This is a genomic window from Catenulispora subtropica (genome assembly GCF_039531675.1).
Classification (GTDB): domain Bacteria; phylum Actinomycetota; class Actinomycetes; order Streptomycetales; family Catenulisporaceae; genus Catenulispora; species Catenulispora subtropica.
Map to the genome: position 1 here is coordinate 1 of NZ_BAAAQM010000052.1, position 55,657 is coordinate 55,657.

Sequence of the window (55,657 nt, forward strand, 5' to 3'; positions counted from 1 at the left end):
AGCAGCGCCAGCAGCGCGGCGCCGGTGGCCAGGGGGGCCGCGGCCTGGCCCGAGAGCAGCGCGAACAGCAGCGCGGTGGCCCCGGCCAGGGCCAGGGCGCCGCCGGCCGCGCCGACGCGGTGCGCGACCGCCGGCCGCCAGGCGCCGTCGGAGTTCTCCGAGGCGCTGGCGATGGCGTCGACGACGTCGTCGAACAGCATCGGCGCGCCCTGGCGCTCGCGCGGCACGAGGTAGAGCACGTCGCCGTCGCGCAGGCCGGCGGCGGCCACCGTCAGGTCCGGCGGCAGCGGCGCGCCGCCGAGGCGGGTCAGCACCCAGCCGGCGTGGCCGGGGCCGGCGTGCCGCTGCGCGTCGGAGAGGCGGACCAGCTCCGGGACCAGCTCGGCGACGGTGCTCTGGACCGGCAGCGCCACGTCCACGCGGGCGCGGGGGCTGACGACGGTCGCGCGGCGGGCCCAGGTCATGCGGCTGGGGGCGGACGGGTCCGGGGCCTGGCCGGGCGAGCCGGGCTGACCGCCGGGCGTCGCGGACCCGCCGAACAGGCCGGGGACGCCGAGCTGCCCGGCCTGGGTCAGGCCGCCGTGCGCTCCCGCCATCTCAGGCCCCCGCGCCGGGCGCGGCGGCCTCGATCACCGGCTGGAAGCGTGCGCTGCCGGCCTCGGCGACCTTGCGCAGCGCGTCGTTGACCGCCTCCTTGACCAGCTCGCCGAGCTCGTGCGCGTCGTTGCGGCGATGGGCGTCGGCGTCGATGTCGACGCCGACCACGTGGCCGTTGCCGCGCACCGTGACCCGCACCTCGTCGTCCCGGCTGGTGCCCAGGACCTCGGTCGCCTCCAGCTCGCGCTGGATGCGCTCGATGTTCGCCTGCTGGCCGCGGATGCGCTCCATGAGCGCGTCCACGTTGGTCGCTATGTCGATGCTTTCCATTCACTCCGCCTAATAGGTTTTCAGGAGGCGCTCGCCATAATGTGCTCGGTCACCGTACTGCCATTCTTGGGGTCGACGAGAGTGACATCCGTCTGCGTTCCGACCGGCATTGTGACGGTGGTGCTGACGCCGTCGTAAGTAGTGGTGACCGTGATATCGCCGGGCGGAGTGGCCGGAGCCGCGGGGGCGGGCGGCGCGGCGGGCGCGGCCGGGGCGGGGGCGGGCGCCGGGATCGGCTGGGCGGTGACCGGGATGTCGGAGCCGCGCAGCGGCGGGTCGACCGCGACGAAGCCGCTGGAGTCGACGTTGCCCGCGGTCGTGGTCTGGCCGAGGTTCGGGTACTGGCCCACGTTCGGCACCGTGGTGTTCGGGTACTGCGACGCCGCCGAGCTGCCGCCGGTGTAGGGAACCTGCGGGGCGGCGTTGTTGTACGGGTCGCTGCCCGGCGTGCCCGTCGGGTACGCGCCGCCGGCGGTCGCGGCGGTGTTCGGGTGCGAGTACTGGCCGAGCGTGGCCGCGACCGACGGGTCGTAGCCGCCGTTGGCCGCCACCTGCTGACCGGTGGCGCTGGCGATCTGCGGCGGGGCGTGCAGCGCGTTCTGCGACAGGCCGTCGGTGGTGGGGCGGTTGAAGGCGCCGGAGGGCGGGACGCTGGTGCCGTGCGAGCCGCTGCCGATCAGCTTCTCCACGTCCTGGATGATCGTCACCAGCGCCGCGATCTCCTGGGCCAGCTGGCCGCCGCCGAGCGCGTTCAGCAGCGCCTCGATGCCCTCGATGAAGGCCCGCAGGCCGGCGCTGGCCGAGGTGGACAGCGACACCGCGGCCCAGTAGGTCCACCAGTTGGAGGCCAGCGACGCCACCACGGGGTTCACCGCGGAGACGACCGAGGTGTAGGCGGTCTGCGCGGCCTTCACCAAGGTGCCGGAGACGCCGAGCAGCTGCGAGGTGGCCTCGATGACCTTCACGATCTTCTCGAAGGACTCCAGGGTGTCGGTGAACTTCTTCACCGCGGTCTCCCCGGCATGCCCCGACCACGCCTTGTCCAGGGTCTGCACCGCCGAGCGCGCCTGCTCGATCAGCTTCAGGAACTGCTCGGCCTGCTTGAGCCGCTGCTCCACGAGCTGCGCGATCTTCTCCGGCGAGCCGGTGGCGATCTGGGACACGAACGTGCCCGGGCCGCCGCCGTACGCGGTGGCGTCCATTGCGCTGGAGTTCGGTATCACGAACATGTCGGCACCGCCTGCCTGTGAGTGGGTGGGTGGCAAGAGTCTTCGATGATCAGGCTTCAGGCTAAAGCGGGGCGGGCAGTGGCCAGACGGCAAAAGTACCCACCTGTGCGAGATGGGGGCCGTCGTAAATTAAGCCCGCATCGGAGTGGCGTGACCTCTAGGAGATAGCAGCGGTGTTGCCGACGACCCTGACCCCGCCCCGCGACGCTGCTCGGAGGGGTGGGGGTGGAAGCGGCGGATCCGGCGTGCCCGGGCTGCCGGGCGCGGAGATCCAGTTGCAGGCGCCGCCGGTGCTGGCCAAGGGCTCCGGGCAGAGTCTCAACCAGCTGATGTTCATGCTCCCGATGATGCTCGGCATGGGGGCGATGTCGTTCTTCTACATGGGTGACAAGGGCGGGGCGATGACGTACGTCTTCGCCGCGCTCTACGGCAGCACCATGATCGGCATGATCCTGATGTCGGTGACCCGGGGCGGCGCGCAGAAGAAGGCGCAGATCAACAACGAGCGGCGGGACTACCACCGGTATCTGGGCGGGCTGCGGCAGCAGGTGCGGGAGGTGGCGGCGGCGCAGCGGACGGCGTTGTCGATCGCGCGGCCGGAGCCGACGGACCTGTGGCTGCGGGTGGCACAGGGGCGGCACTGGGAGCGGCGGCGGACCGACGACGACTTCGGGCACGCGCGCGTGGGGCGGGGACCGCAGCGGCTGGCGACACCGTTGCGGGCGCCGCAGACGGCGCCGTTGGAGGACCTGGACCCGGTGTCGTCGGCGGCGCTGCGGCAGTTCATCCGGACGTACATGACGGTGCCGGACCTGCCGGTGGCGTTGTCGTTGCGGTCGTTCGGATCGGTGGCGCTGAGCGGGGACCGCGAGGCGGCCATGCCGTTGGTGCGGGCGCTGATCGGGCAGTTGGTGACGTTTCACGCGCCTGAGGATCTGCGGGTGGCGTTGTGCGTGGAGGACCACCGGCGGGGCGAGTGGGAGTGGCTGAAGTGGTTGCCGCACGCGCAGGCCGCGCCGGGAGTCCAGGACGCGGTGGGGTCGGCGCGGTTGGTCGCGGACAACCTGGAGCGGCTCGGGGAGCTGCTGGACGAGGACATGAGCCGGCGGCCGGCGTTCGGGGGCGGCCGCGCGGCGGGGTATGAGGACGCGCACATCCTGGTGATCGTGGATGGCGGGCGCACGGCCGGGGACACGGCATTGGCGCCCGCGTCCGGGCGGCATGGCGTGACGGTGCTGGAGTTGGTGGGGCCCGAGCCTTCGCCGATCGCGCGGCCGCATCAGGGGCGGCTGCACGTGGTCGGGGAGCGGATGGGCCTCGTCGTGGGCGAGGGCAAGGATCGGCATCTGGAGTTCCTGGGGCATCCGGACGCGATGGACCCGGCGACGGCAGAGGCGTTGGCGCGGCGGCTGGCCGGGGCGTATCAGGGGGCGCCCACGGCGGCCGCCTCGCCGATGGCCGCGAGTTTCGGGTTGCCGGATCTGCTGGGGATCGGGGACCCGGAGCAGCTGGATCCGGCGCGGACGTGGTTGCCGCGCGCTCCGCGGGACCGGCTGCGGATCCCGATCGGGATGGATCCCGAGGGCCGGCCGCTGGCGTTGGACCTGAAGGAGGCGGCCGAGGACGGGATGGGCCCGCACGGGCTGGTGATCGGGGCGACCGGGTCCGGGAAGAGCGAGCTGCTGCGGACGTTGGTCGCCGGTCTGGTGGCCACTCATTCGTCGGAGACGTTGAACCTGGCGCTGGTGGACTTCAAGGGTGGTGCCACGTTCGCGGGGATGTCGGGGCTGCCGCATGTCTGTGCGGTGATCACGAACCTGTCGGAAGAGCTGACCCTGGTCGACCGGATGGCTGACGCGATCAACGGTGAGGTGCTGCGGCGGCAGGAGATGCTGCGGGCGGCGGGGAACTACGCGTCGGTGCGGGACTACGAGCGGGCGCGGGAGCGCGGTGCCGATCTGACGCCGCTGCCGGCGCTGTTGGTGATCATCGACGAGTTCAGTGAGCTGTTGTCGAACCGGCCGGAGCTGATCGATCTGTTCGTGATGATCGGGCGGCTGGGACGGTCGCTGGCGATCCACCTGTTGCTGGCGTCGCAGCGGTTGGAGGAGGGGCGGCTGCGTGGACTGGACGCGCACCTGTCGTATCGGATCGGACTGCGGACGTTCTCGGCCGCGGAGAGCCGGGCGGTGCTGGGGGTGCCGGACGCCTACCAGCTGCCGTCGGTGCCGGGGTCGGCGTATCTGAAGACGGATACGGAGACGTTGCTGCGGTTCAAGGCCGCGTACGTGTCCGGGCCGATGCCGACGCGGGGACGGTCGTCGGGCGGTGGGGCTCACACGAGGATCCTGCCGTTCACGCTGTCGCCGGTGATCGACGCGGCGGCGCCGCCGGTCGAGGCGGAGCCGGATCCGGCGGAGCTGCTGACGCCGGCGGCGGGAGCCGGAGCGGGGCCGAGCATCATGGATGCGATGGTGGCCCGGCTGGTGGGGGCCGGTCCGGCCGCTCACCAGATCTGGCTGCCGCCGTTGGACGAGCCGGTGAGCCTGGAGGCGATTCTGCCGCCGCTGGGCGTTGACGGCGCGCGGGGGCTCTGCCCGGTCGGGTGGGGCGGGCTGGGGCGGTTGACGGTGCCGTCGGCGCTCGTCGACAAGCCCTTCGAGCAGCGGCGTGACTTGTTGTGGACGGATCTGTCGGGCGCTGCGGGACATGTGATGGTGATCGGCGGTCCGCAGAGCGGGAAGAGCACATTGGTCAGGACCCTGATCAGTGTGCTGGCGCTCACCCACACGCCGGAGGAAGTCCAGTTCCTCATGCTGGACACCGGTGGCGGCGCGCTCGGCTCGGTCGCCGGGCTGCCGCATGTCAGCGGCTATGCCACGCGGCGTGACGGGGAGCGGGTGCGGCGGATCGTCGGCGAGCTCACGACGTTGCTGGCCGAGCGGGAGCAGTTGTACGCCAAGGCGGGTGTCGACTCGGCGGCGGCGTTCCGCGCGCGGCGCGCGGAACTCGCCGCGTCGGCCGCCGACGGCCGGGCGTTCGGCGACGTGTTCCTCGTCGTCGACGACTGGACGACGCTGCGGCAGGAGTACGAGCAGCTGGAGGAGCCGATCACGGCGCTGGCCGCGCGCGGCTTGGGCTTCGGCATCCACGTCGTGATCACCACCAACCGGGTCATGACCGTTCGACCGGCGTTGCGGGACACCATCGGGACGCGGCTGGAGCTGCGGTTGGGTGATCCGGGCGAGTCCCTGGTGGATCGGCGGGTGGCGGCGAACGTGCCTTCCAACGCGCCCGGGCGGGGCCTGACGCCGGACAAGCTCCACTTCCTCGGGGCGCTCCCCCGGATCGACGGCGGTACCAGCGCGGAGACGCTGGGCGCCGGTACGGCCGATCTGGTCGCGAAGATCACCGCCGCCTGGCCCGGCGCTGCCGCCCCGCAGGTGCGGATGCTGCCGCAGGAGGTCTCTGCGGCCGAGGTCAGGGCTTTGCTGACGGAGCCGCGGGCCACCGGTCGGGCGGTACCGTTCGGGCTGTCGGAAGCCGATCTGCAGCCGGTGTTCGCGGACTTCGACGCCGACCCGCACTTCATCGCGTTCGGCGACGTGGAGAGTGGGAAGAGCGGGCTGCTTCGGACGATCGCCGCCGGCATCATGGCGGACTACACCCCGGAGCAGGCCGCGATCGCGATCGTCGACTACCGGCGGGCGTTGCTGGACGCGGTGACCGGTGACCACCTGTTGGGATACGCCGGCAGCGAGCCGGCGGTGGTGGAGCTGGTCAACGACTGCGCCGAGGCGATGCGGCGACGGCTGCCCGGGCCGGATGTCACCCCGGAGCAGCTGAGGGAGCGGAGTTGGTGGAAGGGGCCCGAGCTGTTCGTGATCGTGGACGATTACGAGCTCGTGGCCGTTCCGGGGCGCAACCCGCTGGCTCCGTTGCTGGATTACCTGGCGCAGGCGCGTGACATCGGGTTGCACCTGGTGATCGCGCGGGGCAGCGGCGGTGCCGGTCGCGGGTTGTTCGAGCCGGTGCTGCAACGGTTGCGGGAGCTGGGGTCACCAGGGCTCGTCATGTCGGGCAGCAAGGACGAGGGGGCGCTGCTGGGGACGGTGAAGCCGGGTCCGCAGCCGGCGGGGCGGGGAGTGCTGGTACATCGGCGGGCTGTGCCGGTGCAGGCGCAGGTGGCTTGGACGCCGCCGGCGCATTAGGGACGGCGTGGTCGCGAAACCTCGCGGCCGCCGTCCGGTCACCGTCCGGTCACCGCTCGTCCGCCCCCTGGCCGCGGATCCGCGCTGGGCGTCAGACCCCTGATGAGAAGTGGCGCGCACGTGGGTACTTCTGCCGTCGCCCCGACCGGCAGTTGTGCCGTGTGGTGGAGGTGCACGGAATCCCTAACGTATCCGCTATGAGCCGGAGACCTGCTCCGGCGAGTCCCCAGCGCGGGTTTCCCAGACAGAAGGAGGTGGCCCACGTGGCCGGTCCCGGTTTCCTGAGTGATGCCGCTGCGATGGCGCAGGCGATCCAGGGCTTTCAGGAGTGCGCGGCGAACGCGAAGAAGACCATGAACGACCTGGAGAGCGAGCTGACGTCGACGCTGGCTCAGTACCAGGGCAACCAGGCCATCGCCTTCTGGAACCTGCACACGGAGCTGCAGGAGCAGATGACGGTCGCGTCGCGGGAGATCGACGTCATGTCGGATCTCGTGAACAAGAGCTTCCAGAACTACGGGTCGGGTGACACGCAGGTGCACGACACGTTGCGGACGCTGGCCGGGAACGCGGGTGCCAACAGCAGCGTGCTGTCGCGCCTCGGCGGCATCTGAGACCTCCGCTCCGGACTGACAGACTTCGAGAAGGGAACCCGAGCATGACCGCCGACCAGATCAGCGTCAATTTCGGCGCTTTGCAGACCAGTGCGGGGACGCTGTCCACCAAGGCCGCCGCCCTGACCGCGCACCTGGAGGAGCTGCTGCGGAGTCTGCAGCCGCTGAAGCAGACGTGGGTGGAGTCGGGTTCGTCGGCCGGTGTGGCCGCGGACACGGCGGAGACGAAGCTGCGGGCCGCCACGGCCGACATCGTGGCGACGATCAACCAGTTCTCGGCGAAGGTGTCCGAGGCCCACGACCTGCAGTACGCGCTCGAGCAGCAGAACACGAGCTACTTCGCCTGACGCGGACCGCCGTCGGGCACGGCGCGTCCCCCCCGACCGGCGGGAACCCCCCTCCCGCCGGCCGTGCCCACGGCTCCGGCGACCGCTCCGGCCGCACTTTGGTCCAAGCCCCGACCCGTACAGGAGCTGTGAGCGATGCCCGACCAGCCCACGCCCGAACAGTCCTTCTCCATTCACCTGAAGTCGCTGACCGACTTCGCCGCCGAGTTCACGACGCAGATCGAGAGCATCCAGGCGCCGATGGACCATCTGGCCGCCATGTCCGCCACCCCGCCGCAGTACGGGGCGTTCGCGGAGGCGTGGTCGCTCGGGGCCGGGGAGCAGGCGGCGATCGAGGAGATGTACAGCCTGCTCGGCCAGGTGAAACAGGCGATCGCGTTCGCCGGGACCGTCACCGGCACCGTGGCCGAGGGTTACCAGCGCGCCGACGACGCCGTCTCCTCGGCGCTGGGCGGTGCGCCGCCCCTGGGGTCGGGCCACCATGAGGGCAACGGCCATCCGGGGCACAGCCAGCCCTGGCAGAACACGCAGGTGACGCCCACCCAGATCGTGTTCCCGGATCCCGGCGCGCCGGATCCGGGTGCTCCGCTGTCCGGTTCGCCGATGACCGCGCCGCCGGTCACCGACGTCTCGAGCGTGTCGGTCTCCCATCTGGTGACCGGGGACGTCGCGGGTGGGCCGCTGCCGGTGTGGACGCCGCCGCCGGCGCCGGATCCCGGCCCCGACCCGTCCTGGACCGACTACTTCCAAGGCATCCCGCAGGGAGGTGCGTGACCGTGCCCAAGCCCGGCTCCCCCGGCCACTCCACCGACTTCTCGCAGTACAGCCTGGCGCAGCTCACGCACATGCTCTACGAGAGCGACCCGGCCACCGGCGTCAACACCGCGCAGACGTGGGACGCCACCGGCAAGATGCTGCACGAGCAGGCCTCGAACCTGGAGGGCAGGCTCCGGAACTTCGACGGGGAGTGGCGCGGGACCGCCTCCGACGAGTACAAGCGGATGGTCACCGACCTGATCGCCGGCATCCGCAAGGTGGCGGACACCTCGCTGCAGATGCGGGACCTGACGTATGACGCGGTCGACTCGCTGAACAAGGCGCGCGCCGCGATGCCGGCGCCGGTGGACATCCCGACGGTGTCGCCCGCGACCCTGGCGCTGGCCACCCAGCCGCTGCCGATCGACGCCGCCACACCGGCGCCGGTGGCGGCCCAGATGCAGACCGAGCAGGCCAAGGCGGTGGCCGCGGTCACCGCGCAGCAGGACGCGATGGCCTCGGCCTCGGCCGCGCACGCGCAGGCCGTGACCGTGATGAAGACGCTGGCCAGCAGCTACGTGGTGGCGCAGAACCGGTTCCCGCCGGCACCGGACGCCGCACCGGCCACACCGGCCGGGCCCGCGCCGGCCGGCGGTTCGATCGGGCCGGCGATCCCGACGCTGCCGAACGGCGGTGGGGTCCTGCTCAGCGCGCCGGGGACCACCGCCTTGTTCCCCGGACAGACGCAGCCCGGCGGGGCGAACCAGACGGCGGACAACCCGCTGTTCGGGGACATGTTCACGGTCGGGATGGCCGCCGCCGCGGCGGCCGCGGCCGGGAAGTTCGTGGGGTCGGCCTCAGCCCGGACCATGGCGCCGCTGCAGCCGGTCTCGAACGGGCTGAGCCTGGCGTCCACGACCGATCCCAACGCCAAGAAGAACGACGACAAGAACAAGGCGGACCAGCACGCCGCGGCGGACACCGCCGGTGTGCTCGGCTCCCGGTTCCTGGCCGGCAAGCTCGGCAAGCTGGGCGGCTCCGGCGGGATCGGCGGCGGCATCGGCGGCGGGCCCGGCGCGACCGGGGTCGACCCCGGGGCGGCCAAGGCCGCGGCGGACGCGGCGAAGAACCTGGCGATGGCCGAGACCTCGGCGGTGAACGACTTCGCCGGCGGCGCCATGGGCACGGCCGCGGCGGCCGCCGCCGGGCGCGGCGGGATGATGCCGATGATGCCGATGAGCGGCATGGCCGGCGCCGGGATGGGCGACGGGAGCAACCGCCGGATCCCGCCGTGGCTGGTGGAGACCGAGGACGTGTGGGGCGCGAGCTCGCCGGTCTCCCCCGGTCTCATCGGCGGCGACCTGTAGTACCCGATTCCGTCCTATCCAGCTCTGAAGGGAACGAGCATGGCGAAGATACCGAGCACCGGCACCGACTCGGAGTTCCAGGTCGTCACGGCCGGGATCGAGGCGGCGCTGGGCGAGTTCCGGGCCGTGACCGGCGCCGGCCGCGGCGTGGTCGGCGCGGTCGAGACCGTGGTGCTGGACGTGCTCGCCTTCGCCCAGATCGGCGCGGGCGTCGGGTCGGCCAGCGACAGTCTGCACGGCCAGCTGGTCACCGGGCTGGGCAAGGTGGTGTCGTTCGTCGAGACGCTCGGCGGCGCGGTGGAGACCGTGCTGAAGGACTACCAGCAGCTTGACACCGACATCGAGAAGGTGTTCAAGGCCCTGGGGATGAACGGCAAGGAGCAGACGCCGGGGTCGACCACGCCGTCCGGGGTGCTGCACACCGCGCAGGCCGCGGATCCGGCGCAGCCGGCCCAGACGCATCCCGCCGCGCCGGCCGCCACGCCGGCGGCGCACCCGCAGACCGGGCAGGACCCGCTGATCGACGACCGGGTGGTGAACTCGGTGATGGCCAGCGAGGGCGCACACGGCGAGCAGGGCGGCGTGGACGAGGTCTACGGCTTCCGGCAGAGCTCGCACAACGGCTACGACGAGATCATGGCCGCGCGGGCCCAGTACGGCCAGGGCAGCCCGGAGGAGCACGCGGTCGTCGCCCGGCTGCTCACCCGGCACGCGGACCAGGCCGGCGCCGGGGACTTCAGCGACCCCGGCATCCGGGCCGCCATCGCCTCCAGCGCCCACATGCGCGGCACCGGCGGCACCCGGGCCATCCTGAACTCGATGGTGACCGGGCAGATCCAGAGCTCGGCGCGCTCGGTGAGCCCGGACAACATGGCCGCGCTGCAGCAGCTGACGCCGGAGCAGTTCCAGCAGCAGTTCCACGACGCGCGGATCAACTACGACCAGACCGTCTACGGCAACACCACCACGCACCAGGGCGGCCACACCGACACCTGGTGGCACCGCTACGGCAACGGCCTGACCCAGCGCTATGACCGCGAGCAGACGCTGTTCAACACCATCTCGCAGGGCGCCTCCGCGCCGGGCGGCGGGCAGTAAGGGGGCTGACCGCTGTCGCCGCCCAGTGCGGGTGGCGTCGCGGGACGGGCCGCGACGCCGCGGATGACCGCGACCGATCCGGGTGCGTCCGGGAAGGTCGCGGTCGTCCGCTGTGCTCGGGCGTCCTTTGTACTCGGGCGTCCTTTGTGCTCGGGCGTCCTTTGTGCTCGGGCGTCCTTTGTGCTCGGTCGTCCTTTCTCACTCGGCGGTGGTGGCGGCGACCGCCTGCGGACGGGCGGCCGGCGGGGAGGCCGGGCCCGCCGCCGCCGCGCACCGCGCCGGCAGCAGCAGTGCCGCCAGCGCCCCGGCCCCGGCGATCCCGGCGCCGACGCCCATCGCGGTGGTGAAGCCGTCCGAGAACGTCTTCACGTTCGCGTAGCTGCCCGAGGCCGCGAAGACGGCGACCGAGACCGCGGTGCCGAACAGGGCGCCGAACTGGCGCAGCATGCTGAACACGCCTGACGCCTGGCCGATCTCCTGCGGCCGGACCGCGCCCACCACCGCCTTCTGCACCTGTGGGATGGCCGTGGAGATCCCGGTGCCGGTCACCACCAGGGCCGGGACCAGCGCCGGGTAGGAGGTGTCCGGGCCGGTCTGCAGGGCTATCGCGGCCAGGCCCGCGGCGGTCAGAGCCAGGCCGCACGTGGTGAGGAAGCGCTCGCCGAAACGCTCGGAAAGGCGGCCGGACAACGGGCCGAAGACCAGCAGCGTGGCCGTGAACGGCATCATGCGGGTGCCGGCGCCGAACGGCCCGTAGTGCAGAACCTGCTGGTAGTACTGCGCGAGGAAGAACAGCAGGCCGTACATGCCCGCGGTCAGGGTGAAGCTGGCGAAGTTGGCCGCCGAGAAGGCGCGGTCGCCGAAGAAGCGCATGGGGACCATCGGGGCGGCGATCCTTCGTTCCCAGAGCACGAAGACGGCCGCCAGCACGACGCCGCCGCCGACCGAGCCCAGTGTCTCCGGAGCGGTCCAGCCCACGTCGTTGCCCCGGACCAGGGCCCAGACCAGGCCGAGGACACCGCCGGTGGTGAGGACGACGCCGACCAGGTCCAGGCGGGCCTGGGGACCGTGGGTCTCGGTCATGAAGAACACGACGCCGAGGATGACCAGCAGCCCCACCGGGACGTTGACCCAGAACAGCCACTGCCAGGCCAGGCCCTGGGCGACGACGCCGCCCACGAACGGACCGCCGGCCGTGGCCAGGCCGATGACGCCGGCCGACAGGCCCAGGGCGCGGCCCCGCGCCTCGGGCGGGAAGGCGGCGCCGAGCTGGGCCACCGCCAGCGGCATGATGACGGCGGCGCCCGCGCCCTGGACAGCGCGGGCGGTGATCAGCTCGGCGATCGTGGTGGACAGGCCGCAGGCGGCGGAGGCGGCGGTGAAGACGATCAGGCCGCCGACGAAGACTTTGCGGCGGCCGAAACGGTCACCGAGGGCGGCGCCGGTGAGCATGAGGACGGCGAAGGTGAGGATGTAGGCGCTGATCGTCCACTCGAGAGTCTCGACGGAGGAGTGGAGGGACTTCTTGATGGTGGTCAGGGCCGTGGTCACGATCGTGCCGTCGAGGGCGATCATGAAAGCGGCCAGCGAGGTGAGGGTCAGGACCCAGCGTTGCGCGACGGTCATCGGCGGCTTCGCGGGTGGCTGCGTCGACGGCTTCGGAGCCGTGGCGGTACTCATGCCGATGGTGACCGCGCGCGCCGCCGGAAATGGTCGCCGGGACCGCGCCCACTTTCCGGGCCGGGCCGAGTCGGTACTCCCGAGGGCACATCCGTGCCACCCTTGAGGCGCCGGAGAGAGCAAGAAGATGACCATCCTGGACAACGAAGCGACGGCGGGCAGCGAGATGCGGGTCGAGGACGACTTCGTCCGCCTCGCCGATCCCTTCCGCCCGGAGATCCTCGCCCACTGTTACCGGATGCTGGGTTCCGTCCACGACGCCGAGGACCTGGTCCAGGAGACGTATCTGCGCGCGTGGCGGTCGTATGAGGGCTTCGAGGGGCGTGCCTCGCTGCGGACCTGGTTGTACCGCATCGCCACCAACGCCTGCCTGACGGCGCTGGAGCACCGCGCGCGGCGGCCGCTGCCGACCGGGCTGGGCGCGCCGGGGACCGAGCCCGAGGGCGATCTGAGCGCGATCCCCCGGGAGGTCGTGTGGCTCCAGCCGCTTCCCGACGGGCTGATCACGGTCGACGCGGCGGCCGCGGACCCGGCCTCGGTGGTGGCGGCGCGCGCCGGCCTGCGCCTGGCCCTGGTCGCGGCGTTGCAGTACCTGCCGCCGCGGCAGCGTGCGGTGCTGATCCTGCGCGACGTGCTGGGCTGGCGCGCGGCGGAGACCGCGGATCTGCTGGGCTTGTCGGCGACGGCGGTCGCCAGCCTGCTGAAGCGGGCCCGCGCCCGGCTTGCAGCGGTGGCCCCGGACGCCGACGAGGTGGCGGAGCCGAGCGAGGCCGAGCAGCGCGCGGTCCTGGACCGCTGGGCCCGCGCGTTCGTGGACGCGGACGTCGACGCGCTGATGGAGCTGCTGACCGACGACGCGATCTGGGAGATGCCGCCGCAGCCGATGTGGTTCCAGGGCGCCGACATGCTGCGCCGCCTGCTGGGACACCGGCTGCGCCGCCTGCACCGCCGCTATCGCCGCATGGTGCCGACCGTGGTGAACGGCCAGCCCGCGTTCGCGGTCTACGCGGCCGGGACCGGCGCGGACGAGGGCCGGCTCGCGGCGGAGTCGCTGCAGGTGATCACGTTCCGGGGCGACCGGATCGCGAAGGTGTCGGCGTTCCGGACGCCGGGGCTGGTGGCGATGGCGGGGTTGCCGACGGAGCTGAAGGCGTAGGGCCCTCAGTACGGCCCCTGCGTCCCCTCAGCGCGGCATCTTCCGCCACACCGCCTGCGGCAGCAGCCGTGCCACGAAGTACGCGGGGCGGAGCGCGGCGGGGACCCACACCCGGATGCGGCGCTTGCGCAGAGCCTTGACGACGGCGTCGGCGACCTGGTCGGGGGTGCTGGAGAAGGGCGCGGGGGTCATCCCCTCCGTCATGCGGCCGACGACGAAGCCGGAGCGGACCAGCAGGAGGTGGACGCCGGTGCCGTGGAGGGCGTCGCCGAGGCCGCTGGCGAAGCCGTCGAGGCCGGCTTTGGCGGAGCCGTAGACGTAGTTGGCCTTGCGGACGCGCAGGCCCGCCACGGAGGAGAAGACTACCAGGTCGCCGCTGCCCTGGGCGCGCAGCAGGGTGGCCAGTGTCGTCAGGACGCTGATCTGGGCGACGTAGTCGGTGTGGACGACGGCGACGGCGTGCGCCGGGTCCTGTTCGGCGCGCGTCTGGTCGCCGAGGATGCCGAAGGCGACCACGACGACGCCGATCGGGCCGTGCTCGTCGACGATCCCGGCCAGCAGCTCGGGATGGGCGGCGACCTCGTCGGCGTCGAACTCGACGCGGGGCACGGCGACGGCGCCGGCCGCGCGGAGCCGCGCCGCCTCGTCGGCCAGGTCGTCGCTGCGGCGCGCGGCCAGCACCACCGTGCGGCCCGCCGCCAGCCGCTCGGCCACCTTCAGCCCGATCTCGCTGCGCCCGCCGAGCAGCAGCACGGCGCCCTGCGCGCCTTCGGTTCTCGCACCCGGTTTCACGGCGGCCAAGTCTGCCAGGTTCCCGCGGGTGCTCGCCGCACCGCCGTGGCGGGGGTGTTGACCAGGCGATTCCGCGCTGTGCCCACCCTCGCGAGAGAATCGATCACATGTCCGAGTCTCGCCCGCGCCGCCCGTACCGGGTCACCTTCGTGTGCACCGGCAACATCTGCCGCTCGCCCATGGCCGAGCACGTCCTGCGCAAGTATGTGGAGGACGAGGGCCTGCTCGCCGTGGTCGACAGTTCCGGCACAGGGGGCTGGCACGCCGGGGACCCGGCGGACCACCGGACGGTGCGGACGCTGCGGCGTCACGGCTTCACGTCGGACCACTCGGCGCGGAAGTTCCACCGCGGGTGGTTCGACGACTACGACCTCGTGGTCGCGCTGGACGACGGCCATCTGCGGGACCTGCGGGCGCTGGCCCGCGACGAGCGCGACCGGGACAAGATCCGGTTGCTGCGGTCGTTCGACCCCTCGGCCGGGCCGGATCTGGACGTGCCGGACCCCTACTACGAGGACGACGAGGCCTTCGAGCACGTCATGGACCTGATCGAGCGGGCGGTGCCGGGGATGCTCGCCGTGATCCGGCTCGGTCTGAGGGAGACGGCGGCCTGAGGGCCGCGGGGCGTCTCGAGGCCCTGAGACGCCGGTGCGGCCGCCGTGGCCGCACCGGGGCTACAGGTCCCGGGCGACCGGGTGCCGGGCCTCGTACAGCCCCAGCCTGGCCCCGCTGGGCAGCGCCACGTACGCCCGCACGCCCCACCGTGCCTCCACCCGCTCCCCCACCGGCCGCACGCCCTTCGCGGCGAGCCCGGCCAGGGTCGCGTCGAGGTCGTCGCACATCAGGTAGAGCTCGGTCGTCGACGCGCCCTCGGTGGGGTGCACGCCGAGCTCGGCCGGCGGCAGTTGGAAGATCAGCCAGCCGCCCCCGGCGTCCACGTTCGGGAGGCCGAGCACGTCCCGGAGGAACGCGCGGTCGGCCTCGGCGTCGGTGCTGTAGAGGATCGCGTGCGTGCCGTTCATCATGCCCCGACGCTAGCCCGGAGCCGGACGCGCGGCATCCGCTCAGGGCCGGATCCCGTTCGCCCGCGCCTCCTTCGAACGTGTCTTCCACACCTTGGTCCGTTCGGCGGCCAGCCGCGCGTCGCTGCGCGACGCCATCCACTCGTTCTCCCGCAGCAGCTTGCGGTAGCTGGCCAGGCGCCGTTCGGGCAGGTCGCCGGCCTCGACCGCGGCCAGCACCGCGCAGCCCGGCTCGGCCTCGTGCGAGCAGTCGTTGAAGCGGCAGTCCCCGGCCAGCTCCTCGATGTCCGAGAAGGTCTGCGAGAGCCCGTCCTCGGCGCCGGACAGGGCGACGCCCCGCAGGCCGGGGGTGTCGATCAGCACGCCGCCGCCGGGCAGCGGGATGAGCTGGCGGGTGGTCGTGGTGTGCCGGCCCTTCTCGTCCGCCTCGCGCGTCTCACCGACCGCCATGGCCTCGCCGCCGGTCAGCGCGTTGGTCAGGGAGGACTTGCCGACGCCGGAGGGCCCGATCAGCGCGGTGGTGGCGCCGGCGGTGAGCGCGCGGAGCGGGTCCAGCCCCTCGCCGGTCACCACGGACACGGTGAGCACGGTCGCGCCCGGTGCGGTGGCCTGCACCGCGGCCTGGACCTCCGGGTCGTACGCCACGTCCGCCTTGGTCAGGACGACCACCGGGTGCGCGCCGCTGTCCCAGGCCAGCGTCAGGTAGCGCTCGATGCGCGCCAGGTCGATCTCGGCGGCGAGCGACGCCGCGATCAGGACGGTGTCGATGTTGGCGGCCAGCACCTGGCCCTGGGAGCCGCCGTCGGCCGCGCCGCGCACGATCGCCGTGCGGCGCGGCAGCAGCTGCGCCTGGGTCGGCCGCGGGGAGCCGTGTGGGTCGACCATGACCCAGTCGCCGGTGCAGACGCCGGGCAGGGCGTCGGTGCGGAGGGCGCGCACGCCGGGTCCGTCGGCGACCACCACGTCGCACGCCCCGAGGTCCACCCGCGCCACCCGCCCGGGCACGAGCCCGGCCTCCCGGAGCGCGGTGAGGTCGTCCTCGGCCTCGCGGCCCTCGTCCCAGCCGTAGTCGGCCAGCGGATCAGCAGTCGTGGTCATGACGGTGAGGCTAACGACTAACCGCGCGTCCGTTCAGCCGGTTTTCCGGCCGCGGCCAGCGCGTCGGCGACGCCGGTCTCGTGCTTGCCGAGGAAGCGCGGGTCCGGCTGGAACACCGCCTGCCCCAGCGCCTTGAAGCCGGCGAGCACCTCGCGCCCGGAGTCGTGCAGGAGTTCGGCCTCCCCGGCCGTGCCGGGGTCGGTGTCCGCCACGCCGTAGGCGTCGATCCCGGCGGAGTGGCACAGCATCAGCGCCCGCGGCAGGTGGAAGTCCTGGGTGACCAGGGTCGCGTGCTCGACGCCGAAGATCTTCTTGGCCCGTACGCAGGACTCCCAGGTGTCCAGTCCGGCGAAGTCCCGCACGATCCGCGACGCGGGCACCCCGTGGTCCATCAGGTACGCGCGCATGGCCGTCGGCTCGTCGTAGCCCGGCGCGGTCGCGCCGGTGGCCAGGATCACCGTCACCTTGCCGCGCCGGTACAGGTCGAGCGCGACGTCCAGGCGGCGGGCGAGGTACGGCGTGGGGTATCCGCCGTGCTCGGCGGCCCCGAACACGACGGCGACCGGCTCGTAGGGCACGGTGGCCGCGGTGCGCTGGTAGGAGGACGAATATGCGTGCACCGCGGTCACCGGGGCGAAGAACAGCAGCACCATGAGGCAGGCCGCCTGGTACAGCCGGCGCTGGGCCCTGCGTGCCCGGGACGAGGGAGTGCTCACGTTGGGAAGACGCGCAGGGGGCGGGGGCGGTTGCGCATGGATCTTCGATCGGGCCGGTCGGCGAGGGCGCGCCGGGCCTCAGACCGCCCTTATCCGGCGGCGCCGGGCCAGTTCGTCGACCATGCCCTCGGAGGCCGCCCCGGAGGCGTCGCCGCCGGCGGTCGCGGCCCCGGTGCCGGTGCCGGTGCCCGCGCCGGAGCCCGCGCCGAGGTCGCCGTCGCCGACGCCCGGGAACTGCCGCAGCGTGCCCTCGACCTCGCGGCACACCGCGTCCACCGCGATGCCGAACACACCCTGGCCGCCCTGCACCAGGTCGAAGACCTCGGTCGGGGAGGTGCACTCGTAGACGCTGGCGCCGTCGCTCATCAGGGTGACGCCGGCCAGGTCGGCCTCACCGCGGGCGCGCAGGTAGCCGACCGCGATCCGGATGTTCTGCAGCGACACGCCGGTGTCCAGCAGCCGTTTGACGATCTTCAGCGCGATGATGTCGCGGAAGCTGTAGAGCCGCTGCGACCCGGAGCCGGCCGCGGACCGGATCGACGGCTCGACCAGGCCGGTGCGGGCCCAGTAGTCCAGCTGGCGGTACGTGATCCCGGCCGCGGCGCAGGCCGTGGGCCCGCGGTAGCCGATCAGCGGGGCGTCCTCGTGCCGCGCGGCTCCGGCCGGCAGGTCCCCCGGTCCGACCGCGCGCGGGAACCCGCTCCCGCCCGCAGCGCCCGTCCCGCTCATGTGCTTGGCCTTCCGCTTGAAGAGCCCGGTGAAGGACCCGCGCCGATCCGTCGTGACCCGTCCTCGACCGAAGAGCTGCCGTCGTCCGAAAAGATCTGTCGCACGGATTCCTTGACGTGGATCAGCCTCCGCAAACCCCACCTGTTAGCTGTCTTCGACCGTATGCGCGGCACCGGGGGCCGGTCAACGACATCGCCCGGGAGGCATCGGGCGTGTCTTCGCGAATCGGACGATCGGGACGCGGTCCACCCGCGGTCCACCCGGCGAACGGCCGGCGCGTGGTCCCCCCGGCGGCCGGTCAGGCGCCGAAGTCCTCCGGCGAGACCTGGTCGAGGAATTCGCGGAAGCGTTCCACTTCCACCTCGTCCTCCTGCTCGTCCGGGATCAGGATGCTGCTCTCGGCGAGCACCTCCTCGGCCCCGTAGATGGTGGCCCCGGTCCGCAGCGCCAGCGCGATGGCGTCCGAGGGCCGGGCGCTGACCTGCAGGCCGCCGTCGAAGACCAGTTCGGCGTAGAAGACCATGTCGCGCATCGCGGTGATCCGGACCTCGACCAGCTGGCGGCCGAAGGCGGCCAGCACGTCGCGGAACAGGTCGTGGGTCAGCGGGCGCGGCGGAGTGACGCCCTGCTGGGCCAGCGCGATCGCCGAGGCCTCGTTGGCCCCGATCCAGATCGGCAGGTACCGCTCGCCGCTCACTTCGCGCAGCAGGACGATCGTCTGGTTGGACGGCATCTCGACGCGGACGCCGACGACGTCGAGTTCGTTCACGATGTCCACCCTATCGCGCGGCGGGCCCGCCGGGCATTCCGGGGTTGCGGGAAGATTCGCCCGCCCGTCTCCCACCACCGCCCGTGGAGGAGGCGCCACGCGCCGCTGAATCGATGAATGACGCCGGAACAGGCGTGGTCACGGCCGGAGCGGGCGAACTCGAAAGTTCCGCGCGGAGCAGCGCCGCGTAGAGCCTGACGGCCGCCGCACAGGCTTCCGCCGAACGGGCGGCGGCCCGGGAGGCGGCGGCCTGGCGGCCCGCCGTGGCCACGCCGTCGTGCCGCCTGGCCGGCAGCAAACCCTCCAGCAGCCCGGCGGCGTTGCGCGCGCCGGTCAGCAGAGGACGCAGATGCCGGGGTTCGAGCCCGAACTCGCTGAGCGCGTGGGCCGCGCGGACGACGAACACCGCGTCGCCGCCGTAGGCCTCGGCTTGCGGCAGCAGGCCGAAGGAGACCAGGTCGGCCACGAACGAGCCGGGCACGCCGGCGGTGCGGGCCAGGCCCTCGCGGCCGAGGTGCAGTTCGCCGACGTCGGTGGCTCCGCTCTCGAAGAACTCGGGGTCGGCGACGGTGGCCGCGCGGGCGCGGGGCTGCGGGATCGGCGGCAGGGGCGGGGTCAGGGTGGAGACCGGGGGCAGCTCGGACGGTGCCGGAGTGTCGGGGCCCTGGCCCTGGTCCTGGCCCTGGTCCTGGCTCCGGCCCCGACGAGGGGCCTGGCCGTGGCCGTGGCCCGCACCGTGGCCCGGCTCGTCCGGATCCCCTATCCCGAGCCCGGCGGCCGACGTCAGGGCCGCCACGATCCCCCCGGGGTCCTCCGCGGCCGCCCGCGGGCCGTCGGCCGCCAGGTGCTGCCGGATGACCTTCAGCGGCAGGTACTGGTCCCGCTGGGCGGCCAGCACCCAGCGCAGCTTCTCGACGTCCTGCTCGCTGAACCGCCGGTAGCCGGCCGGGGTGCGCTCAGGGCTGATCAGGCCGCCGCTCTCCAGGTAGCGGATCTTGGACACGGTCAAGTCCGGGAAGTCGGCGGCCAGCCGGCCGATGACTTCGCCGATGGTGAGCGCCTCGCCGGACACGCGGGTCAGCCTGCCTCTCCTGCCGGCCCCCCGGTCGAACGTCGGTATCGGGTCCCGGCTGCCGCTCAGCCGGCGTGGAACACCAGGCGGTACTTGCCGACCTGCACCTCGACGCCGTCGCGCAGCAGCGCCTCCTGGATCAGGTTGCGGTCGACGTAGGTGCCGTTCAGGCTGCCCACGTCGCGCACCAGGAAGCCCTGCGCGCTGCGCACGAACTCGGCGTGGCGGCGGGAGACGGTGACGTCGTCCAGGAAGATGTCGGAGTCCGGGCTGCGGCCCACCGTGGTGACGTCCGCGTCGAGCAGGAAGCGGCTGCCGGCGTTCGGGCCGCGGCGCACCACCAGCAGCGCCGAGCCGGCCGGGAGCGCGGCCAGCGCCTCGCGGTCGGCCGGGCCCAGCCCGCCGATCCGCTCGGTGTCCTCCCCGACCGCGGCCTGGTCGGCCTCCGCCAGGTCGACGCCGGACAGGGACATGGTCGAGGTCCGCTCCGCGGCCCCCTCGGCGGCCAGGGGGTCACCCGGCAGCGGGGGCTCGGCCAAGGCGGTGCCGCAGTGCGAGCAGAAGCGGCTCCCCGCTTGGTTGGCGTTCCCGCACCTGGTGCAGAACGGCATGTCGTGGGCCTCCCGGGTGATTCGGTGCGGGCGGTGGCAGCCGCCTGCGTTGGTCGCAACTTATGGGGCGCTTCTCGTCGAGGTCAACCGGAACGCGCCGAGTACCCGGTGCGGATTCCCGTCGCCACCTCGGCGCGCGGCGCCGTCCCGACACGCCGCCGTGTCCACCCTACGTCGTCTCAGCCCTCGAAAACGAAGTCCGGGACCGGACGTTCCGGTCCCGGACCTCAGGCTCGGCTGGGCGCGTCGGCTCAGCCCTCGAGCGTGGCCTCGTAGCCCTTGCTGTCCAGCAGGGCGTCCACCTCGGAGACGTCGTCCGGCTCCACGTCGAAGATCCAGCCCTCGCCGTAGGGGTCGGAGTTCACCAGGTCGGGCTGGCCGTCCAGGGCCGAGTTCACGGCGGTGACGGTGCCGGTGAGCGGGGCGAACAGGTCGCTGACGCTCTTGGTGGACTCCAGCTCGCCGCACGGCTCGCCGGCGGTGATCCGCGACCCGACCTCGGGCAGCTGCACGAAGACGATGTCGCCCAGCGCCTCCTGGGCGTAGTCGGTGATCCCGACGCGGACGCTGTCGGCGTCGCCGGAGCGGACCCACTCGTGCTCGGCGGTGTACTTCAGCTCTTCGGGGGTCATCGGCTTCCTTGCCGCCCTTTCCTCGAGGGTGGTCGGCGGCGCGGCGGCCGCCACGGACCGGCGGGCCCGCGGTCATATTCTGGACCATGGACGGCACCGCGGCGCACCGGGCCCGGTCAGCCCGCCTTCGCGTACTCCGGGTACGGCTGCGGCGCGACGGCGTCCACCAGCACCTGGCCCGGCGTGATCGTCGCCGAGGCCCCCGGCACCGACCGCACGCTGGCCACCACACCGCCGGGGATCTGCATGGCCGGCTGCAGCGTGTTGGGGTCGCCGATCACCTTGTAGACGTAGGGCTGGGTGAGGTTGTGCCCGTCCAGGGCGATCCCGCCGTCCGGGGTGTCGACGAACGCCGAGGACACCACCACCCGCACGTCCCCGATCTGGATCACCTCGGCCCCGGCGGCCCGCAGCTCCTCCAGCGCGTTGAGCAGCGTCGCGGACTTCAGCTGGGCCTGCGGATCGGCGATGGTCATGGTGATCCCCGGCCCCTTGGCCTTGACCGTCCCGGCCAGGATCTGCAGGTCCTTCGCCTTCTGCTGGGCCTGCGCCAGCGCCGCCTGCGCCTTGTCGGCGCTGTTCTGGATCGCCGCGTTCTGCGTCTGCAGGTCGCGCAGCTCGGCGTCCAGCCGCTGCCCGCGCGCGGTGACGTCGTCGAGGATGTGCACCAGGTCGTCGCTGCGCGCGGCGCGCAGGAACTGGTCGGAGGTGTTGGTGGCGTGCACCTGGATGGCCAGCGCGGCCCCGAACGCGGCCAGCAGGACGCCGACGACCACCTGGTTACGCGACATCCGCGGCGGCCACAGGGCGGCGAACAAGCGCTTGCGGCCGAGGGACACGGGATCGGCGGGAGGGGAGGCCTGCGGGGCGGGGTGCGGCCCCGGACGCCGGGACTCGGCCCCCGGGCGGTGCCGAGGGGAGTCCGCGGCATGAGCGGCCGGCCCGGACTGCGGACGACGGCGCGGACCCGGCTCCGACGAGGCGTGCGCGGCCGGCGGACGGCCGGAGGCACGCCGCGGCTCCCCGGGCGGCGGCGGCCCGACACGGCGCTTGGGGGGCGGCCCGGCCGGAGTACGACGGCGCGGGGGCTCCTCGGAGGCGGGCTGCTCGCTCGGCTCGGAGCGGCGGCGGGGAGGCTCCTGGCCTCCGTCCCCCTCACCGCTCGGCTCGGAGCGGCGGCGAGGCGCGGGCTCTTCTTCCTCGGCTTCCTCGGCTTCCTCAGCCTCATCCGCGGCGGCGACAGGAGCTTCTTCCTCTGCCTCGCCGGAAGGCTCTCCCCCGGAAGGCTCTTCGCCGGAAGACTCCTCGTCAGCAGGCTCATCGGAAGCGACCGGCTCAGGATCCGCAGACTCCTGCGCGGCCTGATCCTCCCGCTCCCCGGGCTCCGGCTCAGGATCCGCCTCACCCTCCGGCCGCACCTTCGGCGTGAACGGATCCCGTTCCTCGCCCTCCCCCGGCTCCTTCTCCGGCTCAGCCCCGCTTCCCGGCCGCGTCTGCACCGAACGCTCCTTCTCAGGCGTGGAAGATGTGGCGGCGGATGGCCGCGGCGTTGGAGAAGATGCGGATACCGAGCACGACCACGACGCCGGTGGTCAGCTGCGAGCCCACGCCGAGCTGGTCGCCCAGGAACACGATGAGGGCGGCCACCACCACGTTGGCGACGAAGGAGACCACGAAGACCTTGTCGTCGAAGATGCCGTCGAGCAGGGCGCGCACGCCGCCGAAGACCGCGTCCAGGGCCGCCACCACCGCGATCGGCAGGTAGGGGGCCAGTCCGTCCGGGACGGTGGGATGGAACACCAGCCCCGCGATCACGCCGATCACCAGTCCGATCGCCGCGATCACGACGCCCTCCAGATCATCTCGTAGCCCGGTTCGGAAAACTGCTGGGGCCACCGTACCGAACCCTCGGGGGTCCTCAAGGCACCGGCACCGCATCGTTGACAGTCAGCTGGGAGGCCGCGGGCAGCGCCAGATGGTCCTTGGTACCGGTGTCGAAGCGGATGCCCCACTGGGACTTCAGCCCGAAGAGGTACTTGCCCTCGGTGCTGTTCGCGAACTTCGCCGCCATCGACTTCGGGTCGCCGATCGCCTGCAGCGTGTACGGCGGCGACAGTGGGCGGAAGTCGACCAGGATCGCCGAGCCCGCGGTGCGGATCGCGGACAGCGCGGTCAGCCGCTGGCCGTTGATGGCGATCGCCTCCGCACCGGAGTACCACAGCCCGTTCACCGCGTGCTGCAGATCCACGTCCTGCACCCGGCTCAGGTCGCCGCCGCCCTGCTGCCGCACGTCACCCCCGGAGGGGTTGGCGGAGCCGGTGGCGTCGCCGAGCACGACCTCCAGCCCCGGCCCGGTCACCGGCACCGCGCCGGTCGACACCGACATCGCCGCGAACGCCTTGCCCTGCTCGGTGGACGGCCCCAGCGCCGCGGCCTGCGCGGCCTGCAGCTGGGCCCGCACCATGGAGATCTGGTCCTCGTCGACGGAGTTCTTGCGCTCCACGTCCTGCACCCGGGAGATCAGCTGCTTGCGCTCCCGCTCCACCTGCGGCGCCTGGCGGTGGGTCTGGATCGCGGCGATCACCAGCACCAGCGCGATCGCGGCCACGCCCAGCAGCACCGTCGGCGACATCCGCTTGGTCCAGTGCCCGTGCTCCGAGCTCTCCCCGCGGGCCTCGCGGCGCGCGGCGGCCTCAGCGTAGCCGGGATCCAGCGTCTCGCTGAGCAGACCGGTGAGCAGCGACATGGAGGCGTCGCGGCGCCGGCCGTCCGGAGTCCTGGTCGGGGACCCGTTCGGCGTGCGGGGCGGCGTGGGCATGGAGGTCATCCTGGCATGTCCTCAGCCGCGGTCGCCCGTTGACCGGGCCGTCACCGGCCCGTGCCGCGCGTCACCTGCCGGGCCTGCACGAAGTACATGGCTCCGGCCAGCAGGTACAGCGCGGTGCCCCAGCCGACGAAGGCCCAGCCGAAGATGTTGCCGATGTCGGTCAGGTGGCTGTGCTTCTCGCCGATCTGCCCGAGCAGCAGCAGCGGGAAGGCGTACAGCAGGTTGAAGGTCGCGGCCTTGCCGAGGAAGTGCACCGGCAGCGCCACGCCGTAGCCGGCCTTGCGCAGCCGGGGGGTGATGAACAGCAGCATCGCCACGTCCCGGCCGACCAGCACCACCGGCAGCCACAGCGGGATGATGTGCCTTATCGTCAGCCCGACCAGCGTGGCCAGGATGTAGAGGCGGTCGGCCAGCGGGTCGATCATCGCGCCGAACTTGCTCATCTGGTTCCAGCGCCGGGCCAGCTTGCCGTCCAGCCAGTCCGAGAACCCGGACAGCGCCAGGATCACCAGGGCCCACACGTCGTACTTGGGGCCGCCGTAGTAGGGCGACAGGATCAGGCCGAGGAACACGGGAACGCCGGCCAGGCGGGCGAGGCTGATGAGGTTCGGGATGGTGAAGATGCGGTTGGAGACCGGCAGCTCCTCCTCGGCGTCGTCGGAGTGACCGTCGTCGTACGCCTCGTAGTCCTCGTCGTACTCGCCGTCGTCATAGCCGTCGCCGTTGTAGGCGTCACCGCCGCCGTTGTAGCCGTCGCCGTCGTAACCGTCGCCGTCGTGGCCGTCGTAGCCGAGGGAGCGCACGTCGACGGTGGCGTCGTCGTCCGGCGACCGGTACCCGTCGTCGTACCCGTAGTCCCGGTACGACTCGTCGTAGGGCTCCTCGCCGTAGCCGTCGTCGTAACCGCCCGCCCTGCCTCGTTTCACGAGAGAACCATAGGCGATCAGCACCCCTGGCCACGGCGTCGGCGCGGGTCCGGGGCGGTTTCACCAAGAAAGGGCAAAGTCTGGTTCAAGAACTGGCCCATGATCATCAACTCAGCGTGTCCAAGCGGTAGCCTCTGTGATGCAGGACCGGCCGACCCACCGCACCAGCCCGCACGGTGTCGCCGAGTACGAAACCGCTCCACCCGCGCCCTGTCTCCCTCTCCCCCCAGGTGATCCGGCAGCGCGGGTGGAGCGCTCAGCTTTACGGACGGTGTCCTCGCCGGCGCCGCCCGCCACGACTCCCCCCGGTCGTGTACAACCTCACACCCCCCACGCGATCCTTGCGCCCCTACCTTCGCTGCGGCTCAGACCTGCCGCAGGGCCCTGTCGCGCCCGCCCGCCTCCGGGTGTGGGCACCCACGGTAGCCGCCGCGCGCATAGCCGTCATGTTGAGCTCTCAACATCCGTAAATCTGCGTACACAGATCTACAGCGCTCACCCGCTGTGCTAGCCCCCATTCCGTGAATATGATGGGCTTGAACAAGTCCATTCCACTCGACGCGCAACATGAGCGCTGTCACCGCGTTGGCGGGAACGCGGCACGGGAATGGCACCAACACGCAAGGGGGGAACACCCGCCGTGTCAGAACACACATCTGCACACTCCGCCGAGCACGAGGACGAGGACGATCAGGAACTGGTCCCGGCCTCCGGCGGATCGCTCGCCGGCCGCGGCCATCGCCCGGTCCGTTACCGGCCCTCCACGGGCTACCTGCCGTGGCTGCTCACGATGTGCGACCGTGAGCTCGCCCGGCACATGACGCGCCTGCTCGCCGAACTCGACCTCACCGAGGCCCAGTACGGCGTGCTCCAGGCGCTGGTCCATCTGCGCCGCGCCTCCTCGGCAACGCTGGCCCGCTCGGTCTCGGTGACGCCGCAGGCCATGGTCGGGCTGGTGGCCGCGCTGGAGCGCAAGGGCTACATCACCCGCGAGTTCGGCCGGGGTGCCGGCCGCGTCATCGACGCGGAAGTCACCGCGCGCGGCAAGGAGGCCTACGAGGCCGCCAAGCGCCGGGTGCGAGCCCTGGACCGCTCGCTGCGCCGGTCCTACACCGACGAGGAGTTCGACCAGCTGGTGGGGCTGCTGGAACGACTCCCCGGGGTGCTCGGCCGGCTCGACGACCAGCGCGGCAGCCGCCGCCGGGGCGTCGACGACTAGGAAGCCCACCGGCGCGGAGCGCACAGCGCGACCGCACATCATGCGAGTTCTGCCACCGTCTTGACCTTTCGCTAAAACGAACGCGGGCTGCGTTCCCCGGAGCGGGAAATCTGATATACCGTCAGATCCATGACTGACGGCATACCGGCCGCTCCGGGGACCGCCGCGTGGTTCCGCGAGGGTCCGGACGGCTTCGTCCTGCTGGCCGGCCGCTGCACGACGTGCGGCGCCCTGAGTTTCCCCCCGCGCCCGATCCCGGGCTGTCCGGACCCGGACTGTGACGGGCAGGAACAGAGCCCTCACCCGTTGTCCACCACCGGATCGCTGTGGTCTTACACCGATGCCCGGTATGTCCCGCCGCCGCCGTACCCGCGACCGCCGGATACAGAGTTCTCCCCCTACGCACTGGCCGCCGTCGAGCTGACCGCCGAGCGGATGATCGTGCTCGGACAGGTGGCCCCCGACGTCCCGATGGCCGATCTGCGCGTCGGGATGGCGATGGAACTGACGCCCGGAGTGCTCGTTTCCTCCACGGGCGTTGAGGAACGGGTCTGGAACTGGAGGCCCACCGCATGAGCCGGCCGGACTCCGTCGCCGTCCTGGGTGTCGGTATGCACCCCTGGGGCGCCCTGGGCAAGTCGTTCATCGAATACGGCCTGGTCGCGGCGCGCGCCGCCCTGGCCGACGCCGGCATCGGCTGGCGGGACGTGCAGCTGGTCGTGGGCGGGGAGACCATCCGCAACGGCTACCCCGGCTTCGTCGCGGGCTCGGCGCTGTCCCAGGCCCTGGGCTGGCAGGGAGCGCCGGTCGCGAGTTGTTATGCGGCATGCGCCACTGGAGCCCAAGCGCTTTCGACGGCCCGCGCGCATATTCTCGCCGGCCTCGCCGATGTCGTTTTGGCGGTCGGCGCGGACACCACCCCTAAGGGTTTTTTCGCACCCGTCGGAGGAGATCGCCCGGACGACCCGGACTGGCTGCGATTCCGCCTCCTCGGTGCCACCAACCCGGCCTACTTCGGCCTGTATGCGCGGCGGCGGATGGCATTGCGCGGTTCGACCGAGGCGGACTTCGCGGCGGTGAAAGTAAAGAACGCACGCGCCGGCTCTCTGAACCCCAACGCGCGCTTCCGCGCGGAAGTGGACGCCGACACCGTCCTGAACTCCCCGATGGTCAGCGACCCTCTGCGCCTGTTGCAGATCTGCGCGACCAGCGACGGGGCGGCGGCGGTGGTCCTGGCGTCCGAGGAATACGCGCGGCGGCTGGATCGGGACGCGGTGCGCATCCGCGCGATTTCGGCGATCACTCCGGAGTATCCGAGAACCGTTCCGGATTTCCCCTACCTGGCCTCTGATTCGACCATGCTGACCGCCCCCGCCTCCCGGACCTTCCGCGAGTCCCTGGCGCATTCGGCCTACGAGGCCTGCGGCCTGGGTCCGGAGGACGTGGACCTGGCCGAGGTCTACGACCTCACCACCGCGATGGAGCTGGACTGGTACGAAGAGATCGGCCTGTGCGCGCCCGGCGAGGCCGAGAAGCTGCTGCACGACGGCGTCACGGCACTCGGCGGACGCGTCCCGGTCAACCCCAGCGGCGGCCTGAGCTCCTTCGGCGAGGCCATCCCGGCCCAGGCGATCGCGCAGGTCTGCGAGCTGACATGGCAGCTGCGCGGCGACGCCGGCGCGCGCCAGGTGGAGGGGGCGCGCGTCGGCGTCGCGGTCAACCAGGGCCTGTTCGGCCACGGGGCGGCGGTGGTGGTGGGGCGGGCCTAGTTCCCGCCCTGCCGTCCCGTCGTCCCGGGCACGAACGGGTTGACCTGGAGGTCGTCACTGCACGAGCCGGAGATGTTCCAGGACAGCGTGGTCTGTCCTGGGGAGGCCGGCAGCGAGATCTGGACCTGCCGGACCGAGCCGATGGCCGCGCACGAGAGGTTCTTCGAAGTGGCGGGCGCCTCCCACTCCCAGAGAGCGGAGGCTGTCTGCCCCGGCTTCAGGTCCACGGCGGGCGGCGTACTGTCCCCGGCCGCCAGCCCGCCGGCCGGGCCGCGGGGCGTCTGCCGGGCGGAGAAGATCTGCTTGCCGGAGCTGTCCGCGGCCGCGAGTTCCGGGTAGCCCTGCAGGCGGCAGGTCGTGGTGCCGGTGTTCCGGAACAGCAGCGGGACGACTTCGAGACCGCTGGCGGCGCCGCCGTGGCCTTCGGTGACCGAGAGTTGGTTCATCTGGCAGGACGGCGGGGTGGCCGGCGTGCCGGAGGTCCCGGTCGCCCCGGGCACCTGCGCCGAGCCAGTCGTGGTCGGGCCATTGCTCGGGCTGCTGCTCGAGTTGCTACTCGGGTTGCCGCTCGGGTTGCTGCTCGAGTTGCTGCTCGGCGTGGTCGGCACCGTGGTGGCCGCCTGGCTCGGCGTCGCAGAAGTCGGATACGGCGACTGCGCCGTCGTGGTCGCGCCCGGCGGCAACGGCGCGGACGAGGCGCCGCCGCCGAACCGCGCGACACCCACCACGACCGCCACCGCGGCCGCGGCGAGAACAGCGGCCCCGGCCGCCCGCCGGTTCCCGGTGCGCCGAGTCCCGACCCGCCGCAGCTCCTCCGGCGGAGCCATGGGCTGACCGGCCAGGTCCATCCGCGCCCCCCGGAAGAAGTCCTCGATCTCAGCAGGCATGGGAAACCCCTTCCAGCTCCGCGGCGAGCGCCGCCCGGCCCCGCGACAGCCACGACTTGACCGTGCCGACCGGAGCCCCGGTCTCCACGGCGATGTCGGTGACGGGAAGGTCCAGCAGATAGTGCAGGACCAGCGCGCGCCGCTCGGCTTCTCGCAGCCCGCGCAGCGCCCGCACCAGCACGACGGTGTTCTCGGACGGCGCCGGCGCCGCGGGCCCGGGCTCCCACGCGCCCGCGGCCCTCGCCCGCCGCGCGACACCGAGGCGGCGCCACCGGTCGGTGGCCATCCGCTGCACGACCATCCGCAGCCAGGACTCGGGCTGGTCGTAGCCCCGAACCCGGGACCAGCGCTGCCACGCCCGGATGTAAGCCTCCTGCACCAGATCCTGGGCCGTGCCCAGGTCTCCGGTCATCGCGTACGCATATTGCAGGAGGCGATGAGACGTACCTCTGTAGAAGTCGTCGAACTCGGAGTCATCGGCCATCCCGCCCCGTCCTTCGCCCTGGCGCGCAGTGCGCGTTCCGTTTTCCTACAGACACGGGGAGGGTCGGGGCGAGGTTGCGGCCGGCGGCTCAGCCCTCCGTCTTCTGCACCCGCGCCACCAACTCGGCCAACTCCCCCAGCCCCATACTCCCCGGCGCCCGCCCCTCGGCCGCGAACTGCGCGCTGAGTCGCTGCATCAGGGCGTTGACCGGGGTGGGGACGCCGTGGGTGCGGCCGACGAGCACGATCTCCCCGGACAGGTAGTCGGTCTCGATCGACCCCGCGCCGCGGGCCAGGCTCTGCCAGCTGGAGCCCCCGCCGCGCGGCGTGCCGGGGATCTCGGCGAAGTCCATGCGGTCGGCCTGGACGGCGCGGCGCTCGCCGGGGCCGACGAAGGGGATTCCGGCGGCGTTCAGGGCGCGGCGGCCCTCGTCCTGGGCGGTGTCGACGAGGCGTTCGGCGAGTTCCTCGTCGGCGGACAGGTCGGCAACGGCCTCGAAGGCGTTGCCGAGGTTGTTGAGCAGCTTGCCGTACTTCCAGCGCATCACGTCGTCGACCACCGGGGCGTCGAAGCGGCTCTCGGCCAGGTCGTGGCCGATCTGCTTGATGCGGTCGTCGATGCCGTCGGGGTAGCGGCCGACGGTGAGGATGCCGGACTGGGGCGCGCAGTGCGCGGCCACGACGCCGGGTTCCAGGTGCAGGGAGGGCAGCCACACGCACAGCCCGTAGACGTTTTCGAACAGCCGCAGGGCGACGCGTTCGTTCTCCACACCGTTCTGCGCGCAGACCACGGGGATGAGTTCCGCGGCGGTGCCGGCGCCGCCCGCGACCGGCAGTCCGGCCCACTGCTGGAGCACGGCGGCGGTGTCCTGCGACTTCACGCATAGGATCAGCACGTCGTCGGGCCGCAGCTCGCCGAGTTCTTCCGGGCCGGCCACGGCCGGGATGGGCAGCTGCAGGTCGCCGTCCGGCGTGAGCAGCCGCAGGCCGTGCTCCCGCAACGCCGTCAGGTGCGCGCCGCGCGCGACCAGGACCACGTCGTGCCCGGCCTCCGCGAGGCGCCCGCCGATGCTCCCGCCGACCGCGCCGGCGCCGATGATGATGTAGCGCATCTTCGGACTGTAGCGGGCGTGGCCGCTGTGTGAAGGGCAGCCGTCCATCCTGAGAACGGCTGATTTTGCGATCTTGTGTCCACAGGTTCTACTGACAAGTAAACCAATACGTGTTTGACTCCCGGTGTGAGCGATCCGACACCGTCACCAGTCGATCCGGATCCGTACGCGGAACGGCCCTGGCTGAAGTTCTACGCGGCGGGGGTGCCCACAGACGTCACGATCCCCTCGGTCCCGGTGACCCGGCTGCTCGACGACGCGGCCGACGACTTCGGCGACCGGACGGCCCTCGTCTTCTTCGGGCGCAAGACCGGTTACCGGCAGCTGCGCCAGGACGTCGACCGGCTGGCCGGGGCGCTGCGGGAGCTGGGCGTCGAGCGGGGCGACCGGGTCGCGCTGGTGCTGCCGAACTGCCCGGCGGCGGTGACCGCCTTCTTCGCGATCCTCCGGCTCGGCGCCGTGGTGGTCGCCTGTAACCCGCTGTACACGGACTCCGAGCTGCGGCACCAGCTCACCGACTCCGGCGCCAAGGTGGCGATCGTCTTCGACGGCGCCTACGCCACCCTGGACGCCGCGCGCCCCGGGACCGCTCTGGAGCACGTCATCTCGGTGTGCCTGGCCGACTTCCTGCCCGCCCTCAAGCGCAAGCTGCTCGACCTGCCGCTGGGCGCGGCGCGGGAGAAGCGCGAGCGGCTGATCACACCGCTGCCGGCCGGCGCCCGCGCCATCCCCTACCCGGAGCTGATGGCCACCTCCCCCGGCCCGGTGGAGCAGGTCCCGGTCGACCCGGCGCACGACTTGGCGGTGCTGCAGTACACCGGCGGGACCACCGGACGGCCCAAGGGCGCCATGCTGACCCACCGCAACCTGGTCGCCAACGCGCACCAGGTCCGGGCCTGGGACCCGCACGCGGAGCCCGGCAAGGAGTCGGTGCTGTGCGTGCTGCCGCTGTTCCACGTCTACGGGCTCATGCTCTGCGTGGTCACCGGCGTGCTGCTGGCCGGGACCCTGGTCCTGCTGCCGACCTTCGATCCGGAGCTGGTGCTGGACGCGGTCAAGCACGAGCGCCCCACCGTGTTCCCGGGCGTGCCGCCGATCTACAGCAAGCTGCTGGAACACCCGAAGATCGGCAAATACGACCTGCGCTCCATCCGCACCTGCATCTCCGGCGCGATGCGGCTGCCGGTGGACACCATCGACGCCTTCCAGGCCGCGACCGGCGGCCGGCTGGCCGAGGGCTACGGCATGACCGAGTCCTCACCGGTGACGCTGGCCAACCCGCTGAACTCCAACGCCCGCCCCGGCACCATCGGCCTGCCGCTGCCGAACACCCACGTGAAGATCGTCGACGAGTTCCGCCAGGACCGGGTGCTGCCCATCGGCGCGGCAGGGGAACTGGTGGTGTTCGGCCCGCAGCTGTTCCAGGGCTACTGGAACCAGGAGGACGAGACCCGCCTGGCGCTGCGCAACGGCTGGCTCTACACCGGCGACATCGGCGTGATGTCCCCGGACGGCTACGTGACGCTGATCGACCGCAAGCGCGACGTGGTGATCGCCTCGGGCTTCTCGATCTACCCCTCCGAGATCGAGGACGTGCTGCGCGAGCACCCCGCGGTCTACGACGCGGCGGTGATCGGCGTGCCGGACCCGTACCGCGGCGAGAACGTGAAGGCCGTCATCCAGCTCGCCGAGGGCATGGCGGTGACGGCGGAGGAACTGGACGTCTTCAGCCACCAGCACCTGGCGCCGTACAAGGTCCCGAAGCTCTTCGCCTTCCGCGACGAGCTGCCGCGCAACATGATCGGCAAGGTGCTGCGCCGGGTGCTGCGCGAGGAGCACGCGGCCGAGCACGCGGAACTCGGGGACCTGCCGCCGGACCAGGATCCGTTCGCCGATTTCAAGCGGTGAAACGCCCGCGGCGCGGCCGCGCGGGGTGTGAGACCCTCACGCCATGTTCGGAACCGTCGACCTCCCCGAGTTCGTGCTCGGCGCCCTGTTCATCGTCCTGCTGCCCGGCCCGAACTCGCTCTACGTGCTGACCGTCGGCGCGCGCAAGGGCGTCCGCACCGGCTACCGCGCCGCCACCGGCGTGTTCCTCGGCGACACCGTGCTGCTGACCCTGACCGCGCTGGGCGCCGCGTCGATGCTGAAGGGCTCGCCGACCACGTTCGACATCGTGAAGTACCTCGGCGCCGGATACCTGGCGTGGCTCGGGTTCGGGATGCTGCGGGCCGCGGTACGGGGATGGAAGGCACGGCGCCAGGCGGTCGCGGAGGGCGTCGCGGACACCGAGGCGGTCGCCGAGGAGGCCGAGCGGCCGTTCCGGCGCGCGCTGATCGTGAGCCTGCTCAACCCCAAGGCCATCCTGTTCGACCTGGCGTTCCTCACCCAGTTCGTCGATCCGCACGCCGCCCATCCGGCCGAGGCCTTCGTCGTCCTGTCGACGATAGTGATGCTGTTCTCGGCCGGGTATCTGAGCGTCCTGATCTTCATGGGGAACCGGCTGGCGACGGCGTTCCGGCGGCGGCGCCGGCTGTCGGCGTCGATGACCGGCGGCGTGGGGTCGCTGTTCGTGGGGTTCGCGGTGAAGCTGGCGACGGCTTCGCTGGGGGCGTAGCTCCCACCTCCGCGGCATCGTGGGGTCATCCCACCGAGTGAACAATCTCCCGCCCGGTTCGGGCGTTAGTCGATACTTACTACTGGAGATCTATCAACCACCGGTACACGAGAGGTCACACCATGCTGCGCATCGCCCTGCCGAACAAGGGATCGCTGTCGGAGGCGGCCACGGCGATGCTGCATGAGGCCGGCTACCGCCCCCGCAAGGACGGCAAGGAGCTGATGGTCGCCGACCCGGCCAACAACGCCGAGCTGTTCTTCCTGCGGCCGCGGGACATCGCCACCTACGTCGGGTCCGGGCGGCTGGACGTCGGAATCACCGGCCGTGACCTGCTGCTGGACTCCGGGGCCGGCGCTGAGGCGATCATGGATCTGGGCTTCGCCCGGTCCACCTTCCGCTTCGCGGCACAGCCCGCGACCGTCGAGAAGGTCGCCAAGGAGCCCGGGGTGGCCGGCCTGGCCGGACTGCGGATCGCCTCGGCGTATCCGGGCGTGGTGCGCGACCACCTGGCCGCCGCCGGAGTGACCGCCGAGGTGGTCAAGCTGGACGGCGCCGTGGAGGTGTCGATCGCGCTCGGCGTGGCGGACGTGGTCGCCGACGTCGTGGAGACCGGCACCACGCTGCGGCACGCCGGGCTGGAGGTGTTCGGCGACCCGATCCTGACCTCCGAGGCCCAGCTGATCCGGCGGATAGGGGCCGAGGACAGCCCGGCGGTGGAGCAGTTCGTACGGCGCCTGAAGGGTGTGATCACGGCGCGCGAGTACGTCCTGATGGACTACGACATCCGGGCCGAGCACGTCGACGAGGCAGTCCGGATCACGCCGGGCATCGAGTCGCCGACCGTCTCCCCGCTGCACGATCGAGGCTGGGTCGCGGTCCGCTCGATGGTCAGGCGTGCCGAGGCGCAGCGCATGATGGACGACTTGTGGGATCTGGGTGCGAGGGGAATCCTCGTCACGGATATCCTCGCGTGTCGGCTTTAACTGTCATGGGTTCGGCGAGCCCGGAATGACCGGAATGAAACGGACCAGCGTGCAGGTGACGGACAACCACGATCGCGACCGCCAGGTGCCCGGACCGCCCGACCCGTTCGCCCTCCCGGTGCCCGAGACCGTGCCGGCGCTCCCGGCGACCTTCCGCCCGACCCGCACCCGCGTGGCCGTGTTCGCGGTCTCCGCGGTGCTCGTCGTGACGCTGGTCGTCGTCGCCCTGATACTGCCGGACACCGGGCCCACCGCCTGGTCCACCCCGGAGCGCGTGGCCTTCGCCGCGATCGGGCCGCTGATCTCGGCCGGCCTGTACCTGCTGGCCCGCCCGCGGATCGTCGCCGACGAGCGCGGCGTCACGGTGGTGAACACGGTCCGCACCCAGCATCTGGAGTGGGCACAGATCGTGCGGGTGAACCTGCGCCCCGGCGATCCGTGGGTGCTGCTGGACCTGGACAGCGGCGAGGTGCTGCCCGCGATGGGGATCCAGGCCTCCGGCGGTCGCGCGGCGCGCCGGGCGGCCGGCGAACTGCGGGCGCTGGTGGACGAGCACACGCGGACCGAGCGGGACGACTGAGGCTCCTGACCGTCCACGATCAGCCCCGGCGCGCCGGTCATTGACAAGGGACGCAAAGCTCTGCTGAGATCACGCGGCGGCGAAGATCGCCGCGTGATCGACTCAGAGTCCTGGGGGCGGGATGAGCAGGTACCGGCGGGTCGCGGCGATCGCCGTGTCGACGTTGGCGGCTTCGGCGGGAGCGGGTGTGGCGGGGGTCGCCGCGCCGGCGCACGCCGACGTGGCGAACACAGTGTTCGTCGACGCGTCGGGGTCTCCGTGCAGCGACGAGGGACCGACGGCGGGCACCGGCCCGCTTCCGTTCTGCACCCTGCCCGCCGCGCTGGCCTCACCGACCGTGGGCAGCGGTACGACCATCTCCCTGCGCGGGACGTTCCCCGGCGGCGTCGACGTCACGAAGTCCGGGATCACCATCCAAGGGAACTTCGCCCTCATCCGCGGTGGCGCCTACGGGATGTCCATCAGCGGACAGCACGACGTCCATGTGGACCACCTCCGCTTCGGCGGGCAGGCCGGCGAAGCGGTGCGCGTGGACGCGTCGTCCGGCATCGCACTCAGTCACATCAGCGCATCAGGCTCGCAGATCGGTGCCGCGACGCCCGACACCACCCTCCCCGCGATCCGCCTGACCGGCGTGACCGGGGCTTCGATCACTGCCGGCAGCATCCACAACAACGGCGGACCGGGGCTGGCCGTCCAGGGCTCGTCCCAGGTCGTGGTCTCCGGCACCGTGGTGGCGGCCAACGGCGGCGGCGGAATCCGGCTCACCGACACGGCCACGGCCGACGTGGTCTCGGACACCGTCGACGAGAACTGCGGCGCCGGAATCGCGGTGCTGGGCGTCTCGACCGACGTCAACCTCGCCAACACGATCGACAGCAACGCCCGCACCTGTGGCGCGGTCGCGGGCGCCGCGCTGGTGGTGGACGTCTCCGGGGCCGGGACCTGGCCGACCGTCGACTCCAACATTCTCACCGCGACGCCCGGAGCCGACACGATCGTCCTCCAGGGCGGGCCGATCCCCGACGGGCCGTCGTTCGACGCGGCCGGGCACGGGACCCACGACCTCAGCGTGGACCCCGGCTTCGCGAGCGCGCTCGCGGCCGGTTCGTTCCTGCGGGCGGACTTCGGCCTGGCTCCGACCTCGCCGGCCATCGACTCCGGCGACTCCGGTGCGCGCGACGAACCCGCGCGCGACGCCGTCGGCAACCCGCCGGTCGATGATCCGCACGTCGCCGACACCGGAAGCGGCCCGATCGGCTACGCGGACCGCGGCACGCTGGAATACACGCGCTATGCCGCGCCGAACCCGACCATCACGGCCACCACCGGCACGACTCCGGCGACGTACCGGACGGTCAGCGTGGACGTCACCGGCGACGGCGGCGCGTGGTGGCCGATCGTCAGCTACTCCGTCGACTTCGGCGACGGCTCGTCCACCGGTACCCTGCCCTACCCCGCCACGGCACCACTGCCTACGCACGCTTACACCGAGGACAAGACCTACGAAGGCACCGTCACGACCACCGACAGCCAGGGGAACACCTCCAAGAAGGGGTTCTCGGTCGCGGTCGCCAAGCGGGTATGGCCGCTACCGACGCTTCTCCTGTGGGAGGGCGGATCCGTGTACGGACCGAGCGGAGAGGTCACCGCCGAGGTCCAGGCTCCCGCCGCGGATCCCTGCCTGGGGTCGATCTCCGCCGACTTCGGCGACGGGTCCCCGGCCGAGATGTGGATTTACGCCCCCGGATATGGCTGTTCGGACACCACTGTCACACACCCCTACACCAAGCCGGGCACCTACACCGTCACCGTCACGGCGACGGACAAGGACGGCTGGCCGGCGGCCGGGCCGCTGGTCAAGCAGATCACGGTCTACGGACCACCGACGCCCGTTCCGCCGCCCACGACTCCCCCGACCACGCCCGCTCCCTCCTCCCCCACCGTCCACCGCATCGGCGGCACCGACCGCTACGAGACCGCGCGCCTGGTCTCCCAGGCACAGTGGAAGCCGGGATCCGCTTCGGCCGTCGTCCTGGCGCGCGGCGACCAGGCACCGGACGCGCTCAGCGGCGTCCCGCTGGCCGCGCACGTCCACGGGCCGCTGCTGCTCACCGACCCGGAGGCGCTCGACGCGGCGACGCGCGCCGAGATCGATCGGGCCACCGGCGGCCCCGGGCCGTCGAAGACCGTGTACATCCTCGGCGGGGACAAGGCCGTGTCGCCCGGCGTCGAGGCGGGGCTGCGCAAGGCCGGCTACACCGTGGTCCGTTATCAGGGCGCGGACCGCTACCGCACCTCTCTGGCGGTCGCCGGCGCGTTCGGCGGCACGTCGCACGTCATCGTCGCCACCGGCCGCGACTTCCCCGACGCGCTGGCCGCCGGACCGCTCGGCGCGGTGGAGAACGCGCCGATCGTGCTGTCCGACGGCGACACGCTCGACCCGGCCGTGGCCGGGTTCGTCTGGTCGCATCAGAACATCGATCCGGTCGGAGGCGCCGCGCAGCGCGCCGTGGCGAAGATCTATACGACGGGCCGCATCGTGAGTCACGACCTGGCCGGGCCCACCCGCTACGAGACCGCGGCCGCGGTCTCCGACGTGATCGCGCGGGTGACCGGCCATGCGCCGACCGGGCTGGGCGTCGCGTCGGGCGAGTCGTTCCCGGACGCGCTCACCGGCGGCGCCTACGCCGCCAACGCCGGGATGCCGCTGCTGATCACGGAGCCGGACACGCTGGCCGAGCCCTCACGGGTCCGGCTGGCGCAGTGGGCGAACACGCTGAGCGCGGTCACGGTCTTCGGCGGACCGAAGGCGGTGGCGGACACGGTCGTGAGCAGTGTCGCCGCTGCGGTGAAGGGCAAGGTCCAGTAGATGAGAAGGGGCCCCGGCGCGTCGCGGGGCCCCTTCCACAAAGCCTGTTCACAGGTGCTTGTAGACCGCGTCCAGGTCCAGGCCCCGCGCCAGCATCAGCACCTGCACGTGGTACAGCAGCTGCGAGATCTCCTCGGCGGTGCGGTCCTCGTCCTCGTACTCGGCGGCCATCCAGACCTCGGCGGCCTCCTCGACGATCTTCTTGCCGATCGCGTGGACGCCCAGGCCCAGCAGCTCGACGGTGCGCGAGCCCTCCTCGCCGCGCTCGGCCTTGGCGGTGAGCTCCCCGAACAGGGTCTCGAACGTCTTCGCGGTGATCGGGACAGCGGTTCCCACGCGGACCTCCACGGGCTCGTCGGCGGTGGGCGAGGCGTTCACTGCGCCGCGCCGATCTGCTTGAGGACCAGGGCGGTCGCCACCGCGGCCTCGACGGCCTCGCGGCCCTTGTCCTCGCGGGAGCCCGGCAGGCCGGCGCGGTCCAGCGCCTGCTCCTCGGTGTCACAAGTGAGCAGGCCGAAGCCGATCGGGGTGCCGGAGTCCAGGGCGACCTGGTTCAGGCCGTCGGTGGCCGCCGCACAGACGTACTCGAAGTGCGGCGTGCCGCCGCGGATCACCACGCCGAGGGCGACCACGGCGTCGTAGCCGGCGCCGGACGTGGCCAGCGCCTGCGCCACCACCGGCAGCTCGAAGGAGCCCGGGACGCGGAACAGGTCGTGCGCCGCGCCGATCTCGGCCAGCGCCTTCTCGGCGCCGCCCACCAGCCCGTCCATGACCTGGGTGTGCCACTGCGCGGCCACCACCGCGACCTTCAGGTCCGCGCCGCCCTCGATGCTGATGGCCGGCGCTCCCGCTCCGCTCACGTTCTGTTCACTCCTCGTGCGTTAGTGGCTGCCGCGCGTGCCGTTGTGGTGCGCGCGGCAAAGTCTTCCAGAACCGGCCCCGGGGTGGGGTCCAGTCTCAACGGCGGGGTGTCCGCCGGTCAGCGCGTCAGCCGGTCATCCCGTCCGCCGCTCAGCCCGCCTGCCGGTCAGCCGGTCAGCCGGTCAGCCGGTCAGCCGGTCGGCCACGAACCCGACCGCGGTCGCGAGATGCTCGGCCGCCCGCTCGTCCAGGTCCGGCAGCTCGTGGCCCATCCGGTCCCGCTTGGTCCGCAGGTAGCGGATGTTGTCGGCGGTCACGGTCACCGGCAGCGGCACCCGGCCGGCCACCTGGAGCCCGAAGCCCTCCAGCGCGCTGCGCTTGTCCGGGTTGTTCGTCAGCAGCCGCATGGACCGCACGCCGAGGTCGGCCAGGATCTGCGCCCCGGTGCCGTAGTCCCGCGCGTCCGCCGGCAGCCCCAGTTCCAGGTTGGCGTCGACGGTGTCGTGCCCGAGCTCCTGCAGTTCGTAGGCGCGCAGCTTGTGCATCAGGCCGATGCCCCGGCCCTCGTGCCCGCGCATGTAGAGGACGATGCCGCGGCCCTCCAGGTCCACCGCCCGCAGCGCGGCGTGCAGCTGCGGGCCGCAGTCGCAGCGCAGCGAGCCGAAGATGTCGCCGGTCAGGCACTCGGAGTGCACCCGCACCAGCACGTCCTCGCCGTCGCCGATCTCGCCGCGGACCAGCGCGATGTGCTCGGCGCCGTCCACCTCGGAGCGGTAGCCGACGGCCTGGAACTCGCCGAAGGCGGTGGGCAGCCGGGTCTCGGCCACCTTGGTCACGCTCTTCTCGGTGCGGCGGCGGTAGGCGATCAGGTCGGCGATGGAGATCAGCGCCAGGCCGTGCTCCTTCGCGAACCGCGCCAGCTGCGGCAGCCGCGACATCGAGCCGTCGTCCTCGACCACCTCGCAGATGCCGGCCGCCAGCGGCAGCCCGGCCAGCCGGCACAGGTCGATCGCGGCCTCGGTGTGCCCGGCGCGCACCAGGACGCCGCCGGGGTTGGCGCGCAACGGGAAGACGTGGCCGGGCCGTGTCAGATCGTCGGCCGAGGTCGCCGGGTCGGCCAGCAGCCGGATGGTGCGGGCCCGGTCCGCGGCCGAGATGCCGGTGGTGACGCCGTCGCGGGCGTCCACCGACACCGTGTACGCGGTGCCCTTGCGGTCCTGGTTGATCGCGGTCATCGGCGGCAGGTTCAGCCGGTCGGCGTCGACGGCCGGAAGCGGCACGCAGATCACCCCGGAGGAGTAGCGGATGGTGAACCCGACGACCTCGGGCGTGGCGAGCGAGGCGGCGAAGATGAGGTCGCCCTCGTTCTCCCGGTCCTCGTCGTCGACCACGACGACCGGGCGGCCGGCCGCGAGCTCGCGCAGGGCGCGCTCGATGCCGTCCAGCACGATCGGCTCGCTGGCCTCCAGAACACCCGACTCCACGGCGCTCATACCGTGACCTCCTTGAAAGCGGCGGACTGCGCCGACGGCACAGCCTTGCGGGCCCTCGCCTTCACCATCCACTGGCGCAGCCCCGCGACGACTATCGCGAAATAGAAGACGTAGACCAGGCCGGACACCGGCAGGCCGTTGTTGAAGGCCAGCGGGACGCCCACGACGTCGACCGCGACCCAGACGAACCAGAACTCGACGTACCCCCGGGCCTGCGCGATCGTGGCGACCAGCGACCCGATGAAGATGTAGGCGTCGGGCCAGGGGGCCCAGGACGCGTTGTAGTGTTCGAGCACCTGCGCGAAGGCCACGGTGCCCAGGCCCAGACCGACGGCGAGCAGCGCGCGCTCCGTCCAGGTGGCCCAGCGGATGGTGATGTCGTGCTCGTTCCTGCGCACCGCGTTCCACCGGAACCAGCCGTAGACGGCCATCCCGGCGAGCGCGACCTGCCGGGCGGCGGTGCCGCCGAGGTGCGCTGATATGTTCGCGCCGAACAGCAGCACACAGCCGGCTATCTGCACCGGCCACGCCCACATGGAGCGGCGCATCGCGAGCGCCACGGTCGCGAGACCGAGGAGGTTGCCCAGCAGGTCCGACCACTTGACGGTCTCGCCGAACAAGTGGAACGCGACCGCGTTGGCCCAGTGGAACATCGCGCTCACGCCCGCTGCGCGCCGATAGCGGCGCCGGTCGCGAGGGTCGCATCGGTCGTGCCGGTCGCGCCGGTCGTGCCGTTCGCACCGGTCGCGCCGTTCGCACCGGTCGCACCGCCGGCCTTGCCGTCGAGCCCGAGCAGGCGCTCGGTGTACTTGGCGATGACGTCGACCTCGAGGTTCACCGCCGCCCCCGGCTGCTTGCGCCCCAGCGTCGTGAGCTCCAGCGTGGTCGGGATCAGGCTCACGGTGAAGCTGTCGGCGTCGGCCTCGACCACGGTCAGCGAGATGCCGTCCACGGTGATCGAACCCTTGTCGACCACGTAGCGGGACAGCGCGGCCGGAAGCGAGACCCGCACAACCTCCCAGTGCTCGCCGGGAGTCCGGGACAGCACGGTGCCGACGCCGTCGACGTGTCCCTGGACCAGGTGGCCGCCCAGGCGCGCGCCGAGCTGCATGGGGCGCTCCAGGTTCACCGGGTCGCCGGGCCTGAGATCGCCGAGGTTGGACTTGACCAGGGTCTCGGCCATCACGTCGGCGGTGAACTCACCGGCCGCCGCGGCCTCCCGGCCGTCCTCGATCACGGTCAGGCAGACGCCGTTGACGGCGATGGACGATCCGTGCTCCGCGTCCGAGGTGACCAGCGGGCCGGCCACGCGCAGCCGCGCGGAGTCGCCCTCGGTCTCCAGGGCGACGACCCGGCCGAGCTCTTCGACGATGCCAGTGAACACCGTGCACTCCCCTATCCGCCTCATCCGCCCGCCCGGTCGGCGCGCGGCCAGAACCCGGGCTCCGGGGAAAGGGGGTGCGTGAAGGGAGGCGGCGCGCGACGACGAAGAACCCGCCCACGGCGGGTGCCGTCACGAACGCCACGACGGGTCGGCGGACCCGTCGCGTGCAGCCTCCCATCCGGACTTTAACCGTCGGTCCCGGAATTCCACCGGATCGGCCGCCCGTTCGCCGAGGCGATCGAGCGGTTCGCGGACTGTCACCGCCGGTTCGGAATTTCACCGACCCCGGAGCACGCGTTCGTCGTACGGAACCAGTGTGCCACGCGATTCATTCCCGGCCGGCCGGGCGTGGTGCGCATCACGCTGACTCGCCTCGGAATGTAACACGTTCTAGTTTTTGGCGGAAGGCCGAGCTCAGGCCAGGCGGGACAAGGCCAGCTCCGCCTGCTGGCGCAACTTCACGATGGCCGCGTCGGGGTCCTGCGCGCCGTAGACCGCGGAGCCGGCCACGAACACGTCGGCGCCGGCCTCGGCGCAGCGTTCGATGGTCTCGGCCGAGACGCCGCCGTCGATCTGCAGCCAGAGCGAGCCGCCGTGCCGGTCGATCAGCTGCCGGGTGCGGCGGATCTTCGGGAGCACGACGTCCAGGAACCGCTGGCCGCCGAAGCCCGGCTCGACCGTCATCACCAGGATCATGTCCAGTTCGGGGAGCAGGTCCTCGTACGGTTCGATCGGCGTGGCCGGCTTCAGCGCCATCCCGGCCCGCGCCCCGGCCCCGCGGATGCTGCGCGCCAGCCGGATCGGCGCGTGCGCGGCCTCGACGTGGAAGGTCACGCTGCCCGCCCCGGCCTCGGCGTAGTCCGGCGCCCAGCGGTCCGGGTCGGCGATCATCAGGTGGCAGTCGAGCGGCCGCGGCGAGGTCTTGACCAGCGATTCGACCACGGGCAGACCCAGCGTCAGGTTGGGCACGAAATGGTTGTCCATCACGTCGACGTGGATCCAGTCGGCCGACGGGACCGCGTTGACCTCGTCGGCCAGGCGGGAGAAGTCGGCGGAGAGGATGGACGGGGAGATCTGGACGGAGCTCATGGCTCAGATTCTCGCAGATGGGGGTTCCCGGCCCCGCGCGGCCCATCGACTGCGGACGTACCCCCCACTACGCTTCGGTGCTGACGACGAGGTCTGAGAAAGCGCAGGTGAGGGCGGCATGGACACCGACTACGCCGGGAGCGGCGACGACCACGCGACCGAGCGGCTGTCGTACCGCAGAGGACCGGACTCACCGGCGCTGCCGGAGGAGACGATCGGCGGGAACCTGGCGCGGATCGCGGCGGCGTACCCCGAGCTGGACGCTCTGGTGGAGTTCGCGACCGGCCGGCGGTGGACGTACCGGGAGTTCGACGCGGCGGTCTCCGATCTCGCGCGGGCCCTGGTGGCGGCGGGCGTCGCAAAGGGCGACCGGGTCGGCGTCTGGTCGCCGAACTGTGCCGAGTGGGTGCTGGTGCAGTACGCGACGGCCCGGGTCGGCGGCATCCTGGTCAACCTCAACCCGGCCTACCGCGACCACGAGATCCGGTTCGCGCTCAAGCAGTCGGGGACGAGCCTGCTGTTCACGGCCACCCAGGTGAAGTCCAGCGACTACGTGGCGATGGTCGACGCGGTGCGGCCCGACTGCCCCGAGCTGCGGGAGGTCGTCTCCTTCGGCACCCCCGGCTGGACGGCGTTCGTCGAGCGCGGCGCCGACGTGGCGGCGGAGACACTGGCCGAGCGGGAGGCGGCGCTGAGCCCTGAGGATCCCATCGACATCCAGTACACGTCCGGCACGACCGGCTTCCCCAAGGGCGCGACGCTTTCACATCGCAACGTTCTGGGCAACGGCTTCCAGGTCGCCGAGATCCAGGGCTGGGCCCCCGGAGACCGCGTCTGCCTGCCGGTCCCGCTCTACCACTGCTTCGGCATGGTGATGGGCAACCTGGGCGCCACCAGCCACGGCGCGTGCATGGTGCTGCCCGGGCCGCTGTTCGATCCCGCCGACACGCTCGCCGCGGTGTCGCAGGAGCGGTGCACGGTGCTGTACGGCGTGCCGACCATGTTCATCGCGGAACTGGCGCTGTTGGAGAAGGCCGGCGACAAGTACGACCTCGGCTCCCTGCGCACCGGCGTGATGGCCGGCTCGCCGTGCCCGGTGGAGGTGATGAAGCGGGTCATCGCCGAGATGGGCATGGCTGAGGTCACCATCTGCTACGGCATGACCGAGACCTCGCCGGTCTCCACCCAGACCCGCCGCGACGACAGCCTGGAGCGCCGGGTCGCCACCGTCGGCCGCGTGCACCCGCACGTCGAGATCAAGGTGGTGGATCCCGACAGCGGTGAGACCGTGCCCGCCGACACCCCCGGCGAACTGTGCACCCGCGGCTACAGCGTCATGCTCGGGTACTGGAACGAGCCCGAGCGCACCGCCGAGGCGGTCGACGCCGACGGCTGGATGCACACCGGCGACCTGGCCCAGATGGACGCCGACGGGTACGTGAGCATCGTCGGCCGCATCAAGGACATGGTGATCCGCGGCGGGGAGAACGTGTACCCGCGAGAGGTGGAGGAGTTCCTCTACGCACACCCGGACATCGAGGACGTCCAGGTGATCGGCGTCCCCGACGAGCGGTACGGGGAGGAGCTGATGGCGTGGATCCGGATGCGCCCCGGCGCCGAACCGCTGACCGCCGAGGCCGTGCGCGACTTCTGCCACGGACGGCTCGCGCACTACAAGATCCCGAAGTACGTGCACCTGGTGGACGGCTTCCCTATGACGGTCACGGGGAAGGTGCGGAAGGTCGAGATGCGAGATCAGGCGGCGAGGATCCTGGGGCTGGAGTGACCGTCCTGTTGGTCAGGCCGCCGTGTTCCGCCACCGGGACCAGAACGCGGACAGGTCCTTGCCGGACACGGCGGCCGCCAGCGTGCGGACGTCCCCGGGGCGGATGACCCCGTACTCGTAGGTGCTCACCAGATCGCGGAGAAGCTTGTCCATGCCATCGCGGCCGATGGTGTGTTCCAGGTCGTAGAGCATGCACGTGCCCTCGTGGTAGACGGCGTCGTGGTAGAAGGGGTCACCGGCCTTCTCGTACACGTCCATGGAGACGTCCATACGTTCGTCGGAGGCGATCCAGTCACAGTTGTGGACGGGAGTGGCATTGCCCTGGAACTCCTCCGTGCTGTACTCGGCGAAAGCCTCATCGAGCCAGGGGTGGCGGTACTGGTCGTCGCCGACCAGACCGAACCACCACTGGTGGGCGACCTCGTGGGCCACCGCGCCCTGGTAGGCGGAGGCGAGCACATAGTTCGGGTACTCCATACCGTCGAACGCGGCGCCGAACTCGTCGAACACGATCGTGAAGCGCGGGTACGGGTAGGCGCCGTAGCGCGTGCTGTAGTAGTCCAGGGCTCTGGCCGCGTAACGCATCAGGTCGCGGCAGTTGGAGTCGCTCTCGGAGTTCGGCCAGTAGGCGTCGACGGTGACGCCCGAGGCGGTGACCGTGCTGTCGTGATGGAAAGCGCCGGCCGACCAGGAGAAGTCCCGGACCCTGGCGGCGGTGAGATGGGTGACCAGCCGGTCCCCTGCCGCTGTCTCCCCCGCGACGACGCCGGTGGATGGTACTTGGAGCGCGGCCGGGTGATCGAGCGTCACGTCATAGTCGGCGGCGAGTGAGTAGTAGCTCTCACCGAAAGCGACGTAGGGCGGTAGCTCCCAGCCGTTCTCGTCCTTAACCGCGAGGACTGCTAGAGCGTTGCCGAGGTAGGTGTCGACCCCGTTGATGCCGAACCGGTCACGCTGGACCGGGACGTCTATCGAGAGCGTGAAGCTCACTTCGCCGCGAGCACCCGGGGCCAGCGCGGTGTCCAGGACTATGCGGTAGGCAGTGCAGTTCTCCCGAGTCTCGGCGACTTGTCCGCCGACCAGAGCGCTGATGCGCTCGGCTGGCGTGCCGCCGCATCCTGCGGTTCCGTTGCCCCACAGGCGTATCCAGAACTCAGTGATGGGGACCTTGCCGGGATTCGTGAAGGCCATCTTCTCGGTTCCCGTCCAGGAGTGCCCCATCGCGTCACTCTTCAGCGAGACCGTGTAGAGAGCTGAGCCCGGCGCTGTCGGCTCGCCTATAGCGACGGTCTCCCCATGCGAAGGCGCGGCCGTAATAGGAGCTACCGGCGCCGTCTTGGCGGCCGCTACCGCCGGCCCGGATGCTAACGGAGTAGCCCTCGAAGAAGCGCCCTGCGGCACCGCCAACCACGCTGCCGCCAAGACCGCCATCCCCGCCGCACCACACGGAACCCACCAGCTCGCACGCCTGTACCCCGACACACGCCCACCCACCCCTCCGCCTGTAGCACCCCTGCTACTCACCCTGACGGTGTGAGGAGCGCGAAGAGTTACAGCGAGGCGGGGCCGGAGGCGATCTTGTGACAGAACCAAGACAGTTCCCGGTGGTGATCGGCCCTAGGAACGGCGCAAGAGCGCCAAGTACATAGCGTCGGTGCCGTGCAGGTGCGGCCACAGCTGCACGTCGGGGCCGCCACCGAGATCCGGAAGGCCTGGCAACAGGGGCCGCGCGTCCACACGGGTCACGTCCCGTCGGGACTTCACCACCTGGCGGACCACATCCCGGGTCTCCTCGAGGTGCGGCGAGCAGGTCACGTAGGCGACCAGGCCGCCAGGGCGCACCGAATCGATCGCCGAGGAAAGGAGGCGGCGCTGAACACGGGTCAGACGCTCCAGGTCCTCCGGTCCGCGACGCCAGCGGGCCTCCGGTCGCCGGCGCAGGGCGCCGAGGCCGGTGCACGGGGCGTCGAGCATGACGCGGTCGAACGACTCGTGCTTCCACGGCGCGCGGATGCCGTCGGCGGCGATGACCTGGAGGGTGCCGGGCTTCGGCAGCTGGGTGGTGGCCGGGATGGCAGCCGAGGTTGCGGCCGAGGTGGCGGCCGCGTCGGAGCCGGCGCCGGTGGCAGCGGCGGTGACGGTGGCGGTGGCGATGGCGGTGGCGGTGGCGGTGGCGTCGGCCAGCCGATCCCCGTACCCCCGCAGGGCCCTGCGCACCAGCTCGGTCCGGTGCGGCGCGATCTCGTTCGCCAGCAACGACGCCCCGCGCTCCAGCGCCAGCCCGGCCAGCAGCGCGGCCTTCCCGCCGGGGCCGGCGCACATGTCGAGCCACCGCTCGTCGGGGCCGTCCAGCGGTGCGGCGGCCAGCGCGGCGGCGACCAGCTGGCTGCCCTCGTCCTGCACGCCCACGCGTCCTTCGCGCACCGGCGCCAGGGCGCCCGGGTCACCCCCGGCCAGGTAGGCGGCGTAGGGCGAGTAGCGGGCGGCCAGCGCGCCGAGGTCGGTCAGCTCCTTGGCCTCGGCCAGGCCGGGGCGGGCGACCAGGGTGACGCCGGGGCGGGCGTTGTCGGCGTCGAGCAGCGCGCCGATGTCCTCGTGGGCGCGCTGCGCGCCGCGGTGGGCCTGCAGCGAGTCCCAGAGCGCCGACACGATCCACCGCGGGTGCGAGCGGGACACCGCGAGGTAGCCCTCGGGATCGTCCTGCGGGTCGGGGGCGATCCGGTCGATCCACTGTGGGAGATCCCGCTGGCCGACCCGGCGCAGGATGGCGTTGGCGAAGCGGGAGGCGCCCTCGTTGGCGACCTCGCGGACCAGCTCGACGGTGGTGGACACGGCGGCGTGCGGGGGGACGTCCATGGCCAGCAGCTGGTGGGCGCCCAGGCGCAGGGCGTCCAGGACCTCGGGATCGACGGCGTCCAGCGAGCGGTCCACGCAGGCGGCGATGACCGCGTCGTAGGTGCCGAGGCCGCGGAGGGTGCCGTAGACGAGCTCGGTGGTGAAGGCGGCGTCGCGGCCGGTCAGGTCGCGCTCGCGGAGCAGCTTCGGCAGCAGGAGGTTCGCGTAGGCGTCCCTGGTGCGCACCGCCTCCAGGGCTTCGAGCGCGGCGGCGCGCGCCGGATCGGCGGGGGAGGTGGGCGTGGTGCGCGGTGCCATCGATGACTCTCTGTTCCGTTGTGGGGGCCGGCGGGGTGGGGGCGGGCTCAGACGAAGGTCTCGTCCCCGGCCAGGCGCAGGCCGCGCGCCCAGTCGGCGGCCGGCATCCGCCGCTTGCCCTGCGGCTGCACGTCGCCGAGCCGCACGGTGTGGCCGCTGCCGGTGCCCACTGTCAATCCTCGCGAGTCCCGGACGATCCGGCCCGGTGGGACGTCGGTGGTGCCGGGCAGCGCGGTGACCGGGAAGATCTTCACTCGGAGATCGTCTTCGCCGTCCCGGCCGGGCAGGACGGTCCAGGCGCCGGGCGCGGGGGTGCACGCGCGGACCAGCCGGTCCACGCGCAGCGCCGGGGCCGTCCAGTCGATGCGGGCGTCGGCGGCCAGCAGCTTCGGGGCCAGGGAGACGCCGTCGGCGGGCTGCGGGACCGGCCGGGCGGTGCCGTCCTCGATGGCGTCCAGGGTGGCGGCCAGCAGCCGGGCGCCGGACTCGGCCAGGCGGGCGAGCAGGTCGCCGCTGGTGTCGGTGCGGCGGATCTCGTCGGTGACGGTGCCGTAGACCGGGCCGGTGTCCAGGCCCTCCTCCAGCAGGAAGGTGGAGGCGCCGGTGATCTCGTCGCCGTGCAGGAGTGCCTGCTGCACCGGGGCGGCACCGCGCCAGGCCGGGAGCAGGGAGAAGTGCAGGTTCACCCAGCCGTGCCGGGGGATGTCCAGCGCGGACTTCGGGATCAGGCCGCCGTAGGCCACGATCGGGCAGCAGTCGGGCGCGATGGCGGCGAGCCGGGCCAGGAACTCCGGATCACGAGGCTTCTCCGGCTTGAGCACCTCCACACCCGCCTCCTCGGCCAGCTTGGCGACCGGGGAGGCCTCCAGGTGGCGGCCGCGGCCGGAGCGGGCGTCGGGGCGGGTCAGGACGGCGACCACGTCGTGGCGGGAGTCCAGCAGCGCCTTCAGGGCGGGCAGCGCGGGCTCGGGAGTGCCGGCGAACAGGATGCGCATGGTCAGATCGCCCGTCCGAACGTGGCGTGCGGGGAGACCTTCACAACCGGTTCGGGCTGCCCCTGGCCGGCCCAGTCGGCCAGCCGGATGGCGCGCATCGCCTTCTTGCGCCACTCCCGGTCCAGGCGGTCGATGAACAGCACGCCGTCCAGGTGGTCGGTCTCGTGCTGGATGCAGCGGGCCAGCAGCTCGCTGCCCTCCACCACGACCGGCTCGCCGTGCATGTTCCAGCCCTTGGCGACCACGCGCATGGCGCGCTTGCAGGGGAAGGCCAGGTCCGGGATGGACAGGCAGCCCTCCTCGCCGTCCTGCTCCTCGTCGGACAGGTCGAGGCCGGGGTTGATCAGGTGGCCCAGCTCCCCGTCGACGTGCCAGGTGAAGACTCGCAGGCCCACGCCGATCTGCGGAGCGGCCAGCCCGGTGCCGGGCGCGTCCAGCATCGTGTCGGTGAGGTCCTTGACAAGGGTGCGCAGCTCCTTGTCGAAGTCGACGACCGCGGTCGCCGGGGTGGTCAGGACCGGGTCGCCGAAGATGCGGATCGCCTGGACGGTCAAGGGTCGCGCTCCGTTCGTGGGTTAACGGGGATTCGGCTATTAGTGTACGGAGGGTCCGGGTGCTGGCGGAGCGTGGCGGATCGACGTCAGGGCGCTCCCCGACGGGAACGACCCCGCAGCCGGCCCCGCGGTCGGCCCCTCAGCCGATGCGCACCGGATCGATGCGGACGCGGACCCAGTCCTCGGCCTTGTTCGCGCTGCGGACACCCTGGGCCTCGCGGACGGCGGCGGCGAGATCCCCGCCGAGACGGCGTGGCACGCGGACCAGCGCGCGGTGAAGCTGCAGGTGGGAAGGCACTTCGACAGGTTCCTTCGGCTTCTCCGGCCGATCTCCTCTTCCCAGCCGGTCCGGACGCTTCGCGGCGGCCCGGTGCGCGGCGCGGTCGTCGGAACGGGGCACCTCGACGGCGACCGGTCCCAGCACTTCGGCCGCCTCCGGCAGCCGCAGCAGCCGCAGCTCCTCGGCCACCGCGGAGGGCGTGCCGGTGAGTTCGGCGACCCGGGCCAGCGGCGGATAGTGAAGTTCGCCACGGTCGGTGAGCTCACGCCGGGCGTGCCACACCGGATCCCAGCGCACCAGGGCCTGCACCGGCGCCAGTCCGGGCTCGGCCATCACGACCACCTTGCCGCCGTCGCCGCCGGAGCGGACCAGCGCGGCGGCGTTGAGCCAGCGGCGCAGCGCCTCCTCCCCGGCGCGCAGGTCGCGCCGCGCGAGCAGGGACCAGCCGTCCAGGAGCAGCGCGGCCGCGTAGCCGCCGTCGGCCACCGGCTCGGCGCCGGGGGTGGCGACGACGAGCGCCGGCCGGTCGGGGACCCGGTCCAGGACGGTCTCCCCCGCCGAGGAGACGACTTTGACGTTGGTGAAGGCGCGGCCGAGCTCCTCGGCGGTGCGCTGGACGCCGACGGCGAGCATGCGGAAGCGGTCGCCGCCGCAGGGCCGGTCGTTCAGGAGACCGTCACAGCGCCAGCCGCCGGCCGGGCGGCCGCACCACAGGCACGACGCCATCGCGTGGCCCGACGACAGTTCGAGCGGGCCGTGGCAGTGCCCGCAGCGCGCGTGTTTGCGGCAGCGGACGCAGGCCAGCGAGGGGGCGTAACCGCCGCGCGGAACCTGGACCAGGACCGGGCCGTCGTTGAGGGCGGCGCGGGCGGTGCGCCAAGCGAGGTTGGGCAGGCGGGCCGCGGCGGCGGCCGGGTCGCGTTCCTTCTCGATCTCCTCGCCGGAGGTGCGGATGAGCGGCGACTTCGCGCGGACCGTGGACCGGAACGCGGTGAGGGGGTACGCCCAGCGGCTCTCGACCAGCTGCGCGCCCTCGGCGGTGCAGGTGTAGCCGCCGATGAGCGCGGCCGCGCCGGTGGCGTGGGCACGCAGGAGCAGGACTTCGCGGACGTGCGGGTAGGGGGCGCGGGGCTCGGCGTGGAGATCGTCGCCGTCGTCCCAGATCGCGACGAAGCCGAGGTCGGCGACCGGGGCGAACATGGCGGAGCGCGTCCCGATCACCATGCGGACGTCGCCCCGGAGGACCGCGAGCCAGTTCTGGTAGCGCTTGGCGGGGCCGAGCTCCTCGGAGAGGACGACGTGGTGGCCGGGGCCGGCGACCTCGGTGAGGGCGGCGTCGAGGCGGGCCAGGTCGCGGTGGTCGGGGACGATGGCGAGGGCGCCGCGGGCGGGGACCTGGAGTGGGCTTGCTTCCTCCGGTGAAGGCGCAGCGGCGACGGACTCGTCAGCTCGGGGCGCGGTACCGGCGAGACCTTCGTCGTAGCGGTCGGCGTCGAGGTCGCGGAGGTTCTCGGTGTCGATGTCGTAGTCGGTGGGCAGGTCGGGATCCGGGAGCGCGGGATCGGTGGGATCGGGCCCGAGGTCTGGAACGGCCGGGTCGTCGGCCTCCAGGGGCGCTTCGGGATCGTCGGAATCCGCGGAATCCGCGGAATCCGCGGCGATCGCCGGCTCGGACACGGCTTCGGGCTCGGGGAACACGACGGCGTCCGTCGCCACAGCGTGCATGGCGGTGGCGACGGCGGTGGCCCAGTCGGTGGCGGGCAGGCAGGTCCAGACGGCGCGCGGGAGTCTGGTCGCTGTCTTGCGTTGCAGCGCCTTGATGAACTCGCGGCCGCCGCCGTAGGCGCCCCACGGCGCGCCGTCGACCGGCTTCTCAGGGTTCGCGTCGGAGGCTTTCGCAGGGGTCTTCTCCGCGGCGGCGTGGCGCGGCGGGACCGCCAGGCGCAGGACGTCGGCGAGGGTGCCGGCGTAGCGGTCGGCGACCGTGCGGGCCAGGTCGAGGATCTCCGGGGTCAGGACCGGGAGCGGGGAGACGATCTTCTGGAGGTACTCGAAGCGGCCTGCGAAGTCCGATGCGGCCTTGCGGCCGATGACGAACCCGTCGACCAGCTGCCCGGCGAAGCGGACGCGGATCCGTACGCCGGGCTGCGCCTCGGCGTCCATGTCGGCGGGGACCAGGTAGTCGAAGACACGGTCGAGGTGGCTGAGCTCCAGGGAGAGGACGACCTCCGCGTAGGGCAGCTCGGCGGCGGGTTCGCGGGACTGCTTCGGCTTGGCTTCGCGGACGGATCTGCGGGCGGTGCGGCGGGCGGCTTCGGCGGGGGCGTCCAGCAAGGGAACCTCAGTCGGCTTGTCGTCCGGACTTCCCTCCGTGTTCGTCTGCTCCTGCGCCTCCACAGTGTCAATTTCTACCTGATAGCGGTGACACCGGTTGGGTGGGCGGCAAGGTTCGTCGCGGTTAGGCTGCCGCGCATGTCTGAAGATCGCACCGCCGTTCCGGGTTTCGCCGTGCATGTCGCCGATGCCGTGTTGGAGGCGGTCGAGCTCGAACCGTCGCAGATCGTGGCCGGGGAGCCGCGGGTGTCGGAGCTGGTCCTGTCCGAGTCGGAGGACGGCCGGGTGGTGCGGGGCATCTGGCAGATGACGCCGGGCGTCGTCACGGACACCGAGGCCGACGAGGTGTTCGTCGTGCTCTCCGGCCGCGCCACGGTCGAGTTCGAGGACGGGACCGTGCTGGAGGTGGGGCCCGGCGACGTCGCGGTGCTGACCGAGGGCGCACGGACACGGTGGACCGTGCACGAGACGCTGCGGAAGGTGTATCAGGCGACTGTCGACCCGGTCGGCTGACCGTTTGAGCCGACCTGTCGACCTTTCACCCGTTCGGGCACTGTTGCCCGGACGGCGCGCCACCATAGCCTGGAATCGGACGTTTTGTCCGGTACGCGAGGGTTCGGGGAGCGAGAGCGCACGGAGTGAGGGGGTCCGCCATGGTCGACGCCTTGCTGCTGTTCGGGCACGTGGTCGGAGTCGTGGTCCTGGTCGCCGGGATCGGCCTGGAGGTCTACGCGGTCTCCGCGGCGAGCCGGGCGACGACCGTCGCCGAACTGCGGCTGGCCGTGCGCCCGGCCCGCGTGCTGCCGGCGATGATGCCGCTGGCCACGCTGCTGATGACCGGCTGCGGGCTGGCCCTGGTCGCCCACGACGGGGAGTTCCGCTTCGGCGACGCGTGGGTCGTCGCCTCGATCGGCATCGTCGTCGCCATCTCGGTGGTCGGCGGCGGGTTCAGCGGACGTCCCGCGACCCGGCTGCTCGACGCCGCCGACGCCGCCCCGGAGGGCCCGCTGCCGCCGCACCTGGCGGGACTGGTCCGGGACCCGATCCTGCTGGCCAGCGCCCGGATCACCGCCATCGCGGCGGTATGGGCGGTCTGGCTGATGTCGGTCCGCCCGCACGCCGGCGGGACCCTGATCTCGCTCGCCGTGGCGACCCTGCTGAGCATGATCGCGATCGCCGGGTCGGTGGGCCGGCCCGTACCGGCCGTGGGAAGCGATGTGGAGATCGGCCGGGAGGGCGCCGGGTAGCGACGGTTCCGCCGTCCGGGCTCCGGGCCTGGATGGTGCGGCGGCGAGCCCCGCCGCTACGCTGCGGTCCGTGGCGGACGTGACGATCTCTCCAGTCGAAGCCGGCGATGCCGGCGAGATCCTGACCCTGCAACGGGCCGCATACGTCACGGAGGCGCAGCTGTACGGCGACCCCTTCCTGCCGGCCCTCACCCAGACCTATCAGGAGTTGCGGGCTGAGCTGGCCGAAGGATTCGCTCTCAAGGCCACCTGCGACACCCGCATCATCGGCGTCGGGCGCGCCCGCCAGGACGGGCCGGTGTGGCATATCGGCCGCCTGACCATCGCCCCCGACGCCCAAGGGCAGGGGATCGGGACCCGGCTGCTCACCGAGCTGGAACGCTCCGCGCCGGCCGGCGTCGAGTCCTTCGCCCTGTTCACCGGCCATCTCAGCGTCGCGAACATCCGCCTTTACGAGCGGCTCGGCTACCGCGAGGAGCGGCGGGAGACCCTGCGGCCCGGGGTCGACCTCGTCCACCTGGCCAAGCACGCCGGGCGCTGAGCCCGGCTCACTCGGCCCGAGCGGGCTCCGGACGCGTCTCCGGCTCCGGAACCGCCTGCGCCGCCACCGCCGCCTTGGCAGCCTTCGCCGCCTGCTTCGCCTTCTTCGCGGCGGCCCGCTCCTGCGCCTCCTCCAGCAGCCGCTGTGTGTCGCGGACCACGATGCGCTCGTAGTAGAAGGCCAGGAAGGGCACCACGCCGACCAGCATGATCAGGATCGTGCGGACCGGCTTGTAGCGGGCACGCAGGCACAGGTCGAGCGCCACGATGAGGTACACCATGTAGCCGTAGCCGTGGACGATGCTGACCGGCTTCTCCAGCGTCTTGTTGTGGGCCCAGAGCTGGAGGGGGATGACCACGAAGGTGAGGAGCAGGAGCATGGTGCCGGTGAACAGGGCCATCACGCGGTAGCGGGTGATGGCGCCGGAGGTCAGCGTTGTCATCGTGGGGACCTGTCCTGTTTCTGGTGGTCGGTTCCCCGTGAGCCTACCCGGCGGGCTTCGGCGCGCCCGAAGGCGGTCGCCACTCCGGCGGCCAGGGCCGCGGCGGCCGCCACGGCGGCCAGTATCGGACGGTAGGACGCGTCCGACGCGGGCAGGGCGACCAGGGCAGTCGAGCCGGCGATCAGCGCCGCCAGCCCGATCACCAGGACCGGAGGCACCAGGCGGCGCAGGGTCGCGGCCGGGATGCTGACCAGGTCCATCAGCAGGAGGAACCCGGCCAGGAGCACGGCGTCCACGCCCGCGGCCCAGACCGGGGGCTGATGGGTGGCGACCAGGACCGCGAACAGACCGACCAGCAGGGTGTTGCGATGGACGACGGCCAGGCGGTGCAGCCGCATCGAGGCCACCACCGGGCGGCCCAGGTAGGGCTGCGCGAGGAGCATGAACGTCCCGACGGCCGCCAGCAGGACGAAGACGTCGGTGAAGTCCGGCGGCCAGGTCCAGAACGGCAGGCCGACGCCCATCACCGCCATCGCCACCCCGTAGCCGGCCCAGAACGGGCGGTTCAGGGCCGAGCCCTGCTCGGCGGACCCGGCGGTTTCCTGGCTCATCGCGCCCTCCCGGCGACCGGCATCTGCAACAGGGGCGCCAGCGCGAGGTCCAGCGGTGCGACGCCGTCCCAGTTCACGACCGGCACGCCGAGCTCGCCCAGGACGAAGCGCACCGCCTGGCGGTCCAGGCGCCACAGCCGCAACGCCAGCATGTCCAGGTGGTCCGGTTTGCCGGCGGTGGTGGGGTGGGGTTCGTGGGCCAGCACGTCGATCACCACCAGCGGGTGACCGCGGTCGGCCAGGTCGCGGATCGCCTCCACCACACCGGGATCCAGCAGGGGGCTGAAGACGTAGATCAGGGCGCCGCGCGGCAGCACCCTGGTGGGGAGCCTGTTCAGGCCGCCGGTCTCGTAGGTGAAGTCCTTGCGCAGGTCCATCACGGTCTGCGCGATCCGGTAGAGGTGCGCGTTGCCCGAGCCCGGCGTCAACCACTGCACCCGGCCGGACAAGGTGACCACGCCGATCCGGTCGTGCGCCTTCAGGTAGGCCTGCGCGAGACCGGCCGCGCCGCGGACCGCGATGTCGAGGGTGGAGCGCGGGCGCAGGTCCTCGGTCGCCGGAGGCTGCGGCAGGTCGGACAGGGCGTCGATGACCACCACCGCCTCGGCGGCCCGCTCGGCCTCGAAGGTGTTCACCTGGAGCTCGCGGCGCCGGGTGGTGGCGGGCCAGTTGATGCGGCGCTGGCGGTCGCCGAAGACATAGGGGCGGACCGCGATGAACTCCACGCCCTCGCCGGGGGTGCGGGCCGAGTGCTCGCCGAAGCGGTCCGGGAAGCGCTGCGGGACCAGGACGGTGTCGTCGGGGGCCGGGACCGGGAAGGCCTCGACCTCGCCGAGGTCGGCCTGCAGCGCGGCGACGCGCAGACCCGCGGTGTCGTAGACGTCGACGGCGACGGCACCCAGGGACCAGCGGCCCCAGCGCGGGACCAGCAGGCGCACCGTGATCACCGCGCCGGTCAGTTCCAGGGACTCCAGGCGCACGCCCGACGGCGTGGCCGTCGGATCGAACTCGTGGAAGTCCCGCAGGCGCGGCGGCAGGTACTCCTGGCGGGTCCACCCCGCGGCGGCGTCCGCGGCCAGGCGGATGGTGGCGGTCACCGTCTCGCCCTCGAAGCAGCGGCGGTCCGGGACGTCGGCCTCGGCCCGGATCCGCGCCGGGTGGGAGCCGCCGTGCGCGGTCAGCAGCAACAGCGGCACGGCCGCCAGCGGTACGCACCACCAGGCCCCGAACACGATCGCCGGGACCAGGGCGCAGACCGCGGCGGTCAGCAGGCGCATGGCGCGCTGGGAGGGGCGCCAGCTGATCGGCGGGACCGGGGGCGCCACGGGGCCCCGGTCCCGAGCTCCGGCCCGGGCCGGAGCCGGAACCTGACCGGGCATCTGCGCCCGAGCCGAAGCCGAAGCCGAAGCCGGAGCCTGGGCCGCGGCTCTGGACGCCGGCCCGGCGCCCCCGATCCGCTCGCCCGGGGACGGCGAGCTCATCGGTGGGCCGGGGCCTGGCTCGTGGTCTGCGGGCCGGACGGCACCGCGTCCTGCTGCCGCGGCAGCGTGCGCGGCGTGGGCGTCGCGGAGACCAGCGAGGCGACCACCTCGTCGGCCGACACCCGCCGCACCCACAGCTCCGGCCGCAGGCTGATCCGGTGCGCCAGAGCCGGCACCGCCACCGCCTTCACGTCTTCGGGCACCACGTAGTCGCGTCCGGACAGTACCGCGCGCGCCCGCGCCAGCTGCACCAGCGCCAGGCCGCCGCGCGGGCTGGCGCCGACCTGGATCTGCGAGTTCGC

The 55,657-nt window shown here is 72.3% G+C and carries 56 protein-coding genes and 1 riboswitch (1 of these 57 cut by a window edge); of the genes, 21 read left to right on the top strand and 35 right to left on the bottom strand.

The window, feature by feature from the left end; translation table 11 throughout:
- The 3 genes from ABD466_RS33815 to ABD466_RS33825 all read right to left on the bottom strand — a co-directional run.
- A partial coding sequence (locus ABD466_RS33815) for an EsaB/YukD family protein (RefSeq protein WP_344661309.1) occupies window positions 1–596 on the bottom strand: 596 nt, incomplete at its 3' end.
- A 1-nt stretch (window position 597) separates the two neighbouring features.
- Window positions 598–927, bottom strand: a complete 330-nt coding sequence (locus ABD466_RS33820) for a YbaB/EbfC family nucleoid-associated protein (RefSeq protein ID WP_344661310.1) — start codon at window positions 925–927, stop codon at window positions 598–600.
- 20 nt (window positions 928–947) lie between these two features.
- A complete protein-coding gene (locus tag ABD466_RS33825) occupies window positions 948–2,156 on the bottom strand; it encodes a hypothetical protein (RefSeq protein WP_344661311.1) in 1,209 nt (402 codons plus the stop codon).
- Window positions 2,157–2,401: 245 nt separating this feature from the next.
- On the opposite strand from ABD466_RS33825, the gene eccCa reads away from it, so the two are divergent.
- From eccCa to ABD466_RS33855, 6 genes are all read left to right on the top strand, one after another.
- Window positions 2,402–6,367, top strand: coding sequence for a type VII secretion protein EccCa (gene eccCa / locus ABD466_RS33830; protein ID WP_344661312.1), 3,966 nt, complete (start codon window positions 2,402–2,404; stop codon window positions 6,365–6,367).
- 263 nt (window positions 6,368–6,630) lie between these two features.
- Window positions 6,631–6,981 carry a WXG100 family type VII secretion target gene (locus ABD466_RS33835; protein ID WP_344661313.1) on the top strand — a complete coding sequence of 117 codons (351 nt, stop codon included), beginning with the start codon at window positions 6,631–6,633 and terminating at the stop codon, window positions 6,979–6,981.
- Between the two features lie 44 nt (window positions 6,982–7,025).
- Window positions 7,026–7,328: a WXG100 family type VII secretion target gene (locus ABD466_RS33840; RefSeq protein ID WP_344661314.1), complete on the top strand. Its 303-nt coding sequence runs from the start codon at window positions 7,026–7,028 to the stop codon at window positions 7,326–7,328.
- A gap of 135 nt (window positions 7,329–7,463) precedes the next feature.
- Window positions 7,464–8,102 carry a WXG100 family type VII secretion target gene (locus ABD466_RS33845; RefSeq protein WP_344661315.1) on the top strand — a complete coding sequence of 213 codons (639 nt, stop codon included), beginning with the start codon at window positions 7,464–7,466 and terminating at the stop codon, window positions 8,100–8,102.
- Window positions 8,099–9,451 (top strand): PPE domain-containing protein, encoded by a 1,353-nt coding sequence (locus tag ABD466_RS33850; RefSeq protein ID WP_344661316.1) that lies wholly within the window; start codon window positions 8,099–8,101, stop codon window positions 9,449–9,451. Before ABD466_RS33845 ends, ABD466_RS33850 begins: the two co-directional genes overlap by 4 nt.
- A gap of 39 nt (window positions 9,452–9,490) precedes the next feature.
- Entirely contained in the window at window positions 9,491–10,549 is a 1,059-nt protein-coding gene (locus ABD466_RS33855; protein ID WP_344661317.1) for a hypothetical protein, read from the top strand.
- A 198-nt stretch (window positions 10,550–10,747) separates the two neighbouring features.
- On the opposite strand, the gene ABD466_RS33860 is transcribed toward ABD466_RS33855, so the two are convergent.
- Window positions 10,748–12,229, bottom strand: a complete 1,482-nt coding sequence (locus ABD466_RS33860; protein WP_344661318.1) for an MFS transporter — start codon at window positions 12,227–12,229, stop codon at window positions 10,748–10,750.
- Between the two features lie 127 nt (window positions 12,230–12,356).
- Here ABD466_RS33860 and ABD466_RS33865 point away from each other — a divergent pair, with 127 nt between their 5' ends.
- A complete protein-coding gene (locus tag ABD466_RS33865; protein ID WP_344661319.1) occupies window positions 12,357–13,385 on the top strand; it encodes a sigma-70 family RNA polymerase sigma factor in 1,029 nt (342 codons plus the stop codon).
- A gap of 27 nt (window positions 13,386–13,412) precedes the next feature.
- Here the strand turns inward: ABD466_RS33865 and dprE2 are convergent, their stop codons facing one another.
- Entirely contained in the window at window positions 13,413–14,186 is a 774-nt protein-coding gene (gene dprE2, locus ABD466_RS33870; protein ID WP_344661320.1) for a decaprenylphospho-beta-D-erythro-pentofuranosid-2-ulose 2-reductase, read from the bottom strand.
- 98 nt (window positions 14,187–14,284) lie between these two features.
- Here dprE2 and ABD466_RS33875 point away from each other — a divergent pair, with 98 nt between their 5' ends.
- Window positions 14,285–14,791: a low molecular weight protein-tyrosine-phosphatase gene (locus ABD466_RS33875; protein ID WP_344661321.1), complete on the top strand. Its 507-nt coding sequence runs from the start codon at window positions 14,285–14,287 to the stop codon at window positions 14,789–14,791.
- A gap of 60 nt (window positions 14,792–14,851) precedes the next feature.
- Here ABD466_RS33875 and ABD466_RS33880 read toward each other — a convergent pair whose 3' ends face one another.
- The 12 genes from ABD466_RS33880 to clsA all read right to left on the bottom strand — a co-directional run bounded on the left by ABD466_RS33880 (window position 14,852) and on the right by clsA (window position 24,294).
- A complete protein-coding gene (locus ABD466_RS33880; protein ID WP_344661322.1) occupies window positions 14,852–15,202 on the bottom strand; it encodes a VOC family protein in 351 nt (116 codons plus the stop codon).
- Between the two features lie 39 nt (window positions 15,203–15,241).
- Window positions 15,242–16,297, bottom strand: a complete 1,056-nt coding sequence (gene rsgA, locus ABD466_RS33885) for a ribosome small subunit-dependent GTPase A (RefSeq protein WP_344661323.1) — start codon at window positions 16,295–16,297, stop codon at window positions 15,242–15,244.
- A 17-nt stretch (window positions 16,298–16,314) separates the two neighbouring features.
- Window positions 16,315–17,013 (bottom strand): SanA/YdcF family protein, encoded by a 699-nt coding sequence (locus tag ABD466_RS33890; RefSeq protein ID WP_344661324.1) that lies wholly within the window; start codon window positions 17,011–17,013, stop codon window positions 16,315–16,317.
- A gap of 78 nt (window positions 17,014–17,091) precedes the next feature.
- Entirely contained in the window at window positions 17,092–17,742 is a 651-nt protein-coding gene (locus tag ABD466_RS33895; protein WP_344661325.1) for a MerR family transcriptional regulator, read from the bottom strand.
- Between the two features lie 298 nt (window positions 17,743–18,040).
- Window positions 18,041–18,511, bottom strand: coding sequence for a bifunctional nuclease family protein (locus ABD466_RS33900; protein WP_344661326.1), 471 nt, complete (start codon window positions 18,509–18,511; stop codon window positions 18,041–18,043).
- A gap of 10 nt (window positions 18,512–18,521) precedes the next feature.
- Window positions 18,522–19,583, bottom strand: a complete 1,062-nt coding sequence (locus ABD466_RS44560) for a MerR family transcriptional regulator (protein WP_425558815.1) — start codon at window positions 19,581–19,583, stop codon at window positions 18,522–18,524.
- Window positions 19,584–19,648: 65 nt separating this feature from the next.
- Complete coding sequence (locus ABD466_RS33910; RefSeq protein WP_344661327.1) at window positions 19,649–20,194, bottom strand: zinc-ribbon and FHA domain-containing protein; 546 nt, start codon at window positions 20,192–20,194, stop codon at window positions 19,649–19,651.
- A gap of 251 nt (window positions 20,195–20,445) precedes the next feature.
- Window positions 20,446–20,826 carry a glycine cleavage system protein GcvH gene (gcvH, locus tag ABD466_RS33915; RefSeq protein ID WP_344661328.1) on the bottom strand — a complete coding sequence of 127 codons (381 nt, stop codon included), beginning with the start codon at window positions 20,824–20,826 and terminating at the stop codon, window positions 20,446–20,448.
- A 116-nt stretch (window positions 20,827–20,942) separates the two neighbouring features.
- On the bottom strand, window positions 20,943–21,665 hold the full coding sequence (locus ABD466_RS33920) for a DUF881 domain-containing protein (protein WP_344661329.1): 723 nt from the start codon (window positions 21,663–21,665) through the stop codon (window positions 20,943–20,945).
- 673 nt (window positions 21,666–22,338) lie between these two features.
- A complete protein-coding gene (locus ABD466_RS33925; RefSeq protein ID WP_344661330.1) occupies window positions 22,339–22,671 on the bottom strand; it encodes a small basic family protein in 333 nt (110 codons plus the stop codon).
- Window positions 22,672–22,744: 73 nt separating this feature from the next.
- Window positions 22,745–23,644 (bottom strand): DUF881 domain-containing protein, encoded by a 900-nt coding sequence (locus ABD466_RS33930; protein WP_344661331.1) that lies wholly within the window; start codon window positions 23,642–23,644, stop codon window positions 22,745–22,747.
- A gap of 50 nt (window positions 23,645–23,694) precedes the next feature.
- A complete protein-coding gene (clsA, locus tag ABD466_RS33935) occupies window positions 23,695–24,294 on the bottom strand; it encodes a cardiolipin synthase ClsA (protein WP_344661381.1) in 600 nt (199 codons plus the stop codon).
- A 925-nt stretch (window positions 24,295–25,219) separates the two neighbouring features.
- On the opposite strand from clsA, the gene ABD466_RS33940 reads away from it, so the two are divergent.
- From ABD466_RS33940 to ABD466_RS33950, 3 genes are all read left to right on the top strand, one after another.
- Complete coding sequence (locus tag ABD466_RS33940; protein WP_344661332.1) at window positions 25,220–25,798, top strand: MarR family winged helix-turn-helix transcriptional regulator; 579 nt, start codon at window positions 25,220–25,222, stop codon at window positions 25,796–25,798.
- Window positions 25,799–25,927: 129 nt separating this feature from the next.
- Complete coding sequence (locus ABD466_RS33945) at window positions 25,928–26,374, top strand: Zn-ribbon domain-containing OB-fold protein (RefSeq protein ID WP_344661333.1); 447 nt, start codon at window positions 25,928–25,930, stop codon at window positions 26,372–26,374.
- On the top strand, window positions 26,371–27,567 hold the full coding sequence (locus ABD466_RS33950) for a lipid-transfer protein (RefSeq protein ID WP_344661334.1): 1,197 nt from the start codon (window positions 26,371–26,373) through the stop codon (window positions 27,565–27,567). The genes ABD466_RS33945 and ABD466_RS33950 overlap by 4 nt, the downstream gene beginning before the upstream one ends.
- On the opposite strand, the gene ABD466_RS33955 is transcribed toward ABD466_RS33950, so the two are convergent.
- Entirely contained in the window at window positions 27,564–28,013 is a 450-nt protein-coding gene (locus ABD466_RS33955; protein ID WP_344661335.1) for a DUF4232 domain-containing protein, read from the bottom strand. The genes ABD466_RS33950 and ABD466_RS33955 overlap by 4 nt on opposite strands.
- Between ABD466_RS33955 and ABD466_RS33960 the strand changes: the two genes are divergently transcribed.
- Window positions 27,994–28,401: a hypothetical protein gene (locus tag ABD466_RS33960; RefSeq protein WP_344661336.1), complete on the top strand. Its 408-nt coding sequence runs from the start codon at window positions 27,994–27,996 to the stop codon at window positions 28,399–28,401. The genes ABD466_RS33955 and ABD466_RS33960 overlap by 20 nt on opposite strands.
- Window positions 28,402–28,443: 42 nt before the next feature.
- On the opposite strand, the gene ABD466_RS33965 is transcribed toward ABD466_RS33960, so the two are convergent.
- Both ABD466_RS33965 and ABD466_RS33970 read right to left on the bottom strand, forming a co-directional pair.
- Entirely contained in the window at window positions 28,444–28,938 is a 495-nt protein-coding gene (locus ABD466_RS33965) for a SigE family RNA polymerase sigma factor (RefSeq protein ID WP_344661337.1), read from the bottom strand.
- A gap of 88 nt (window positions 28,939–29,026) precedes the next feature.
- Complete coding sequence (locus tag ABD466_RS33970) at window positions 29,027–30,049, bottom strand: ketopantoate reductase family protein (protein WP_344661338.1); 1,023 nt, start codon at window positions 30,047–30,049, stop codon at window positions 29,027–29,029.
- A 126-nt stretch (window positions 30,050–30,175) separates the two neighbouring features.
- On the opposite strand from ABD466_RS33970, the gene ABD466_RS33975 reads away from it, so the two are divergent.
- The 5 genes from ABD466_RS33975 to ABD466_RS33995 all read left to right on the top strand — a co-directional run bounded on the left by ABD466_RS33975 (window position 30,176) and on the right by ABD466_RS33995 (window position 37,104).
- Complete coding sequence (locus ABD466_RS33975; protein WP_344661339.1) at window positions 30,176–31,957, top strand: AMP-binding protein; 1,782 nt, start codon at window positions 30,176–30,178, stop codon at window positions 31,955–31,957.
- Window positions 31,958–32,000: 43 nt separating this feature from the next.
- On the top strand, window positions 32,001–32,666 hold the full coding sequence (leuE, locus tag ABD466_RS33980) for a leucine efflux protein LeuE (RefSeq protein WP_344661340.1): 666 nt from the start codon (window positions 32,001–32,003) through the stop codon (window positions 32,664–32,666).
- A gap of 122 nt (window positions 32,667–32,788) precedes the next feature.
- Window positions 32,789–33,652 (top strand): ATP phosphoribosyltransferase, encoded by an 864-nt coding sequence (gene hisG, locus ABD466_RS33985; protein WP_344661341.1) that lies wholly within the window; start codon window positions 32,789–32,791, stop codon window positions 33,650–33,652.
- A gap of 34 nt (window positions 33,653–33,686) precedes the next feature.
- Window positions 33,687–34,232 carry a PH domain-containing protein gene (locus ABD466_RS33990; protein ID WP_344661342.1) on the top strand — a complete coding sequence of 182 codons (546 nt, stop codon included), beginning with the start codon at window positions 33,687–33,689 and terminating at the stop codon, window positions 34,230–34,232.
- A 121-nt stretch (window positions 34,233–34,353) separates the two neighbouring features.
- The gene (locus tag ABD466_RS33995; RefSeq protein ID WP_344661343.1) at window positions 34,354–37,104 is read left to right on the top strand and encodes a cell wall-binding repeat-containing protein; all 2,751 of its coding nucleotides are present in this window, start codon (window positions 34,354–34,356) and stop codon (window positions 37,102–37,104) included.
- Window positions 37,105–37,152: 48 nt separating this feature from the next.
- On the opposite strand, the gene ABD466_RS34000 is transcribed toward ABD466_RS33995, so the two are convergent.
- The 6 genes from ABD466_RS34000 to rpe form a co-directional block, all read right to left on the bottom strand.
- Window positions 37,153–37,422 (bottom strand): phosphoribosyl-ATP diphosphatase, encoded by a 270-nt coding sequence (locus tag ABD466_RS34000; protein ID WP_344661382.1) that lies wholly within the window; start codon window positions 37,420–37,422, stop codon window positions 37,153–37,155.
- A 56-nt stretch (window positions 37,423–37,478) separates the two neighbouring features.
- Window positions 37,479–37,964: a 6,7-dimethyl-8-ribityllumazine synthase gene (ribH, locus tag ABD466_RS34005; RefSeq protein ID WP_344661344.1), complete on the bottom strand. Its 486-nt coding sequence runs from the start codon at window positions 37,962–37,964 to the stop codon at window positions 37,479–37,481.
- Window positions 37,965–38,147: 183 nt separating this feature from the next.
- Complete coding sequence (locus tag ABD466_RS34010; RefSeq protein WP_344661345.1) at window positions 38,148–39,458, bottom strand: bifunctional 3,4-dihydroxy-2-butanone-4-phosphate synthase/GTP cyclohydrolase II; 1,311 nt, start codon at window positions 39,456–39,458, stop codon at window positions 38,148–38,150.
- Window positions 39,455–40,111, bottom strand: coding sequence for a nicotinamide riboside transporter PnuC (pnuC, locus tag ABD466_RS34015; RefSeq protein ID WP_344661383.1), 657 nt, complete (start codon window positions 40,109–40,111; stop codon window positions 39,455–39,457). The genes ABD466_RS34010 and pnuC overlap by 4 nt, the downstream gene beginning before the upstream one ends.
- 5 nt (window positions 40,112–40,116) lie before the next feature.
- Window positions 40,117–40,842 (bottom strand): riboflavin synthase, encoded by a 726-nt coding sequence (locus ABD466_RS34020; RefSeq protein ID WP_344661346.1) that lies wholly within the window; start codon window positions 40,840–40,842, stop codon window positions 40,117–40,119.
- A 160-nt stretch (window positions 40,843–41,002) separates the two neighbouring features.
- A riboswitch (FMN riboswitch) is annotated at window positions 41,003–41,140 on the bottom strand.
- Window positions 41,141–41,256: 116 nt separating this feature from the next.
- Window positions 41,257–41,931: a ribulose-phosphate 3-epimerase gene (gene rpe / locus ABD466_RS34025; protein ID WP_344661347.1), complete on the bottom strand. Its 675-nt coding sequence runs from the start codon at window positions 41,929–41,931 to the stop codon at window positions 41,257–41,259.
- Window positions 41,932–42,049: 118 nt separating this feature from the next.
- Here rpe and ABD466_RS34030 point away from each other — a divergent pair, with 118 nt between their 5' ends.
- Window positions 42,050–43,717: an AMP-binding protein gene (locus ABD466_RS34030; protein WP_344661348.1), complete on the top strand. Its 1,668-nt coding sequence runs from the start codon at window positions 42,050–42,052 to the stop codon at window positions 43,715–43,717.
- 12 nt (window positions 43,718–43,729) lie between these two features.
- On the opposite strand, the gene ABD466_RS34035 is transcribed toward ABD466_RS34030, so the two are convergent.
- The 5 genes from ABD466_RS34035 to ABD466_RS34055 form a co-directional block, all read right to left on the bottom strand.
- Window positions 43,730–44,938 carry a M1 family metallopeptidase gene (locus tag ABD466_RS34035; protein WP_344661349.1) on the bottom strand — a complete coding sequence of 403 codons (1,209 nt, stop codon included), beginning with the start codon at window positions 44,936–44,938 and terminating at the stop codon, window positions 43,730–43,732.
- A gap of 396 nt (window positions 44,939–45,334) precedes the next feature.
- On the bottom strand, window positions 45,335–46,870 hold the full coding sequence (locus ABD466_RS34040; protein WP_344661350.1) for an RsmB/NOP family class I SAM-dependent RNA methyltransferase: 1,536 nt from the start codon (window positions 46,868–46,870) through the stop codon (window positions 45,335–45,337).
- 47 nt (window positions 46,871–46,917) lie between these two features.
- Complete coding sequence (fmt, locus tag ABD466_RS34045) at window positions 46,918–47,865, bottom strand: methionyl-tRNA formyltransferase (protein WP_344661351.1); 948 nt, start codon at window positions 47,863–47,865, stop codon at window positions 46,918–46,920.
- Between the two features lie 2 nt (window positions 47,866–47,867).
- Window positions 47,868–48,419, bottom strand: coding sequence for a peptide deformylase (gene def, locus ABD466_RS34050; protein ID WP_344661352.1), 552 nt, complete (start codon window positions 48,417–48,419; stop codon window positions 47,868–47,870).
- Window positions 48,420–48,558: 139 nt separating this feature from the next.
- Window positions 48,559–51,033, bottom strand: coding sequence for a primosomal protein N' family DNA-binding protein (locus ABD466_RS34055; protein WP_344661353.1), 2,475 nt, complete (start codon window positions 51,031–51,033; stop codon window positions 48,559–48,561).
- 138 nt (window positions 51,034–51,171) lie between these two features.
- Here ABD466_RS34055 and ABD466_RS34060 point away from each other — a divergent pair, with 138 nt between their 5' ends.
- From ABD466_RS34060 to ABD466_RS34070, 3 genes are all read left to right on the top strand, one after another.
- The gene (locus tag ABD466_RS34060) at window positions 51,172–51,546 is read left to right on the top strand and encodes a cupin domain-containing protein (RefSeq protein WP_344661354.1); all 375 of its coding nucleotides are present in this window, start codon (window positions 51,172–51,174) and stop codon (window positions 51,544–51,546) included.
- Window positions 51,547–51,686: 140 nt separating this feature from the next.
- Window positions 51,687–52,280, top strand: a complete 594-nt coding sequence (locus tag ABD466_RS34065) for a hypothetical protein (RefSeq protein ID WP_344661355.1) — start codon at window positions 51,687–51,689, stop codon at window positions 52,278–52,280.
- Window positions 52,281–52,350: 70 nt separating this feature from the next.
- Complete coding sequence (locus ABD466_RS34070; RefSeq protein WP_344661356.1) at window positions 52,351–52,821, top strand: GNAT family N-acetyltransferase; 471 nt, start codon at window positions 52,351–52,353, stop codon at window positions 52,819–52,821.
- 7 nt (window positions 52,822–52,828) lie between these two features.
- Here the strand turns inward: ABD466_RS34070 and ABD466_RS34075 are convergent, their stop codons facing one another.
- The 4 genes from ABD466_RS34075 to ABD466_RS34090 form a co-directional block, all read right to left on the bottom strand.
- Window positions 52,829–53,263 carry a DUF3817 domain-containing protein gene (locus tag ABD466_RS34075; RefSeq protein ID WP_344661357.1) on the bottom strand — a complete coding sequence of 145 codons (435 nt, stop codon included), beginning with the start codon at window positions 53,261–53,263 and terminating at the stop codon, window positions 52,829–52,831.
- Window positions 53,260–53,874, bottom strand: coding sequence for a hypothetical protein (locus ABD466_RS34080; RefSeq protein WP_344661358.1), 615 nt, complete (start codon window positions 53,872–53,874; stop codon window positions 53,260–53,262). Before ABD466_RS34080 ends, ABD466_RS34075 begins: the two co-directional genes overlap by 4 nt.
- Entirely contained in the window at window positions 53,871–55,199 is a 1,329-nt protein-coding gene (locus tag ABD466_RS34085) for a DUF58 domain-containing protein (RefSeq protein ID WP_344661359.1), read from the bottom strand. Before ABD466_RS34085 ends, ABD466_RS34080 begins: the two co-directional genes overlap by 4 nt.
- A 152-nt stretch (window positions 55,200–55,351) precedes the next feature.
- Window positions 55,352–55,657, bottom strand: the end of a protein-coding gene (locus ABD466_RS34090) for an AAA family ATPase (protein WP_344661360.1). The gene runs 720 nt beyond the window's last position; 306 of the gene's 1,026 nt are visible here — the last part of the coding sequence; its start codon lies off the right edge, out of view; its stop codon occupies window positions 55,352–55,354.

What these genes read in the sequence shown, in the direction of transcription:
- ABD466_RS33820 (WP_344661310.1), bottom strand. Translation starts at nt 927, where the DNA reads ATGGAAAGCATCGACATAGCGACCAACGTGGACGCGCTCATGGAGCGC.
- ABD466_RS33825 (WP_344661311.1), bottom strand. Translation starts at nt 2,156, where the DNA reads ATGTTCGTGATACCGAACTCCAGCGCAATGGACGCCACCGCGTACGGC.
- ABD466_RS33840 (WP_344661314.1), top strand. Translation starts at nt 7,026, where the DNA reads ATGACCGCCGACCAGATCAGCGTCAATTTCGGCGCTTTGCAGACCAGT.
- ABD466_RS33845 (WP_344661315.1), top strand. Translation starts at nt 7,464, where the DNA reads ATGCCCGACCAGCCCACGCCCGAACAGTCCTTCTCCATTCACCTGAAG.
- ABD466_RS33855 (WP_344661317.1), top strand. Translation starts at nt 9,491, where the DNA reads ATGGCGAAGATACCGAGCACCGGCACCGACTCGGAGTTCCAGGTCGTC.
- ABD466_RS33860 (WP_344661318.1), bottom strand. Translation starts at nt 12,229, where the DNA reads ATGAGTACCGCCACGGCTCCGAAGCCGTCGACGCAGCCACCCGCGAAG.
- ABD466_RS33865 (WP_344661319.1), top strand. Translation starts at nt 12,357, where the DNA reads ATGACCATCCTGGACAACGAAGCGACGGCGGGCAGCGAGATGCGGGTC.
- ABD466_RS33875 (WP_344661321.1), top strand. Translation starts at nt 14,285, where the DNA reads ATGTCCGAGTCTCGCCCGCGCCGCCCGTACCGGGTCACCTTCGTGTGC.
- ABD466_RS33880 (WP_344661322.1), bottom strand. Translation starts at nt 15,202, where the DNA reads ATGATGAACGGCACGCACGCGATCCTCTACAGCACCGACGCCGAGGCC.
- rsgA (WP_344661323.1), bottom strand. Translation starts at nt 16,297, where the DNA reads ATGACCACGACTGCTGATCCGCTGGCCGACTACGGCTGGGACGAGGGC.
- ABD466_RS33895 (WP_344661325.1), bottom strand. Translation starts at nt 17,742, where the DNA reads ATGAGCGGGACGGGCGCTGCGGGCGGGAGCGGGTTCCCGCGCGCGGTC.
- ABD466_RS33910 (WP_344661327.1), bottom strand. Translation starts at nt 20,194, where the DNA reads ATGCCGTTCTGCACCAGGTGCGGGAACGCCAACCAAGCGGGGAGCCGC.
- gcvH (WP_344661328.1), bottom strand. Translation starts at nt 20,826, where the DNA reads ATGACCCCCGAAGAGCTGAAGTACACCGCCGAGCACGAGTGGGTCCGC.
- ABD466_RS33930 (WP_344661331.1), bottom strand. Translation starts at nt 23,644, where the DNA reads ATGCCCACGCCGCCCCGCACGCCGAACGGGTCCCCGACCAGGACTCCG.
- ABD466_RS33945 (WP_344661333.1), top strand. Translation starts at nt 25,928, where the DNA reads ATGACTGACGGCATACCGGCCGCTCCGGGGACCGCCGCGTGGTTCCGC.
- ABD466_RS33950 (WP_344661334.1), top strand. Translation starts at nt 26,371, where the DNA reads ATGAGCCGGCCGGACTCCGTCGCCGTCCTGGGTGTCGGTATGCACCCC.
- ABD466_RS33955 (WP_344661335.1), bottom strand. Translation starts at nt 28,013, where the DNA reads ATGAACCAACTCTCGGTCACCGAAGGCCACGGCGGCGCCGCCAGCGGT.
- ABD466_RS33965 (WP_344661337.1), bottom strand. Translation starts at nt 28,938, where the DNA reads ATGGCCGATGACTCCGAGTTCGACGACTTCTACAGAGGTACGTCTCAT.
- ABD466_RS33970 (WP_344661338.1), bottom strand. Translation starts at nt 30,049, where the DNA reads ATGCGCTACATCATCATCGGCGCCGGCGCGGTCGGCGGGAGCATCGGC.
- leuE (WP_344661340.1), top strand. Translation starts at nt 32,001, where the DNA reads ATGTTCGGAACCGTCGACCTCCCCGAGTTCGTGCTCGGCGCCCTGTTC.
- hisG (WP_344661341.1), top strand. Translation starts at nt 32,789, where the DNA reads ATGCTGCGCATCGCCCTGCCGAACAAGGGATCGCTGTCGGAGGCGGCC.
- ABD466_RS33990 (WP_344661342.1), top strand. Translation starts at nt 33,687, where the DNA reads ATGAAACGGACCAGCGTGCAGGTGACGGACAACCACGATCGCGACCGC.
- ABD466_RS33995 (WP_344661343.1), top strand. Translation starts at nt 34,354, where the DNA reads ATGAGCAGGTACCGGCGGGTCGCGGCGATCGCCGTGTCGACGTTGGCG.
- ABD466_RS34010 (WP_344661345.1), bottom strand. Translation starts at nt 39,458, where the DNA reads ATGAGCGCCGTGGAGTCGGGTGTTCTGGAGGCCAGCGAGCCGATCGTG.
- pnuC (WP_344661383.1), bottom strand. Translation starts at nt 40,111, where the DNA reads ATGTTCCACTGGGCCAACGCGGTCGCGTTCCACTTGTTCGGCGAGACC.
- rpe (WP_344661347.1), bottom strand. Translation starts at nt 41,931, where the DNA reads ATGAGCTCCGTCCAGATCTCCCCGTCCATCCTCTCCGCCGACTTCTCC.
- ABD466_RS34030 (WP_344661348.1), top strand. Translation starts at nt 42,050, where the DNA reads ATGGACACCGACTACGCCGGGAGCGGCGACGACCACGCGACCGAGCGG.
- ABD466_RS34035 (WP_344661349.1), bottom strand. Translation starts at nt 44,938, where the DNA reads ATGGGGCACTCCTGGACGGGAACCGAGAAGATGGCCTTCACGAATCCC.
- ABD466_RS34040 (WP_344661350.1), bottom strand. Translation starts at nt 46,870, where the DNA reads ATGGCACCGCGCACCACGCCCACCTCCCCCGCCGATCCGGCGCGCGCC.
- fmt (WP_344661351.1), bottom strand. Translation starts at nt 47,865, where the DNA reads ATGCGCATCCTGTTCGCCGGCACTCCCGAGCCCGCGCTGCCCGCCCTG.
- ABD466_RS34060 (WP_344661354.1), top strand. Translation starts at nt 51,172, where the DNA reads ATGTCTGAAGATCGCACCGCCGTTCCGGGTTTCGCCGTGCATGTCGCC.
- ABD466_RS34065 (WP_344661355.1), top strand. Translation starts at nt 51,687, where the DNA reads ATGGTCGACGCCTTGCTGCTGTTCGGGCACGTGGTCGGAGTCGTGGTC.
- ABD466_RS34075 (WP_344661357.1), bottom strand. Translation starts at nt 53,263, where the DNA reads ATGACAACGCTGACCTCCGGCGCCATCACCCGCTACCGCGTGATGGCC.
- ABD466_RS34080 (WP_344661358.1), bottom strand. Translation starts at nt 53,874, where the DNA reads ATGAGCCAGGAAACCGCCGGGTCCGCCGAGCAGGGCTCGGCCCTGAAC.